This is a genomic window from Falsihalocynthiibacter sp. S25ZX9 (assembly GCF_041205405.1).
GTDB lineage: Bacteria > Pseudomonadota > Alphaproteobacteria > Rhodobacterales > Rhodobacteraceae > Falsihalocynthiibacter > Falsihalocynthiibacter arcticus.
In genome coordinates, this window is the sequence record NZ_JBGFCD010000014.1 from 56,373 (window position 1) to 114,043 (window position 57,671).

A 57,671-nucleotide genomic window follows, 5' to 3' on the forward strand; every position below is an offset into this window, starting at 1 on the left:
GGGGTACTGGCGGTAGTGATATTCCATTCTCCAGCGCGATGAAGCTGATGAAATGGTACCCCCTACTCACGTTACCGATGTTTATTTTCATGGGCTATGTCCTGTCGGAAAGTAAAATTGCCGACGACCTCTATAAAATGTTCCACGTTTGGATGGGGCCACTAAACGGCGGGCTCGCTATTGGCACGATCGGCTTGATGGTTTTGGTTTCGGCTATGAACGGCCTTTCGGTGGCGGGGATGGCGATTGGGGCGACGATTGCCCTACCTGAACTTCTGCGGCGTGGGTATGACAAGAGGATGGTGACGGGGGTTATTCAAGCGGGGAGTTCGCTAGGAATTCTTGTACCGCCTTCGGTCGTGCTTGTGCTTTATGCGATGATTGCGCGCCAACCCGTCGGGCAGCTATGGCTTGCCGGAGTGGTTCCGGGCTTGATGATGGCCGCTATGTTCATTCTTTATATCGTGATCCGCTGCAAACTGAATCCAGAGCTTGGACCCGCGATGAAGCCCGAAGACTTGGCCGAATATGACCGCGTCTCGGAACATCCTTTGCGGATCAATTTTGTAATCATCGCCGCCTTTTTGATGCTCCCCTTCCTTCTGCAAGCAGAGTCTGTTACGGCCAAAACCATCCTTGTGCTCGCGCTGGCAGTTGGTGGGCTCGCCTATGTGACCCGCAGCATACCTCTTTTCTATAAGGACGTTTTTCTCAAAGAAAAGAACCGCCTTCTGTTCTCGGGCCTCCTCCCCCTCATCATCTTTTTTGCGATGATGGTTCCCTTTGTAAATGGCTGGACAAGCCTTGTGGAAAGTTCTGCGATTGGCGCAATGACGGCCTTTTTGGCGGCGGTCCTTAAGGGGCGGATGAACTCTGAAGTTTTCGAGAACTCCGTGCGCAACACGTTGCTGATCTCCTGTATGTTCATGTGGATTATCCTCGCCGCACTCGGCTTTGGCGCGGTGTTTGATGGACTTGGCGCGGTGAAGGCTATCGACAGTCTATTCACCGATCAACTTGGCTTAAATCCTTGGATGATCCTGATCCTGATGCAGCTTTCGTTCCTTATTATGGGGACTTTTCTTGACGATACTGCGATGCTTGTGATTGTGGCACCCCTGTATGTGCCCTTGGTGCAAGTCCTTGGGTTTGACCTGATTTGGTATGGTGTCCTTTACACAATCACGACACAAATTGCTTATATGACGCCGCCTTTTGGCTATAATCTGTTCCTGATGCGGGCCATGGCTCCACCGGAAATCACCCTTAAGGACATCTACGGCTCAATCCTGCCGTTTGTGTTGGTGATGCTGTTGGCGCTGACCTTGATTATGCTTTTCCCACAGATCGCTTTGTGGCTTCCAAATTACGTTTACGGCAAATAATTTCAACGACCCCGAATGGGGCAAACCCTATAAAACCTCAACAAGGAGACGACCATGACAACAAGACGCAAGTTTCTCACCACCGCAGGGGTTGGCGCAGTTGGCGCAACCCTCGCGGCCCCAGCTATCGCCCAAAGCAAAATCAAATGGCGGATGCAAACTTATGCTGGCCCTGCATTGGCCGAGCATGTGATCACCCCGGCCATCAACAGCTTCAATAAAATTGCTGGCGACGAGATGGAAATCGAACTGTTCTACGCGGACCAACTTGTCCCAACGGGCGAACTTTTCCGTGCGATGCAAAAAGGCACAATCGACGCGGTTCAATCCGACGACGACTCCATGGCGTCCCCAACCGAAGTCACTGTATTCGGCGGCTACTTCCCCATGGCAAGTCGCTACTCGCTCGACGTGCCAGTTCTGTTCAACCAATACGGCCTGAACGAAATCTGGGACGAAGAATACTCCAAAGTTGGCGTAAAACACATCTCTGCTGGCGCATGGGATCCCTGCCACTTCGCGACAAAAGAGCCTATCACTTCGCTCAAAGACCTCGAAGGCAAACGCATCTTTACCTTCCCAACTGCGGGTCGTTTCCTCACACAATTCGGCGTCATTCCCGTAACGCTTCCTTGGGAGGACATCGAAGTTGCGATGCAAACGGGCGAGCTTGACGGCATCGCATGGTCCGGCATCACCGAGGATTACACTGTGGGTTGGGCCGACGTGACCAACTATTTCCTCACCAACAACATTTCCGGCGCTTGGGCGGGTTCGTTCTTTGCCAATATGGATCGCTACAATGAGCTTCCTGAGCACTTGCAAGAACTGCTCAAAGTTTGTACCGACCAATCGCACTATTACCGTCAGTGGTGGTATTGGGGTGGCGAAGCTGCGCTCCGTGTCAACGGTCCGAAAATGGAACTGACAACAATCCCTGACGAAGAATGGGCTGTTGTTGAAGATGCCGCCGTTAAATTCTGGGATGAGATTGCTGCCGAAAGCGAGACCAAAGCCAAGGTTGTCAATATCATCAAGCAATACAACGCAGATATGATCAAAGCTGGCCGTCCATACCGTTAGGTCAATAAATACGGTGCGCCCCGTTCTGGGGCGCACTTGCTCACCCAAAGGATACGAAAATGCTAAGTTTTGAAGCTCTTAAAACCGCTGTCGCCGCTGGCACAGTTGATACAGTTCTGGTTTGTCTTGTGGACATGCAGGGCCGTCTCATGGGCAAGCGTTTTCTCGCACAACACTTTGTGGACTCCGCCTATGACGAGACCCATTGTTGTAATTACCTGCTCGCCACTGACCTCGAAATGGCCACGCCCGATGGGTTTGCCTCCACCAGCTGGGAGTCTGGCTATGGCGACTATGTGATGAAGCCCGATCTGAGCTCCATCCGCCCTATGCCGTGGCTCGACAGCACCGTCATGGTACTTTGTGACGTGCTCGATCACCATAACATTCCCATTCCCCATTCCCCGCGTGCCATTTTGAAAAAGCAGGTCGCGCGCCTTCAGGACATGGGCTTCACGGCAATCATGGCCACCGAGCTTGAGTTCTTCTTGTTTGAGAAAAGCTTTGAAGAAATTTCAAAATCCGGCTTCCGCGATTTGACGCCGATCTCGGCCTACAACGAAGATTACCACATCCTGCAAACCACCAAAGAAGAGCATGTGATGCGCCCTATTCGCAACCATCTCTACGCTGCGGGCATTCCGATTGAGAGCACCAAAGGCGAGGCCGAGGCGGGCCAAGAAGAGCTCAACATCAAGTATTCCGAAGCTATGAATTGCGCCGAATTTCACACCATTGCCAAACATGCGGTCAAAGAAATCGCTTGGCAAAAGGGCCACGCCGTCAGCTTCCTTTCCAAGGTTTCGCGCGACCTCGTTGGCTCCTCCTCGCATGTGCATCAGTCGCTTTGGAAAGATGGCAAGAACGCGTTTTTTGATCCCGATGCCGAGCTTGGCATGTCTGATATGATGCGTGCCTACATGGGCGGCCTGTTGAAATATGCGCCCGACGTAACCTACTTCCTCGCTCCCTATATCAACAGCTACAAACGCTTCCAAAAAGGTATGTTCGCCCCCACCAAATCCGTCTGGTCCGTGGACAATCGCACCGCTGGTTTCCGCCTTTGTGGCGCAGGCTCCAAGTCTGTGCGCGTGGAATGCCGCATCGGTGGGAGCGACCTAAATCCCTACCTTGCGCTCGCCTGTCAACTTGCTGCGGGGATCAAGGGCATGGAGGAAAATCTTCCCCTTGCAGCCCCCGCCAAAGGCGACACATATGGAGACAGCGACGGCCCCGAGATCCCGCAAACTCTGCGCGACGCCGCCAAAACACTCACGAACTCTGTGATGCTGCGAGAAGCCTTTGGCGACGACGTTGTAGATCACTACACCCGCTGTGCTACGTGGGAAATTGAAGAATTTGACCGCATCGTGACCGATTACGAAATCGCTCGCGGATTTGAAAGAGCCTAAACATGACAAACACAGTGAAATGTATCTCGCCCATCGACGGGTCGCTTTATGCCGAACGCCCAGTCCTGACCCAATCTCAAGCAGAGGCCGCTGTTGCGCGCGCCCGCGCTGCGCAAATCGAGTGGGCCGCGCGCCCTCTGAGTGAGCGCAGCGCCTTGGTTATGGCTGGCGTTGCCGCCGTTGGTGCGATGAACGACGAAATTGTTCTTGAAATCGCCCACCAAATGGGTCGCCCCGTGCGCTATGGCGGTGAATTCGGCGGCTTTAACGAACGCGCAAGCTACATGGCCACGATTGCCGAAGACGCCCTCGCGGACATCGAAGTTGGCGAAGACGCCCAGTTCAAACGCTATATCAAACGCGTACCACATGGCGTGGTTTTGGTCGTGGCCCCATGGAACTACCCCTATATGACCGCGATCAATACGGTCGCGCCCGCCCTCATCGCGGGCAACGCCGTCTTGCTCAAACACGCGAGCCAAACCCTGCTTGTGGGCGAACGTATGGCCGCCGCTTTCCACAGCGTGGGCATCCCTGCGGACGTGTTCCAAAACGTATTCCTTGACCACGCAACCACCAGCGCCCTGATCGCAGCCAAGAGTTTTGGTTTTGTGAATTTCACGGGATCAGTTGGCGGTGGCCAAGCCATGGAACGTGCAGCGGCTGGGACATTTACCGGTGTCGGCCTTGAACTTGGCGGCAAAGACCCCGGCTATGTTATGGAAGACGCAGACCTCGATGCGGCTGTTGATACGCTTATTGATGGGGCGATGTTCAACTCTGGTCAGTGCTGCTGTGGGATCGAACGGATTTACGTCCACGAGAGCCTGTACGACGCCTTTGTCGAAAAAGCTGTGGCGATTGTTTCGGCTTACAAACTTGGCAACCCACTCGAAGAAACCACAACCCTCGGCCCCATGGCCCACACCCGTTTTGCCGCCGAAGTCCGCGCGCAAACTGAAGAAGCCATCGCCGCAGGTGCAACAGCATTGATCGACCCCGCGCTTTTCCCACAGGACGACGGTGGCGCCTATCTCATGCCGCAAATCCTCACCAATGTGACTCACGATATGCGCGTCATGCGTGACGAAAGCTTCGGCCCTGTTGTTGGCATTATGTCGGTCAAAGACGATGCCGAGGCGATTGCCCTTATGAACGACAGCAACTTTGGCCTAACTGCAAGCCTTTGGACTAAAGACATTGATCGCGCGGCCCGTATCGGCGACCAAATCGAAACCGGAACTGTGTTTATGAACCGTGCGGATTACCTTGATCCCGGACTTTGCTGGACAGGTTGCAAAGACACTGGTCGCGGCGGCGGCCTCTCGGTCATTGGGTATCACAACCTCACACGCCCAAAATCTTACCACTTTAAAAAGGCATAAATGTCATGAACTTAACTGGCAATTGGTCCTACCCAACCACAATCAAATTCGGCGCTGGCCGCAGCAGTGAACTCGCGGATGCCTGCAAAGCGACGGGTATGAAAAAACCCCTGCTCGTTACGGATAAGGGCCTCGCGAACCTACCGATCACCACGGCAGCCCTCGATCAACTTGAGGCCGCTGGCCTTGGGCGCGGGCTTTTCTCCGATGTTGATCCCAACCCAAATGAAATAAACGCGGAAGCGGGCCTCGCTGTGTATCGCGCCGGTGGCCACGACGGTGTGATTGCCTTTGGCGGCGGCTCTGGCCTCGACCTTGGCAAAGTGATTGCCTTCATGTCTGGCCAAACCCGCCCCCTTTGGGATTTTGAAGACATCGGCGATTGGTGGACCCGCGCCGACCCCGCTGGAATCGCACCGATCATCGCGGTTCCCACAACTGCTGGCACAGGCTCCGAAGTCGGCCGCGCTTCGGTGATCACCAATTCCGTGACGCATGAAAAGAAGATCATTTTTCACCCTAAAATCTTGCCCGCCATCGTTATTTGCGATCCAGAGCTGACAACGGGCATGCCCGCGTTCATCACGGCAGGCACAGGGATGGATGCTTTCGCGCACTGTCTCGAAGCTTTCTCGTCACCACACTACCACCCGATGAGCCAAGGCATTGCGCTCGAAGGTATGCGTTTGGTGAAAGAAAACCTCATGACGGCTTTCACCAAGCCAAACGACCTTGAGGCACGTGCGCATATGATGTCGGCGGCGATGATGGGGGCAACTGCTTTCCAAAAGGGACTTGGCGCCATTCACGCGTTGAGCCACCCAATCGGCGCGATGTACAACACGCACCACGGCACAACCAACGCCGTCGTGATGCAACCTGTATTGCGCATGAACCGTGTGGAGATTGAAGATCGCATCAACGCGGCGGCACGCTATCTTGGCATCGAGGGTGGCTTTGACGGCTTTTACGACTATGTCGGAACGCTTAATGCTGGCTTGAAAATCCCTGCGAACCTGACCGCAATGGGCATCACAAATCCAGATATGGACAAGCTTGTTCAGGGAGCGCTGATCGACCCATCGACAGGGGGAAATCCCGTGGAAATGACGCCGAAAAACACGCGCGCCTTGTTTGAGGCTTGCTTCTAAACCACCCGCCTGTTGCGCGAAAACCTTCACCCACCGCCCGAAGAATATGGGCGGTGGACCAAGCTGTTACCGATTTGTTAGACTTGTTGCATATAGAGTTTGCCTGCATCAAACCGCAGGTTATCTAGCAAGCTGGGCCAAAGCCCCAAGCGCAATCGAAGACGGGCAAAACATGAGTGTTTTTCATCAACGCAGTCTTTTGGGCTGCCAAGCTGGCAGTGTCACACTGCTGGATGCCGTCTCAATTGACATGGTCGACGGACAGGAACTGCGTTTCTATTTTCAATCCGGCACGCCCGTTGAAATGATCGCGCCCCTCAAGGACTATCGCTTTAAATCCAACCGCAGCATCGGTGGCGGCCTATTGTCGATTGCCCAGGCCCCCAAAAGCCTCACGAACCCGCCGCTTCCCCTTATCGGCCAGCGCTTGCCTGTGACCCCCAACAAACCCGAACCAGAGCTTTTCGCAGGCCTCAATACCATCATGGCACAGCGCAATGGGGAGAGCGCCGACACGGTTTTGGCCTGGCTCGAGTATCACGTCACAGTCCATGGCGCAGAAGGTGTGATTATACTAGATCGCGCGGAACCAGAGACGGATGATAGCTTTGCCAATAAGCTTGAAAACAATCCTGTTGCAGGTTTAAAATCCCTTGTTTTGGTAAACAGCCCCGTGCCCCTTGGCGCGAAAAACCTGCCTGATGAGGGCCATGCTTTTAATGCCCCCGACGCTCCCGGTAAGGACCGAATGGAAATCCCACCGGCCGATCCATGGCGTGCGCCTCTTGGGGATATGCTGATTTATGAGCTTTTGAAAACTCGCTTCCTGTCACAGGCCCACGCGGTGGTAAGCCTTGAATGCTATGACATGCTCGCGCCGATCCCTGACAGAACCATTTTTGATGCGGTTCAAAAGAGTGAAACAGGGGCGCTCCTGTTGCTTGGACAACGCTGTTATCCTTGGCGATTGCGCAAAGGGACGAAACCAAGTTTTGGCGACCATATCTGTCGGCAATTTGATGCACAAAAGGCCAATCGCCGCTGGGCGATTGACTTGTCGCGCATTGGGATTGATCGAATTTGGCGCCTCGCGCGGGTTGTCGGCGCGGAGGCCGCACCACAGGATACTGCACAGTTTTACCGCTGTATGGCCCTGCGGCATCATTGTAAAACTGTCAGTGAAATTGTCCCCAAAACCAGCTTGGTTGAAGATGACGCCTTGTTGAAAATTGCCGAGGTGCATTTCAACTACAAGCCAGTTCGTGTCCCCGAACAAAAAGCCCCGAAAACAGTTCACACCAACTCTTCGGCGATTGTCACCACGATGAAAAACGAAGGCCCGTTTATTTTGGAATGGGTTGCATATCACAAATCCATTGGCGTCGATGAACTGCTCGTTTACACCAATGATTGCGACGATGGCACCGATACTTTGCTCGACGTTCTACAGGAAAAAGGCGAGCTTCAGCACCGCGATAATCCTTTTAAGGAAAGCGGCCTAAAGCCTCAACATGCAGCCCTTCAGGCCGCAGAATCCGAGCCGCAAATCAAAAACGCCGATTGGGTGACCTGTATCGACGTCGATGAATTTATTACAATCCATGCTGGGAAAGGCAAGCTCGCGGATCTTTTTCATGCCGTCAAAGATGCGAACATGATTTCAATGACTTGGCGGCTTTTTGGCAACGACAACGTGCATGAATTCAAGGACGGTTTCATCACAGAACAGTTCAATTCCTGTGCGCCAGAATATATTCGAAAACCGCATCAAGCATGGGGCTTCAAGACGTTGTTCCGCACCATTGGGATTTTCAAAAAACTTGGCGTACATCGCCCCAAGGGGTTGCGGCCACAGCTTTGGGAACAGATCAAGTGGGTCAATGGCTCAGGCGCGCCCCTCCCCAGTAAAATGTTCCGCAACGGGTGGCGCAGCACACCTGACACCTATGGCTATGATCTTGTGACGCTCAACCATTATGCGGTGAGGTCCGCCGAGAGTTTCCTTGTGAAACGGGATCGCGGGCGGGTCAATCACGTGGACCGCGACCAAGGGCTTGCCTATTGGTTTCGTATGAACAACAACGCTGAACACAACACCCAAATCCATCGAAATTTACCCGCCGCCAAGGCCGAGTTTGATCGGCTTATGGCCGACCCAAATATCCGCGCCGCGCATGAATTCTCCGTGCAAAGGCATCGCGAGAAAATCGATGCTTTGCGCGCGACCGACAACTATGCAAAATTTTACCAAGAGTTGACTGGGGAGCGCATGCAGAGAATGTCAGAAATGCATGCGTACTTCGGGGCCAATGTCTTCCTTTCGGGGCCAGAAGTTGTGCCGGATAACATCGTCATGCAAGATCACCCCGAAGACTTCTTTTTTACCGTCGAAAAAGGCGAAACAGTGCACTAGCGCCTGTCAGAAAGTTTAAAAATGGCCCCCAAAGCGAAAACAATGCCCGAGGAAGCAGACACGGTAGCCCTGGCACAGGTGGACAAATCCGACATGAGTCGCAAGGATTGGCGCGCACATATGAAAGCCATGGGGGATGCCGAGGGATTTTACGAAGACATCGGAGACGAGCATACCGCGCTTTTTGTACGACGTGGCGCGACCCTCATTGTAACCTTCGAAAACTTAGATCACGTCTATGAAAACTCCGAGTCCCGTATGCCTTGGGGTTTCAATTTTGTCGAAGACCGTGGCTGGTCATTCCTTGGGATGATGGCGCACACATGGTCGTGGTATCGCGACGAATCCGTATATGATTTTTTTGACCGTTTGCGCGACGAAAGTTTCTTTGAAGGTTTTGATAAGGTTGTGTTTTATGGCGCTTCGATGGGGGCCTATGCCGCCTGTGCCTTCAGTGCAGCCGCACCAAAATCCACGGTCATCGCCATAAGCCCGCAGGCCACACTCGACCGCCAAATCGCAAGCTGGGAAACGCGCTACAAAAAGGCATGGCGGCGCGATTACACCACACGCTATGGCTATGCGCCGGAAATGACTTCAGCCGCCGAAAGTGTCTATTTATTCTACGATCCCACTGAAGCCTTAGACGCGATGCATGCGAGCCTTTTCCAAGGCCCGAATGTGCAGAAATTTAAATGCCGATACTTGGGGCATCGGATCGCAAGCTTTTGGATTTCTCTCGGCTTGTTGAAACCTATCATTCAGGATTGTGTCGATGGCACCCTAACGGAACCGAAGTTCTATGAGAGAATGCGCGCGCGCCGAGAGAGCATGCGGTACAAACGTGAATTGCTGGGCCGTGTGCAGTCTCGTGGGCGGCACGATCTGGTTGTGCGCCTGTGTGAATATGTTCTCGCACAAAATCGAGGGCCAAAATTTCGCCAAGCGTTGAAGGCGGCGAAGGCAAAACTAAAAATTTAACCAGATCTGGCGGCACATCTATTCTATTTGCATCTGCCAATTCGGAACTATTTTCCCGCTTAACTCAAACAATTGGGAAATAATCTTCCCTTCTTGGTGAAATTCAATTCTATTGATTTTCAGCTATGGAGGTATTCTCGATGACCCATCAACCCCAAATTGACACATCTCCAAAAGTCTCAGACGAAGTCCGCAAAACAACCTGCTACATGTGCGCTTGCCGCTGCGGGATTAACGTCCACATGAAAGACGGAAAAGTCGCCTATATTGAGGGCAACCGCGACCACCCCGTCAACAAAGGGGTCCTTTGCGCCAAAGGGTCGGCTGGGATCATGCAAATTAACGCCCCATCGCGCCTACGCGCCCCCCTCAAACGGGTTGGGCCGCGCGGATCTGGCGAATTCGAAGAGATCAGTTGGGACGAAGCCCTAGAAATCGCAACAAAACGCCTTGGGAAAATCCGCAAAGACGCACCGGAGAAACTGGCGTTTTTTACAGGCCGCGATCAGTCCCAGAGCTTTACCTCCTTTTGGGCACAGGCTTATGGCACCCCAAATTACGCGGCCCACGGTGGTTTTTGTTCCGTTAATATGGCGACTGCAGGCATCTATACTATTGGGGGTGCGTTTTGGGAGTTTGGCCAACCCGATTGGGACCATACCAAAATGTTCATGCTTTTTGGTGTGGCCGAGGATCATGACAGCAACCCGCTCAAAATAGGCCTTGGGAAGCTGAAGAAACGAGGTGCGAAGGTCATTGGCGTCAATCCCATCCGTTCTGGATACAACGCGATTGCCGACGAATGGATTGGCATCACTCCGGGCACGGATGGCCTGTTCATCATGTCCCTTATCCGCGAATTGCTGATGGCTGGAAAGATCGACCTACACTATCTCGCGCAATATACGAACGCGCCGATGTTGTTGAATTGTGATCCGAAATCCGCTGAGTTTGGCTTGCTGATGCGCAACGGAAACGGAAAAATGTTGGTTATTGATCGTGCCACAAAAAAACCGACCGCCTTCGATAAGCAAGGTGTTCAACCCGATCTTTCCGCCACCTATCGTAAGTCTGGCATTACCCATCACCCCGTATTCCACCGATTGGCCGAAACCTATATGGTCGACGAATATGCTCCTGAGAATGTAACGGAACGTTGCGGGATACCTGCGGAAACTATCCGCAGGATTGCCGCCGAATTGGCCCATGTAGCCTTTGAAGAGGCAATCACCCTCCCCATTGCATGGACTGATTTTAGAGGTGAAAAACATAGCGAAATGATCGGTCGCCCCGTCTCGTTTCATGCCATGCGGGGTATTTCGGCCCATGCCAATGGCTTCCAGACGTGTCGCGCCCTCCACATCTTGCAAATCATCTTGGGAAGCGTTGAAGTACCGGGAGGCTTTCGCTTCAAGCCCCCCTACCCCAAGCCCTTCGAGGCGCATCCCAAGCCACATTGCAACGCGAAACCAGATGCGCCCCTTGATGGCCCGCACCTCGGTTTTGTCCATGGGCCAGAAGATCTCGCGCTGCGCCCCGACGGGAGTGCCGCCCGCATTGATAAAGCCTTCACGTGGGAAAATCCAATGTCTTCTCATGGCCTTATGCATATGGTCATTTCAAACGCCCACGCGGGCGACCCCTACAAAATTGACACGCTCTTCTTGTACATGGCTAATATGGCGTGGAATTCGTCGATGAACACAAGTGGCGTCATTAAGATGCTGACGGACACGGACGAGAACGGCGATTACGTCATACCCAACATCATTTATTCCGATGCTTATTCGAGCGAAATGGTCGCCTATGCCGACCTCATTTTGCCCGATACAACCTACCTTGAGCGCCACGATTGCATCTCGCTTTTGGACCGTCCCATAAGCGAAGCGGACGCGGCGGCAGATGCCATTCGGTGGCCTGTTATCGAACCTGATCGCGATGTGCGCGGATTTCAATCGGTCCTCTGTGATTTGGGCGCACGCCTTGGATTGCCAAATTTCGTCAACGAGGACGGGAGCCAGAAATTCGCCGATTACGCCGACTATATCGTTAATCACGAACGCAAACCGGGCATTGGCCCGCTGTCGGGATTCCGTGGCGACGGTACGCAACAGGGTCGTGGTGCCGTTAATCCAGCGCAACTTGATCGTTATATTGAAAACGGCGGTTTTTCGGTCACGCATATTCCCAAATCCGCCTCCTACTACAAACCATGGAACACAGAATACCAAGACTGGGCGGTTGGGATGGGCATCTTTGACAGCCCGCAACCCTATCTGTTTTCGCTCTATTCCGAACCCATGCGCCGCTTCCAATTGGCCGCCGAAGGGCACGGCGAGCGTCAACCGCCCGAACATCTGCGGCAACAAGTACACAATGCGATGCAACCCCTTCCCACGTGGACCGAATCCGCAAAAAACGACGATCAATATCCCATCCATGCCCTCACGCAACGCCCAATGGCTATGTACCACAGCTGGGGGTCGCAAAACGCATGGTTGCGTCAGATTCATGGGCGTAACCCATTGTATCTACCCACAAAAATATGGGCGAAACATGGATTTTCTGAGGGAGATTGGGCGTGTGTCACCTCCCCCCATGGCGAGATTATAGTGCCCGTGGCGCTCCATGCGGCCCTCAATGAGCACACGATTTGGACATGGAATGCGATTGGTAAGCGGAAGGGCACTTGGGCATTGGATGAAAATGCGCCGGAGGCAACCAATGGGTTTTTGCTCAACCATTTGATCCACGAACTACTGCCTCCCAAAGGGGACGGACTTCGCTGGGCGAATTCTGACCCCGTCACCGGCCAAGCCGCGTGGTTTGACCTGAAAGTTCGGTTGAAAAAAAACGCGCCACCTCAAAACGCGCAGCCCGCCTTTCCACCGATAAAGTCCCCTGTTGGACAAGGCCCGAAAAACCTAACGTGGAAGGTGGGGAAATGACCGCATTACCGCAGAAAACCGAGCGCAAACTTGGCCTCGTAATAGACCTTGATACCTGTGTCGGGTGCCACGCTTGCGTCATATCATGCAAAGGGTGGAACACCGAAAACTACGGCGCGCCTCTGTCCGACCAAGACGCCTATGGCGCAGATCCCCAAGGAACGTTCCTCAATCGAGTGCACACTTTCGAGGTACAGCCCGAAGTTGGCACCGCAAAAACCGTACATTTCCCTAAGTCCTGCCTGCACTGCGAGGATGCACCCTGTGTCACGGTTTGTCCAACAGGTGCGAGCTACAAGCGCGTGGAGGATGGCATCGTTTTGGTCAATGAGGACTCCTGTATCGGATGTGGCCTTTGCGCGTGGGCCTGCCCCTATGGCGCACGCGAACTCGACAAAGCGGCGGGTGTAATGAAAAAATGCACGCTCTGTGTCGATCGAATTTACAATGAAAACCTTCCCGAGGAAGACCGCGAACCCGCATGTGTGCGCACCTGCCCCGCAGGCGCACGGCATTTCGGGGATTTCGCCGATGAAACCAGCGCCGTAAGCCAACTTGTGACTGAGCGGGGTGGGTTCGACCTCATGCCGGAAATGGGCACAAAACCCGTCAACAAATACCTCCCTCCTCGACCAAAAGACACCGGTACGGAAATCGATATCCTAGCTCCGTTCCTTACGCCGATTGCCCAAGAGCCCAGAGGTTTTCTAGGCTGGCTTGATAAAACACTGGAGAAACTCGGATGAATCCTGCCCCCTCAGTGATCCTTTTCACTGCTTTTTCGGGCCTCGGTTTTGGTCTTCTGACATTTTTGGGCTTCGGCGTGCCTGCGGTTACGGGCTGGATCGCATTCGTGTTTTACTTCATCGCCTATGCGCTCGCGGTGGGAGGGCTTGTGGCCTCGACATTTCACCTCGGCAATCCAAAGAACGCGTTAAAGGCCTTTTCCCAATGGCGGACAAGTTGGCTTTCACGCGAAGGAATCTTGGCGGTGAGCGCCCTAGGGACGATGGGGGTTTATGCCATTGGCGCGATATTTCTCGGCCAACTTTGGTCAACTTTGGGAGTAATAGGTGCCCTTTTGTCGATCACAACAGTCTTTTCAACATCCATGATCTACGCTCAGCTCGCGACGGTTCCCCGGTGGAATCATCCAATTACAACGCTGTTATTTTTGGCGCTTTCCCTGTCGGGGGGGGCTTTGCTGGCTGGAAGAATTAGCCTCGCGATCCCCCTGCTTCTCGCCGCAGGAGGTGTACAAATCACCGCTTGGATTCTCGGAGATGCCCGCTTCGCGCAGCGCGGTACAACGCTGGAAACAGCCACAGGTCTTGGATTTCTCGGCAAAGTTCGTCTTTTTGAATCCCCTCATACGGGTGGGAACTATCTCCTCAACGAGATGGTATATGTCGTTGGGCGCAAGCACGCACAGCGATTACGGGTCATCGCAGTTTTATGGTTTTCGGTCATCCCTGCAGTTTTGCTTACACTCTCTCACAGTCACATTGCTGCGCTATTTGCAGTGATTTTTCACGTTGCCGGAGTGCTTGCGGCGCGCTGGCTCTTTTTCGCAGAAGCCGAGCACGTTGTTGGACTGTATTACGGCAAAAGGTAACTTGTTTGGCCGCGCGTCCCTGTGGGCATCACCACCTAGAGCCAGTTGGAAATGGCAATGGGTACCCAACAGGCAACGCGATCAAGGCTGTTTTTTACTAAGGATTGCAACGTCGAGTACGGGTGAAAGCGAAAGTACGTGTGAAACCAAACCTACAAGGAAAGCGGTGCTAATCCCAAACGTGAGCAAGCCCGTAACTGCCGCAAACGCTGCAAAAACGCGATGCTCCGGCCCTAAGGTGATATCCCCATAGCCAAGGGTTGTAAAAGTCACGAGGGAAAAATAGACCGAGGTTGGCCAGTCGGAAAAGGCACCGATATAGATAAAGCTGATCGCCCAAATCCACACCTGAAGCGTGAGGGAAAAGACCACCATTACAAAGGTTACGCCAACAAAAATTGGTAACCGCCAAGAGTAACTCAAGTTCTCAATGCGTTTGGAAAAATGCGGGATTGCATCAACACTTTTTGACACAAGGACAACATGTAGAATTGCACAGAGGCTCAGTAGCCCAGTGCCCGAAAGTATTTGTCCCGTAAGTTCCATTGTAGTCCCACATTATTGAAGCCAAACATTATGGCGTAATTCTCTGGGTCGCAATCCTGTTCCCGCTACTGCCTAGCACGTTAAAACCGCCCTTTGCACATCAAAAAGGCCTGTGGCCGATTAAAAGCAGTTGGGTATTTGCCATGTGGTCAATGCCCCTTTACGCCTCAGACGACTTCGCCTTTACGCACTGCGGCTTCGACAGATGCGATATCTTCAGCGCATAAGTTATAATCTTTGGTTGCGGTTTCATTCGAGATGTACCCAAGGGCGAGGTCGCGCATCACTTGGGCTTTTGACCGCTCGTCGGGGTTTCCGTACCCCGCGCCACCGGGGAAGGCCATCATCACTTTGCGCCCATGCGGTACAAACTGCTTGCCTTTGCCTTTCATCTTGCTCCCATCATCTTGGCCAATGGTTGTCGCAGCCCCCGAGCCGCCACCGCGGCGGCCGCGCGCCGGATGATCGACCCGATCCAGCATGGCTTGGAAATCAAACTCATAGCCTTCCTGCGCGCCCACGACCATGTATTGCCCCAAGCCGCCCCGTTGTTTCCCTGCGCCACCGGAGTCCGGACGCAATTCTTTGCGCCAAATAATCACCGGCCCCGCGTGTTCAGTAGCCTCTACAGGCATCGTCATCACGCCCGACGGAAAAGCTGTGGCATTGAGGCCATCATGTCCGGGCCGCGCGCCAGACCCACCAGAGTTGAAGGTAAGCACTTCGGAACGGACCGCGCCAGCCGGAGCAGGCGCGTCCATGCGTGGACGCAGCGAAACTTGGAAATTGCACAAACAGCCCGCCCCCTCCGCGGGGACAACGTTGGGCAAAATTTTGTCCAACGCGTTGTAAACCGTATCTGGTACAAAATGCCCAACGATATGCCGCAAGGCCACTGGCGCAGGATGTAGCGCGTTGACGATGCAGTTCTCCGGCGCTTTGATTTCGAACGGGGCTAGAGAAGCCGCGTTGTTCGGAATTTCTGGTGCAATCGCACATTTCAGCGCGTAGCACGCATAGGCCTTGGCATAGACCAACGGACAGTTGATGCCTTTGCGGTCCAACCCAGAGGTGCCCTCAAAGTCAGAAATAATGCGGTCCGCTTCAATCGTGAGTTTGACCTTGAGAGTGATCGGATCGCTAAACCCGTCCACGGTCATTTCGCCCGTAGCCGACTGTCGCGGCAGGGCTGAAATCCGTTCAATCGTTGCGCGACGTGAATTCTCAAGGATAAAGGTTGCAATACCGTCAAGGTCGCTCAGTTCGAATTCCGTCATCATGTCGATCAGGCGGCGGTGGCCAATTTCATTGCAAGCGGCCAAAGCATAGACGTCGCCAATAATCTGATCGGGTTCGCGCACATTGCCGCGAATAATCGACACAAGCGTTTTGTCCACTTCACCCGCAGCCGCGAATTTCATGATCGGAATATAGAGACCTTCCTCATAGACAGATGCAGCATCTGCGCCGAGCCCGCGTCCGCCGATATCAACGACGTGCGCTGTACAAGCAAAGAAACCGACCAACAGCCCGTTGCAAAAGGAGGGCGTGACCATCGTGATGTCATGCAGGTGGCCCGTGCCTTGCCAAGGGTCGTTGGTAAGGTAGATATCGCCTTCGAAAATGTTCTGGCGTCCGATTTTGCGGATGAAATGTGCAACGGCGTCGGCCATTGCATTTACGTGACCGGGTGTGCCGGTAACCGCCTGCGCAAGCATCTGTCCATGTGTGTCATAAACGCCCGCTGACAGGTCGCCCGCTTCTCGCACCGAAGTTGAGAACGCCGTCCGAACCAATGCTTGCGCCTGCTCTTCCACGATGGAAATCATGCGGTTCCACATGACTTGGTAGGCGACGTTGGAGTGTTGTTTTGCCATGGGTTCAGCCTTTCACGATAACGTCGATACAGCCATCAGGCTGGCGAATTGCGCGGCGGGACGCCGGAACAATAATGGTGGTTTCATCCTCGGTAATGGCTGCGGGGCCTTGGGCCTCCTGCCCCTCTCCCATATCACTCCGCATAACGACGGCGCTGTCGATAAATGCAGCTTGTGCGGGATCAAATATGCGCCGTCGGCCAACGATGGGCGCGTCCCCTTTACGCGAGGCCGTGGCCACACGCGCGACCTGTTCAGGGGGAGTCGTCGCGTTGACCGACCACACCGTGATTTCGACATCCAAACCTTCGACTGTGCGGCCAAACAGTTTGGTATAATCTTCCTCAAACAAACGTTCAAACGTGGCCATATCTGGATTGGCTGCTTGTTCCGCCGTCAACATGATTGGGATTTCCCAGCCCTGCCCTGTATAGCGCATATAGGCTTTGAACTCGGGCAAGATCGTCGCGTCGGCATCGCAGTTGCGCACAAAACCTGTAGCTTCAGATTGCAACTCCTCAAGCAGGGATTTGATCCGCCCTCCATCGAAATTCGACAATTTCATATAGACGGAGCGGTTCGCTTCAAAACTAAAGGGTGCGCGCAGAAATCCAATGGCAGATCCAACACCCGCACCAGGTGGCACCAAAAGGCGCTCAACGCCCAGCTTTTCACACAGGCGCCCCGCGTGAAGTGGCGCGGCGCCGCCAAAAGCAATCATCGTATATTCGCTCAGGTCTTCGCCATTTTCAACCGCATGTACCCGCGCGGCATTGGCCATGTTTTCATCGACAACTTCGGCAAGGCCAAAAGCGGCGGTGGCGGCATCCATATCGAGCACAGAACCCAATACTTCCATCAAGGCGCCCTCGGAGCCATTGACGTCGAGCTTAAACGATCCGCCGGCAAAGTTGTTTGGGTCCAGCTTGCCCAACACAAGGTCGGCATCCGTTACCGCAGGCTTGGCTCCCCCGCGACCATAGCAAGCAGGTCCGGGTTCTGATCCAGCGCTTTCAGGCCCCACGCGGATTTGGCGCATGCTGTCCACATGAGCGAGCGACCCCCCCCCCGCGCCAATTTCGACCATATCAATCACTGGAATCGAAATCGGCATACCCGATCCCTTTTTGAACCGATAAGTTCGCGCAACTTCAAAAACGCGCGAGGTCTTGGGCGTTTGATTTTTGATGAGACAGATTTTGGCCGTTGTGCCGCCCATATCGAACGACAACACCTTATCCAGACCGTATCCCGCCGCAATATGCGCGGCAAAAACGGCCCCACCCGCAGGGCCAGATTCGACCAATCGCACAGGGAAGTCAGCCGCATTTTCAATGGAAATAATCCCACCGCCCGAGTGCATCAGGAAGATGTTGCAATCCACCCCTTCGCTGCGCAAACGCCCCTCGAGGCGCCCCAAATAGGACTTCATGAGCGGCTTAATATAGGCGTTCGCCACAACGGTATTGAACCGCTCATATTCACGCATTTGCGGGGACACTTCGGACGAGATCGACACCATGACATGCGGCATCTTCTCAACCAACACATCGCGCACCATCTTCTCGTGAGCGTCATTTAAATACGAATGCATCAAGCCAACCGCAACGCTTTCGTACCCTGCCTCAATAATCTGGTCGACAAGGGCTTCAACTTCGGATCGATCAAGCGGGATCAACACCTCGCCACGGGCGTCCACGCGCTCCTCAACCGTATAGCGCATTTGGCGCGGCAGGAGAGGCTCGGGTAGGCACAGATTCAGATCATATTGTTCAAACCGAGACTCGGTGCGCATTTCGATGACGTCGCGAAAGCCCTGTGTCGTAATCAGCGCAGTCTTGGCACCCCGTCGTTCAATCAGCGCATTGGTGGCCAGAGTGGTGCCGTGAATGATTTGCCCAATATCAGCGGGGGCAATGCCCGCCTTTTTGCACACTTGATGCAACCCGTCGATAATCGCGTTTTCGGGGGCAGTATAGGTTGTCAAAACCTTGGCCGAAAACTGTTGCCCAGCCTTCTCAAGAACGACATCCGTGAACGTACCGCCAATATCGACGCCCAGCCGGTTTGATGATTTTAGCATACTATGACCCCATATATTTTATGGGAGGATATGACCCAACAATAGATAGTTGCAAATTATTTAATTCTATACGGGTGATAGATTTTATTTATCCTAGGCCGCTTTTTGGCGACCATGTCATCCCCTCTGGAATTTCGCAGCACATTCTGCCGCTATTTCGGCGGCATGCCGCACAAACCGCGTGGCTTTCTCGGCATGGAATCGCGCTGCAAACTTCAACGGGCTAGGACGCCAAGAATAGTGGATTTCCACCAGCGTTTCCTCCGCTAACTGTGCTGCCACCACAGACCTCGGCAAAACTGCAATCCCCATACCGTCCAATGCCATGTGCACCGCCGCCGCCATACTGTTTGATGGCGCGAGCCGCATCGCATCGCCCGCGGATTTACCGTATCTTTCCGTCAACTCAAGATAGGCTTGCGTTTGGCGTGTATGTGTCAAAATCGGGTGCTTCATTAAGGCTTTTCGAGAAATATCACCCGCTCCGATTTGGCGCGCGACATCGACATTTGCAACCCAGACGTACTCATAACTTCCCAATTCAATACTCCCACTCACCGGCGCCGCGAAGGGTTCCGACTGAATGGCAAGATCAAGCGATCCAGCGGACAATTCCTTGTCCAATTGCCACGATAGATCGACCGTAAGCTCAACCGAGACATTGGGATAGGCTTCCTTCATACGCACCATATAGGGGCGCAACCACGTCGCTGCGATAAGCTCCGTCACCCCAAGCCGCAACCGGTTGTTAACCAAATCGGGACGCGATGCGATATCGACTAACTTTTCCGATTCACGCAAAATTTCACGTGCCTGCTTTAGGAAAACCGCCCCCTTTGCAGTCATTCGAACTGAGCCGGCATCCCGCAACATCAAACTGATTCCAAAAGACTGCTCAAGACCGGCAATACGAGAAGAAATATTCGGTTGCGTGGTATTCAAATGATGTGCTGCCTTTCGAAAACTACCCAGATCGGCAACCCAAACCAAGGCTTCGAGTTGTTTGAGATTAAGAATACTTCCGATCATGTTCATCGCCGCAAATTATGTGAATTTGTATGTGCATCAGTGTGCGGAGACCAACCAATGAAGTCAAAGCGCAAAAACAATCGCCTGAATGGAAGGTTGATAAAATTGTATCTAAGAACCGGTCCCACACCAGAAACGTTATCTTTTTTTTTAAATTTTGCCGTCAAGTTGACCCAAATTCACATGCAACTTTAAACTACGAGGCAAAAAATGCAGTTCTTTGGGAATATTCCTTTTTCAATTAAGCTCCCTCTAGTTTTCTCGACTTTGACTCTGATCGGCCTCGCAACCACTGGCATTACAGCCTACTCAGGCGCGCGCGATATTTTGAGTGAACAGGCCCAAGTCCGCCTTTCAGCCACGCTGCAAACACGTGGAAACGGGTTGTTGGACTGGTACGAAGGGGTCGAAAAGGAACTGCTCTCGCAAACGAGTGGGCCAACGACGCAAACGGCAACAAAGGACCTTGTTTTAGCCTTTTCACAGATAGAAGGCAGCCCACAATCTTTCCTTCAGAAAATTTATGTGACGAACAATCCAAAGCCCGCGGATGAACGACATTTATTTGACAAGTCATTTGATGGTTCGTTCTATGCTTTTGCCCATGGGCAATATCATCAGTTTTTTCGCGACTTGATGACCTTAGGTGGGCATCAGGACGTCTATTTGTTGGATACCAACGGAAATGTGATTTATTCAGTCCGCAAGGGTAACGATTTTGCTGAGACATTATCAGGGCCCGTTCTCGCCGACAGTGGTCTCGCTGAAGTTTACACTTCCGCTCTTGGCTTAACGAACATGGCCGATGTAGCTTTTAGCGATATCGGTCCATATGGCGCACGCGAAAACTTGGCTTCGAGCTTTGTTGCCGCGCCGATTATTGACCCAAACGGGTTAAAACTTGGCGTACTCGCTTTTCAACTCTCCACCGAAAGCATCGACACTTTAATGAAGCAGCCCATAGGTCTTGGCGAAACCGGAGAAGTTTTCATCGCTGGTGGCGATGGTTTGCTGCGTAGTAATACCCGTTTTTCCGAAACCCCAGACATTCTAAGTGAAGCGCCCCAAACAGACGCGGTTTCAATGGCTCTTGCGGGAGAGACCGGGCGCATCAACGGTGTTCGTGCAAACGGCTTACCCGTGCACACGGCATTCATGGGATTCACTTACAAAAGCATTCAATGGGCACTTGTTGCTGATCAGACGGACTCTGAACTCTTTGCTCCCGCGGCAAGTCTACGCAAGAAGATGATAAGAGATATCTCACTCATTATGACTGGGATCGTCTTGATTTCCATTTTAGTTGCTCGAGGTATTTCGAGGCCGATCATTGCAATTGGGCACTCGATGAAACAAGTAGCAAACCATGACTTATTGAGTGCGATTCCTTTCGCAAATAGGCGCGATGAGATCGGAACAATTGCCCAGAGCCTTGAAAACCTGCGCGAAGACCTCGCGGAGGCCGCGGAAATGCAAGTGGATACGGAATTCAAGGGAGCCGCGTTCTCGGGGTCATCCGTGCCAATGATGATGGTTGATCGCGACCTCATCATCACCCACGTGAACCCCGCCATGTACGGTATGATCAACACTCACTTTTCACACCTAGCCAATATTCAAGATCGCGAAGTTTCGAAAAATACTGTTGGCAAAAGCCTGAGCCAGTTTTACCCGGAAGATATAGACATCCTCACTCAAACGGAGGATCCTTCTAGCCTGCCATATGCCATTGAATTCGACATGTTAGATCGGCGAATTGGGATAAAAATGGGTGGCGTTTTTGGAACGGATAACCATTACAATGGCAACGTAGTTGAATGGCAGGATGTCACCGAAATTCGTGGGAATGAGAGCTTGCTGAACGCTATCGATTCCAATCAAATAACAGCAGAGTTTAGTGTCGAAGGAGCCATCATTTCAACAAACGAAAACTTTATGTCGGCGTTTGGAGAAGCGAGTTATCGCGGGCAATCCTTTAAAACGATAATCGAATTCGACGCTAAAACCGCTGCTGAAACCGAGGATTTCTGGAAAACTCTGGCAGAAGGTAAGTCTGTAATTGGATTGTTTAAAGGAAGAACTGCAATCGATAGAGCGCTTTGGTTAGAGGGGTCGTTCAATCCGGTTCTAAATTCCGACGGAATACCTTTTAAAATTAACCTTATCGCCAGCGATGTTTCCGTTGCTCACACCAACTTGCAGAATTCTCTGGCGCAACGTGCAAGGATTCAAAAGGAGCAGGAAGCTGTTGTTCTGGCGCTCAGCGTGGCGCTAGATAGGCTTTCGGAGGGCGACCTCACCACCAAAATTAGTGATGCGTTTTCGGAAGATCACGAAAAACTCCGCAAGAATTTCAACGCTGCCGTAGAAAACCTTTGCGCGGCAATGACCGCCGTTGCGAGCAATACTGCTTCGATCCGCCACGAGGCCCATGACATCAGTTGTGCAGCAGATGATTTGGCCAAACGAACCGAACAGCAAGCCGCAACCCTTGAGGAAACGGCTTCCTCGCTGGACGCCATGACTCAGAGCGTCCAGTCCACTGCCAATGGTGCGCTCCAAGCGAATGTTGTTGTGGATGCTGCAAAAGGCAAGGCGGAAAACAGCGGATTAGTTGTGGAAAAGACGATCTCAGCCATGAGCGCAATTGCCGAATCGTCAGACAGAATTTCAAGAATATCCAGTGTAATTGACGAAATTGCTTTTCAAACAAATCTGTTAGCACTCAATGCTGGTGTTGAAGCCGCAAGGGCTGGCGAGGCGGGGCGGGGCTTTGCTGTCGTCGCATCGGAAGTTCGTGATCTTTCTCTGCGCTCATCAGACGCTGCAAAACAAATCAACGAAATAATTCTGGAAAGCGCAAACCATGTAAAGCTTGGAGAACAACTCGTTGGCGAAACCGGATCGGCTCTTCGTGAAATTGTTTTGTCTGTTAAAGATATTTCCGCGCATATGGTGGAAATTACAAATTCTTCATCGGAGCAATCATCTGGGCTAGCCGAAATAAACAATTCTATCAACCAGTTAGACCAAGTAACCCAAATGAACGCAGCTATGTTCGAAGAAACCACAGCCGCGAGCCACTCTCTGACATCGGAAGCGGAAAAACTTAATCACTTGGTCTCAAAGTTCTCAATCTCCCACACTATAGGGGAAGCACAATCAAAGGCACTGGCTCGGAAGACTGCCGCCTAGACGAATAAAATTCGTCCTGTAGCGTTGATTCTGTGTCAAATTGCGTAGGAACTAGGGCTCAAATGCGCAACTTGGTCTTGTCGCAGTTTAGTTCCGGTCTCTTTCGGGCAATGTTTGCCATCAATAACAGAACAATGCCTGAACGAGATCACAAGTAAGGCCAAGATGACGCCATCAAGCGCAACGGTCCAAGGAACACAACCGACAAAAGCCATTAGGCGGCCGACCAATCCGACGGCGCCTTTATGGCGCTGTGACACTCGAATGCCAGAACGCACGTATTATCAAAACAGACTTGGCAGCTTTCGAGCGCCACTCCCGAAACAACCGTCTAAAAGTTTGGTATTCACTTCGTGCCTTTTGTGATGAAAAGGGCATGATCGAAATTCGCGTGGCACGGTAAGTTTCCCAAAAAAAAGCAGACCAATCAGACGGTTTCACCCCTTGGACCCGAGACAACTTCGCGGCGTTTCGCGAATACTCGTCCACTGGCACTAAACAGCGAATGGCCCTTGAATTTATGTAAAGAAAATGCGCCGCCTTTGGTGACGCTTGCAACATGGCCAGTGGACAGGCCATCCACATAAAGGGGGCAGAGGGCGTCATTTATGTGGATGGCCCCGATTGGATTGAAGCACCGGACGAACTTACCGCATATCTGGCAGTAGACTCTCAAACTCTTAACAACAGAGCACGGAAAGTCGCATTCACCAAATGCGGCATTTGTGTAGCTCGCCAGGAATTTCTGCAGTGCGTGACAAAGATGATTGCAGTAGAGTAATTTTGGTAAGAACGGCTATTCACCCCATATATAAAAACCCTTACTATGCTGGTGACCTGCTCCCCAAATTCCCTCCAGTTTACGCGGAATCCTTGGGGTCAAATCTGTGACCTTACACGGCCATTTTATCCATCACCTTTCGCTGCAAGAATTCCATTGGTGTCAAGTTTCTCATTGCTGAATGTGGCCTGTGCCAGTTGTAACCCTCCTGCCACTTTTCCAACGTTTCACGAGCTTCGGCTACCGTGCCAAACAATGTCTCATTGAGGCATTCGTCCCTCAGCTTACCGTTGAAGCTTTCGATAAATCCATTCAGTTCCGGCTTTCCAGGGGCGATGTGGTGCCATTCGATTCCAGTATCCTGGACCCATTTGAGGATCGCCATACTGGTAAACTCGGTTATGTTATCTGAAACAATTGTTTTCGGCATTCCGCGTTCAGCAATTACCCGATCCAACTCACGCGTCACTCGCTGGCGCGACATAGATCTGTCGGCGACAAGCACCAAATTCTCTCGGCTGAAGTCATCAAAAATCTTCAGGATGCGAAACCTGTGACCCTCCGTCAGCGCATCCGATACGAAATCTAAACTCCAGCGTTGGTTCAGACCATCCGGCTGCACCATTGGCTATCGCGTACCTAAGGTGCGCTTTCTACAGCCTCTGCGGCGCACCAGTAGATTCTCCTCAATATAAAGGCACCGCAGCTACTTGTGGTTTACCTCAAAACCCTCCCGCGCGACCATCACGTGGATACGCCCCCTCTTATCGCTGCAAGCAGCGACTGCCGGGCAATGGATACCCAAACCTGCGGCACTCACGCGAAACCCGTTTGATAGCATCTCGTAATTCAACGTCACCTCCTCGACGCGACGGGTATCGCATCGAGGATCTATCAACCTGCAAAACATTACACGCCCCCCTCTCATGGTTTGCAAGCAAACCATGAGAGGGGGGCGGACGTTGGCTCACCTGATAGACCTCCATCAATTGAGCCACGGCTTTCCGCCTGACTGCGGGCCTCACCATTTTTTTGAATTGATATCTCGGAGCATCGAATTATCCAGCATTTGCTCGGCAAGTAGCTTCTTCAATTTACCGTTCTCATCTTCAAGCGCGCGCAGTCGCTTCGCGCCCGAAGGCTCCATACCGCCATACTTTGATTTGTATTTATAGAACGTCACCGAACTGCTTCTCAGTCAATGTTAAGCATTAACCTGCCAGCCAATGAATCCCGTGCCGCCGACATACGTCAATGGTCTTCTCACCAGCTTCCTGTTCCTTGCTCGTCGCAATGATCTGTTCGTCCGTGAATCGTGCCTTCATTTTTCCGTCCTTTTGTTGGGCGGACTCTACACAAATTTGGAGGAAATTCAGGGGCTCAGGTCAATTGGAAATGGCTTTAGCCGCGTGGGTCTGTTGATAGCCATTTATCCTAGTGCAAATATTCAAAGCAACGGCAACGTTGGCCAACAGCGTCTAGGGAGTCTGGCATTACATCCGTAGCCTTAACATTGCTCAGCATCGCGAGCGCCCCTTGGAATTGAGAAATGTGAGGGGGGACTAATCTCTCTCGCTTAACATTTGGGACCAGCGGGGATACCAAATTTACACACGGGCAGTTGAAAGGTAAAAAGTCAGACGCCATTGCCGCCGTGTTGCCGGGAATCCTCTAAAGTAGAGATATTCAAACATCTTGTTCGTAGAATTCGCGCCAAAACGAAGGATGTTTCCCCAAAACACTTGTTCAAAAATGGCGTCTAAGGCCGCTACACCGACAGGTGCGCCTATCAAAAGTGTTTAGTTGGGCTAAACAGGGGCTGAAATGCATCTGCTAGTCCAAGAAATTTAATAATAACTATAGTAAGTTTAAGTGGTGCACCCGAGAGGATTCGAACCTCTGACCCCCTGATTCGTAGTCAGGTACTCTATCCAGCTGAGCTACGGGTGCATTAGGGGTGATTTAGCTGTGCCGGCTAAAGTTTGCAAGGGCTAAACATCAAAAACTTGAGCAAATACTGTAAGTGCATAAAAGCTCCTTATTTACTCATCCGAATAAGGCATCCGCAGCACCTCCGACCTTGGGAAGACAAATTAAAAAGCATGTACCCGAAGAATCACTTTGCGCCAATTCAAGCCGACCACCATGGCCGCGGATAAGTTCTGCCGAGATCACAAGCCCAAGCCCAGTCCCACCCTTGCGAATCCCTCCTTGAAAGGCCGTAAATAAATGTTCACGCGCTTTGGGTGGCAGTCCTGGCCCAGTGTCACGAACTTCAATAAGCCAATTTTCTTCGTTCTGGGTGGCCGAGATGGTGACGTTCCCCGCCAGGCCTGTTCCGGCGATGGCCTGTCGGCCGTTCCTTGTTAGGTTCGACAGCACACGATACAACTGTTCCGGATCTGCTCTCACAACAAGAGTTTCTGGCATGTCCGCGGAAATGGAAACCAACGTATCCCCCGAAGCCAACCGCTCGTTTTCGACAACGTCAGTTGCGAGTTGAAATAAATTCACATCCCGCAAACCCGGGGGCGCTTCTTCGGCCTTCCCGAAGGCAAGTGTTGTTTCACAAAGGTTCACGGCGCGCCGAATCGAGTTCAGCAATTTGGGAGCCGCTCGTTTAACTGCAGGATCGTCGGAATCCTCCATACGGTCAGCAAACAGTTGGGCCGTGGTTAAAATATTGCGTAAATCGTGGCTAATTTTTGCAACCGCGCTTCCAAGCTGGGCAAGACGCTCTTTTTGTTTCAAGGCCCCCGTAAGCTGGTTTTGCATCGACATCAGAGCCTCTTCGGCTTCACGCAATTCGGTCACGCCTGCGTTGGGTTGGATAATGTGCCGCGGGTCCTCAGGCGCTGCGGCATAGGCCTGCATGTGGCGCACCACACGTTTGATTGGCACCACAAGAAATCCCCGAACGGCGACAAACAAAAGAATTGCGGTGAATACTGAGATTACAGCGGAAAGTAGCAGGATGTTAACGCCATAGGCCAGCATTGCTGCGCGCAAATCTTGTGTATCGGTTGTCAATTCGATCAACAAACCCGCGCCGCGCACGGGTTCACCCATCACACGTATCACCCGATTTTCGCTATCCCAAAGACGTACCATTGCGTCACGGATTAGAGTTACTGGCGATGCATCCCTAAGATCATAGGTTTCGTAAATCGGCGCGGGAATTGGGGAGGACAACATAAGTTGGCGCACCTCGTCCCGCCGTAAAACCACGTTAAAAACTCCGGCATTCGCAAGAAGTTCGCTTTCTAGTTCAGGATCAATCATGTCATCAGCCAACAATGCCAATGACGCAATTTGTGCTTTCTCCAACTTAAGTAAAAGAAAATCTTCTCGGAAGCGCGCGACAGACGGCACAAAGATCATGACCTCTGCCAGCATCACAAAAAGAGCCGTCAAAATCAGAAATCGCCCCGAAAGCGAGTTAAGAACGCTGTTTTTTCTCATTCTTTTTCCCGTTTACCCTAGGGTATAAATCGCTGAATTAGCCGCACAACGCGTTTCACCTTTGAGCTTTCAAAGATCATAGGGCTAAAATAGGCACCCGCCACACGTTTGTTAACCTCCCCCAAGGTCGGATAGGGGAGAACTGTGGCCGCAATCGCACCCATTTTGAGGTTATTTGCAATCGCCATCGCCCATGTGCCGATCAACTCGCCCGCCTGCGCGCCAACGATCGAGGCCCCAACAGGTCGCGATTTCACAACCATTACTTTAACCAGCCCCTCAGTTTTCGCTTCAGTTATGGCGCGATCATTTTCGCTATATGGAAATCGAATTACGGTGACTTTATCGCCATATTTTTCCCGCGCGTGCGCTTCGGACAGCCCCACTTGCGCCAATTCAGGATCAATATAGGTCGCCCATGGGAGGTGAGTGTTTTTTGCTTTTGAAGGCAGCCCAAAGAGGGCCGATTTGATCACGACTCCTGCGTGATATCCGGCAACATGGGTAAACTGAAGGCCGCCGGCAACATCGCCAATGGCATAGATTTTTCGGTTGCTGCTTTTGAGTTGCGCGTCGACGGTCACTCCCGAACGCGTCGTTTCAACACCAGCCTTCTCAAGGTTCAAGCGTTCAATATTCACCTTGCGGCCAACCGCCATGAGCAGGTGGCTGCCCTTAAATACGCGCCCATCCTTTGTTTTTACTTCAAGCGCGCCGGCCTTTCCGTTCACTTCCGACACGAGTGCGTTTTCTTCAATTATAATCCCCTCGGCCCGCAGGTACTTCAGGGCGATTTCCGCCAACTCGGGGTCATCCTTGCCCAGCGCTTTAGCCCCTTCGATGACGGTTACTTTAGATCCCAATCGCGCATGTGCTTGGGCCATCTCAAGACCAATAGGACCGCCACCGACCACCAATAAATGCTCGGGTTGATCGCGTAAATCAAAAAGGCTTTCGTTTGTTAAGTACGGCACAGTATCAAGGCCCGGAATTGGCGGTACTAAGGGGGAGGAGCCTGTCGCGATTACAAAACGACGTGCTTTGATAATGGTGTCACCCGTCTGTAGTTCCGTCGGCGAAATGAATTCTCCGAATTCCGAAAGTACCGTCACTCCCAAGCCCTCAAAGCGCTCCACAGAATCGTTTGGTTCGATTGTGGAGATAACTGAGTGAACAAAATCCTTAGCCGCCGCATAATTTATTTGTGGTTGGACGGGCATCACACCAAAGCGCGCGCCCGATGTTTGTGCATGAGCCGCCTTCCCTGCTGCAATCAACGCCTTGGAGGGTACGCATCCGTAATTCAGACAGTCCCCCCCCATTTTATGCCCTTCGACAAGGACAACCCGCGCGCCCATCTGCACAGCCCCAGAAGCAACGGAAAGTCCCCCTGACCCACCGCCGATAACGCAAATATCTGTTTCTAAACGTTTCATTCAACGAGGTCCTTTTTGAAAATTTTCAATACAATTGGAAGGAGCGCAAGAGCCGCAAGTCCCAGAATGGGCAGCAAGATATGCGCCTCAAAGATGACACCGAAATCTGGGGTGCCACCTTGCGCTAGAACTTCGCCGACCCCTGCCCCGATCGACGTGTAAACCAATGCTCCAGGAATAATGCCAAGGAAGGTTGAGATGATGAAACGGTAGAGTGGAACCCCCACCGAAGACAGCACTAAGTTAACGAGAAAAAACGGTAAAATCGGCACAAGGCGCACCGCGAAGAGCACAGACCATTGATTTTCGTCGATTCCATCTTTGATTTTTTTTACAGCACCTGAGCTGTTCTCCATTTTCTCGGCCAAGGTTGCGCCAATCCCCCAGCGCGCCGCGAGAAAAATGAGCGTGGCGCCAATAGTCGCAGCAGTCATATTCAAAAGAACACCAGGGAATAGCGAAAACAGGAACCCACCCGTGATCGAAGACATACCCGCTCCGGGAAGGGAGAACGTGACGATGAGTGTGTAGATAGTGATAAATCCCAGCATCGTTAGGATAAAATTGTTATCGCGAAAAACAACCAAAGCTTCATGATTCGCGCGCAGTGCCTCAAAGCTCAACTGCTCCCTCAATAGAAAGGCCCCCAAAACGGCCACAATCAAGATCACCACTAAAGGAATCAAACGCAAAAATCGGTGCGTCACCGGAACAGAGTTGTCTACCATCGTTTCGCCTTTATTATCGCCTGTGACGCATAACATGTGGCCAATCGGGTTTGAGCGATAGGGGTATCACGTCTGCTTGATGTTGAGTGATGGGATGGGTACCGTTTGTAACTTATGGGCGCCTCTTTGTAACATTCGTCGGCAAAATCGACCGCCTTGTTGCAAAAACCCTCCCCTCAAGAATTGACTTCTTTGTTGCACACCCCTAAAGAACGGGCTTCGAGATACATTTCTCTTCGATTCCGCTCTTCGGGGCGCCAAGGATTCGCAGGCAACATAACGGAGACGGGCGATGAAACGCACCTTTCAACCATCGAACCTAGTTCGCAAACACCGCCACGGCTTCCGGTCGCGTATGGCAACAAAAGCGGGCCGCAATATTCTGAACGCACGTCGTGCGAAGGGCCGGAAATCCTTGAGCGCATAAGCGTTTAGGCTTTGGCTTGGGCTCGTCATTGGGCCTTTTAGTTCGTTACCGCCGGAACCTTGGGTTCCCGGCGGTTTTCGTTTGTCTATTGCCTCCCCCTTTTCGATCCAGTGAAAACAGCTTATCTGTGAGTCAGTCCTCCTTTTGCGACGACTCGGAATAAAGTCACTATGTTGCTCACTCTAAAAAACCGACCCGACTTCTTAAAAGCCGCCCGCGCGAAGCGTCAGGCAACGGCTGGGTTTATTCTCCAAGCGCGCAAGCGTGACGAGAGTGATGCCGCCGTGAACTCTGAAGACATTAGAATTGGGTATACCTGTTCTAAAAAAGTCGGCAATGCCGTGCTACGCAACCGTGCTAAGCGTCGGCTGCGTGAGGTAGCGCGCTCAGGCTTGACGTCCGGTGGTCTGCCAGGTTGGGACTATGTCCTGATCGGTCGCCAAGGGGCGACCACAACCCGCACGTTCGCAGCACTGCAAGAGGATCTGGCATTTGCTCTTCGCAAACTCCACGCGCCAAAGCTTAATTCCTCGGCAGGTCAGTCATGACACCCACAGCCTTTATCCTCTCCCTCCCTGTACGCGCCTACCGTGCCGTTTTTTCACCTTGGGTAGGTTTTAACTGTCGCTACCAACCCACGTGTTCTGCCTATGCGTTGGAAGCCTTGGAAAAACATGGAGCCCTCAAGGGAAGCTATTTGGCGGCGAAACGGATTGGCCGCTGCCATCCCTTTGGGAGTGACGGATACGATCCCGTTCCTGAGCCGAAGGCCAAATCAAAAAGAGAATCAGATAATGCTTGATGAGCACGACGAAATTCATCCTCTGTTTTACGGTGCGCCCAAGTCGGCTAGTTTCAAGAAACTACGCAAACGTATTGTGCGCCAGACGCGCGAGGCGATCGAGCAATACGGCATGATCGAACGCGATGCACGGTGGCTTGTCTGTTTGTCTGGTGGCAAAGACAGCTACACGCTGCTCGCGGTTTTGCATGAACTCAAGTGGCGCGGCCTACTGCCAGTCGACCTATTGGCTTGCAACCTTGACCAAGGCCAACCCGGATTTCCCGCGACAGTGCTCCCAGAGTTCCTGAAAAAGATGGGGGTTGAGCATCGAATCGAATATCAAGACACCTACTCAATTGTTATGGACAAAGTACCGGCCGGACGGACATTCTGCGCCCTTTGTTCGCGCTTAAGGCGCGGCAATCTGTACCGAGTTGCCCGCGAAGAAGGTTGCTCCGCCGTTGTACTTGGGCACCATCGCGACGACATCCTAGAAACCTTTTTCATGAACCTGTTCCACGGGGGGCGCTTGGCGACCATGCCGCCTAAATTGGTCAATGAAGAAGGGGATTTGTTTGTTTACCGCCCCCTTGCGCACGTCTCAGAAGCGGATTGCGAGAAGTTTGCACAAAAGATGGCCTATCCAATCATTCCCTGCGACCTTTGCGGAAGCCAAGACGGGCTACAGCGTCAACAAGTGAAGCAAATTTTAGATGGTTGGGAGAAAAATTCTCCTGGGCGGCGTCAAGTTATGTTCAAAGCCTTAACAAATGCGCGCCCAACCCATTTGTTGGATCCAAACCTCTTCGATTTTGCGGGTCTTGAGCGTAGAAGTGTCGAGCCTAAAGATTCAATTGTAGATAAAAGCAATTCAGTCCCCATTTTACGTTAACCGTCCGCTAGGGGTGACCCGCTAGTTTCCAAATGAACGCACCACAAACGCGGTGCACACCCAATACTGGGTTTCAAAAGGAAACTGTTATGTTGTCTCGGCAAATGATCTACGAAAACGTGAAATCATTTCGTGGTGCAATCAACGGTCCGCACATCCTAGCCTTCCTTCCAGCGATCACTTTGGGGGCGTTTTGGCTCGGAGGAGAGTCCGCGCTGCTTGTCGTCGCGCTCTTGCTCCCTGCTGCCTTGGGCCTCGTAGGAGGAGCCACCGCGCGCATCCCCCCTCCCGAAGCGCGTGACGGGTTAACCGGCTTACATTTACGCGACGCCGTTGAGGGAGCGCTTGACACATCTTTGGAAAGCCAGCCCAAGAGCGGTCTTTCGACAGCCTGTTTACAAGTGGAACTGGACGATTTTCGGGACTTCACAGATCGATTCGGACGCAAGGCGGCGGAAGACATTTTGGTCCGCGCAAGCGAGCGTATATTGGGCGCCTTACGCAGCAATGACGTAATGGCGCGCCTTGATGGTGGTAGTTTCTCGATTGCCGTGGCCCCAATACGTCGCGCTGATTTAGAGAATCTCATACAAATGGGGTCTAGAATTCAATCCACCATCGCCGAGCCCTTTAGTCTCGACGCGACGAATGTGTATCTCACCGCATCAATTGGTTTCTGTCTTTCGACGCGGACGTCTATCCGTTCGGGGTCCGCAATGCTTGAAGCCGCGGAGTGTGCACTCTTCGAAGCAAGGCGACACGGCCCGGGAGGGCTACGAGCTTTTTCACCCGAAATGAAGAAAAAGGCAGAGGACCAGTCCGCGCTAATTGGCGAAGTTGGGGCTGCTTTAGAAGCGGGTCAAATTCAACCATGGTTCCAACCACAGGTATCGACTGACACGGGAGAAATTTCTGGATTTGAAGCTCTTGCACGCTGGAGCCACCCAACCAGAGGTATTGTCTCCCCTGCAGAATTTCTTCCCGCAATTCAACAAGCTGGATTGTCCGAACGCCTTAGTGAAATAATTCTGTTTCACGCCCTATCTGCCCTACGCAGCTGGGACCAAACGGGCATTCACATTCCAAGAGTCGGCGTAAACTTCTCATCCGAAGAACTCCGGAACCCCAAACTTGTAGAAAAAATACGCTGGGAGTTGGATCGTTTTGACATGACCGCAGATCGCCTGTCTGTTGAAATCCTAGAATCTGTCGTCGCTGGTTCGGACGATGATACAATTACCCGCAACATAAGCGGCCTCTCAAAACTTGGATGCGGCATTGACCTCGACGATTTCGGCACCGGTCACGCTTCCATTGCAAATATTCGCCGTTTTGCAATCAACCGCATAAAAATAGACAGATCTTTTGTAACGAAAGTCGATGTCGACCCTGAACAAAACCGAATGGTCTCCGCCATTCTTACAATGGCCGAGAGACTCGAAATCGAGACCCTCGCTGAAGGCGTAGAAAGTGTCGGAGAACATGCGACACTTTCGCAACTTGGTTGCGGACATGTTCAGGGCTTTGGTATCGGCCGTCCGATGCCCCTTTCTGAAACAGTGCTTTGGATGGAAAAGCATGCGGGAAAACTAACCCAAACGCCTGCCATTGGCCGCAAACAAGGGTAAACATACCCGATCCTCACAAATAACAGGGGTTTCCCCTTGACCTTTTCCGCTCAGACGGGTTGAACCTGACTGTGTTTTTTCCGGAAAATGGCGGGTCCAATGGACGATCAGAATAAGAACCTAATCCTTGCAATCGCTTTAAGCCTCCTTGTGCTTATTGGCTGGTCGTTCATAGCGCCTCAGTCAACACCACTTGTAGACCCTGAGGCCGGAGCCATCACTGCCAATGATGGGGACTTAATGCCACCGGCGACTTCACTTGTTCCGGCAACCGAAGTTGTAGCCGAGACCATAGAACAGTCGGTTGAAGAACAAAGGATTCCAATTGAAACAGACCGTGTCGTTGGCTCAATTTCTACACGCGGTGGGCGGATCGATAGTCTTTCCCTAAAAGACTACACCGTTGATCTTGACCCCGATTCAGACCTTGTTCAAGTCCTTCGCCCCGAAGGTGAAGAGCATGCGTATTATGCACTCTATGGTTGGGGGCCCGCTGGCGGAATGGACCCAAAACTCGTGCCTAATCGCGGTACAATTTGGTCACTGTCCGAAGGAAAGATCCTCTCACCAGAAACGCCGATTACGCTCGCTTGGGACAATGGTCAGGGGCTTTTGTTTAAGCAAAAAGTTTCAATCGACAAAGACTTCCTCTTCTCCATCGAACAATCCGTCACCAATAATACAACAACATCCCAGCGCCTCTATCCCTACGGCATGATCGCCCAGCACGGCACGCCTGATCAAATTGGCTTTTTCATCCTACATGAAGGCGCCATTCGCATGTCGGACGGCCATCTGACAAAAAACAAATACAAAAAAATGCCTGACATGGACTATTCGGAGCAAGAGAGAGCGCGAGTAGACAAGCAAGATGTCGTGGAAAGTGGCTGGATTGGCTTCACAGGTAAGGAATGGATGACAACGCTCATTCCTGAACAGGGCCAACCCTTCACATCTGTTGCAAAATACATTGAGAGCCAAGACGTTTATACGGCCGAGGCGCGCTTTCCAGTTATGGAAGTTTCCCCCGGTGGCACTATACTGAATGACAGCCGCCTCTTTGCGGGTGCAAAAGAATGGTCGCTGATCAAGCATTATGAACGCGACGAAGCCGTCGAGCGCTTCATCGATTCAATCGATTGGGGCGTGTTCTCCATGATCACCAAACCAATGTTCTGGCTCCTTTACACAATTTACGGATTTATCGGTAACATGGGCTGGTCGATCATCGTTTTGACTTTGATCATCAAGGCAATGCTCTTCCCGCTTGCCTACAAGTCTTACGTTTCCATGGCCAAGATGAAAAAACTTCAGCCAGAAATGGAAATAATCAAAAAGAATGCGGGAGATGACAAGCAAAAACTCCAGCAGGAAATGATGGCTCTTTATAAGAAAGAGAAGGCGAATCCCGCCTCAGGCTGTCTGCCAATCTTGCTGCAAATTCCAATTTTCTTTTCACTCTACAAAGTTATTTTTGTAACCATCCTCCTACGCCACGCGCCTTGGTTTGGTTGGGTCAACGATCTTTCCGAGCCTGATCCCAGTTCAATCCTGAACTTGTTTGGTCTTTTGCCCTACGCGACGCCCGAAGCTGGAAGTATTTTTGCGATTATTTCCCTCGGAATCTTGCCAATTATTCTTGGCATCTCAATGTGGCTTCAACAGAAGCTCAATCCAGCCCCCACCGAGCCAACACAAGCAATGGTCATGGCATGGATGCCGTGGGTCTTCATGTTTATGCTAGGGAATTTTGCAGCCGGACTTGTTATCTACTGGATTGCAAACAACATGATCACCTTTACGCAACAGTATCTCATCATGCGCAGCCAAGGTGTTAAACCGGATGTTTTTGGCAACATCATCTCCGGATTGAAACGCAAGAAGTCGGACGCGAAGTGAACCATTCGGCCCCCTTTGTCGCTCAAATTTGGCGTCATCCAATCAAGGCGCATGGGGCCGAACACCTAAAGTGTGTTGATCTCTTGGCAGGAACGACTCTGCCGTGGGATCGTGTTTGGGCTGTACCGCATAGCGCAGCCAAGACGGATGGCGGAACATGGGTGTCGTGCCGAAACTTTACGCGTGGTGCTGGCTATCCAAGCCTTATGGCCATTGATGCCCAGTTTGATAGCAATTCCGAAGAGATCACGCTTTCGCATCCTGACCGCGAAAATATTCAATTCCGGCCCGACGATAACCCTGCCGCATTTTTGGAATGGGTTACCCCTTTGTTGCCACCTGAACGCCCCGCGCCAACAGGCCTTTTGCGGGCCACAGCTCAGGGTTTGACGGATCAATCCAAACCATGGGTTTCGATTCTAAATCTTGCCTCTTTGCGCGCGCTGTCTGATAAGTTAGGAACAACATTGGACCCGCGGCGCTTTCGCGGGAATTTTTGGATCGATGGATTGCCCGCTTGGGCGGAGCGCGAATGGATCGGTCAAAAGGTATCTTTCGGTTCAGTTGAGTTTGACGTTACGCAACACATTACGCGATGTCGGGCAACTGAGGTAGATCCAGAGACGGGCCTGCGCGATGTCGATACGCTCGGGGCTTTGCACGGAAACTGGGATCACCGGGATTTCGGCGTTTTTGCCCAAGTGTCCACCGGCGGCACTGTTACCATCGGCGACACTGTGGAGATCGCAATATGACACAAACGTTTTCAATCGTAGAAACCCCCGATGCTGAATCCGCCGAAAAAGGGCGCATGCTTTTTGCAGGAGAGACCGAGTTCCTAAAGGGTGTTGTCGAGATGGACGGCATGCCTCCCGGTGACCTTCTGGAAGTTTGTTTCGCGGGCCGTTCCAACGTCGGGAAGTCTAGCCTTATCAACGCTGTAACGGGTCGAAAGGCCCTTGCACGTGCGTCAAACACCCCCGGCCGGACACAGGAAATTAACTTTTTCACCGCGGCAGACAGCCATTATCTCGTCGATTTACCCGGATATGGCTACGCCAACGCACCCGTCGCCATCGTCGCAAAATGGCAGCGCCTTCTTAAGGCATATCTTTCAGGTCGCGCCAATCTGCGCCGCGCTTTTGTGCTGGTTGACGCGCGACACGGCGTCAAGGTTGTCGACGAAGAAATCATGTCTCTTCTTGATCGCTCTGCTGTCACGTTTCAATGTGTTTTGACCAAAATTGATAAACCCAGCAAGGCGGATCTGGACAAAGTTATTGAGCAAGTTCGTGGCGCACTAGCCAAACATCCCGCGGCCTTCCCCGAGATTGTTTTAACGAGTTCGGAAAAAGGCCATGGAATCTCTGAGTTGCGGTCCATCATTGCAACGCTCATCTAAACATTGCCCATTTTCCAACCTTGGATAACCCGCGTTCACCCACTACCTTTAAGGGTGAACCTTAGGATGAGCTCATGAAGAAACAAGATGCGATGAACAAAGACTGGATTGCAACCGCCCGTACACTTTCTCAAGCCCTGCCTTTCTTGCAGCGGTATGATGGCGCTACGGTTGTCATAAAGTTCGGTGGACATGCGATGGGCAGCGACGAGGCGATGGACAGCTTTGCGCGCGACGTCGTTTTGATGCAGCAAGTTGGCGTGAACCCTGTCGTCGTGCACGGTGGCGGTCCGATGATCAACGAAATGCTTAGCAAACTCGACATTCAATCCGAGTTCGTCGGCGGCAAACGTGTAACGGATGCGGCGACAGTTGAAGTCGTCGAAATGGTGCTTTCTGGTCGGGTAAACAAGCGGATCGTTCAGGCGATCAATGCGCAAGGGGGCCGCGCTGTCGGACTTTCGGGCAAAGACGCCAACTTGATGATTTGTGAGCAGACGGATGCGAAACTTGGATTCGTCGGTACGCCTGTCGAAATGAACCCAGCCGTCCTTAAAACCTTGTTTGAGGCGGATATGATTCCCGTGATTGCGCCGCTTGGTATGGGCCGTACTGGCGAGACTTACAATGTGAACGGCGACACGGCGGCGGGGGCAATCGCTGGCGCGTTGAAAGCCGATAGGCTCCTTCTCCTTACCGATGTCGCGGGTGTAAAAGACGCATCGGGCGAGGTTGTGACAGAGCTAACGGCCGCCCATGTTCATGAGTTGACTGAACTTGGCATTATTGCGGGCGGGATGATTCCGAAAACTGAAACTGCGCTTGCAGCGTTGCAGGCGGGTGTCCGTGCGGCTGTTATTCTGGATGGGCGCGCTCCAAACGCCTGTTTGCTTGAGTTGTTCACCGAACATGGCGCGGGTACAATTATCCGGCAAGGGTAATGTTTTCGTTGAACCGCGCCGAATTTCGGAGCACCATGAAATATGCAAAATGAAACTTTCCTTAGGCTAGGCGTCTTCCTCGGTCTCTTCGTTGTACTGGCACTCGCAGAGGCCATGCTTCCTCGCCGCCCCAGTATACGCATGGGGCGTTGGCCGATCAATTGGGCCATGATTATTCTGGATTCAATAACCCTCAGGATCATGGCAATTGCCGTGCCGCTGTTGGCCGTTGGTGCCGCGCTTGAGGCTTCACATCGTGGCATTGGCCTGTTCAACCACACAACTTTGCCGTCGTGGATCGAAGTCCTTTTGGCCATCATTATCTTGGACTTTTTTATCTGGTTGCAGCATTTGATCACCCATAAGGTACCGTTTTTATGGCGTTTTCATCAAGTTCACCATGCTGACCCTGAAATGGATGTCACAACGGCCATTCGATTTCACCCTGTGGAAATCGCCCTTTCAGCAGGATTTAAAATTGGTCTGGTCTATGTGTTTGGACCATCGGCGGTTGCCGTGATTTTATTCGAGGTTTTGCTAAATGGCACCGCGATGTTTAATCATGCAAACCTTCGTCTACCGATTCCGTTGGATCGCGTTGTACGGCGAGTTTTGGTGACGCCGGATATGCACCGTGTTCATCATTCGGTTTATCGCGAGGAAACCGACAGCAATTACGGGTTTTCGCTGTCGTTATGGGACCGTTTGTTTGGAACGTATATTGCGCAGCCTAAGGATGGTCATACGGGTATGCGCATTGGTCTTTTGGGGGAATACGCGAAACCCAAGGGTTTCATTCATGCACTTATGATGCCGTTTCGAAAGGGACGGTAATGAAACTTATTTTGATGCGGCATATGAAGTCTGATTGGGACGGAATGACGAGCGATCATGCGCGTCCCCTCAATCCGCGCGGCCGTGCCTCTGCATCGAAGATCGGGTTCTGGCTTGAGAACAAAGGGTTTTTACCTGATTTGGCACTGGTTTCAGATTCCCAACGGACCCGCGAAACCTTCGACGGGTTGGCGCCATACCTGTCGCAAAACCTTGTTCCGGTGTTTACCCGCGCGCTCTATCTGGCGGAACCCGCAGCCATACTTGCGGTCCTTGCAGCCCATAAGCCAGCCCCTACAAGCACGGTTCTCCTGCTGGCGCATAATCCCGGGATTGCGGCGCTTGCGGCCACCCTAGTGGAGGAGGAGCCGCGCCATCCGAAGTTCTATGACTATCCCACGGGCGCGACGACGGTACTGGAATTTGATGGGGAAATCGCACCCCATAAAGGTAAACCACTTGGTTTCGTAATTCCGCGTGAATTGTAGAGTTATTTAAAAAACCGGCCCTCAGAAAGAGCCGGTTTTTAAAGTTTTTAAAGTTTTCCAAGACGCCGAAATGGATCCTTAGTGCCCCAAAATCTGGGAGAGGAACAATTTCGTGCGCTCGGATTTTGGATTGTTGAAGAACTCCTCAGGCTCGTTTTGCTCCACGATCTGACCGTCGTCCATAAAGATCACACGGTTCGCAACCTGACGGGCAAAACCCATCTCGTGGGTCACGCACAGCATGGTCATGCCCTCTTCGGCCAGTTCAATCATGGTGTCGAGAACCTCTTTGATCATCTCTGGGTCAAGAGCTGAGGTTGGCTCGTCAAAGAGCATGATGCGGGGTTTCATACAAAGCGAGCGGGCAATCGCCACGCGCTGTTGCTGCCCACCCGAAAGCATGCCGGGGTATTTGTTGGCTTGCTCAGGGATTTTAACCTTCTCAAGGAAGTGCATCGCAATTTCCTCGGCTTCTTTTTTGGGTGTTTTGCGCACCCAGATCGGAGCCAAGGTACAGTTCTCCAAAATCGTCAGATGCGGAAAAAGGTTGAAGTGCTGAAAACACATTCCCACTTCGGAACGGATTTTGTCGATGTTTTTGAGATCGGACGTGAGCTCGGTTCCATCGACAATAATGTCGCCCTTTTGGTGCTCCTCAAGACGGTTGATACAGCGGATGAGCGTCGATTTCCCCGAGCCGGATGGCCCCGCAATAACGATACGCTCGCCCTGATTGACCGTCAGGTTGATGTCGCGCAGCACGTGGAAGCTCCCGTACCACTTGTTCATATTGTTGATTTGGACCGCAACCTCTTCAGAGACCTGCATTTTGGAACGATCAATTTGGCGTTGTGTAGCAAGTTCAGACATATCGTGAACTCCTTATTAATGGCCAGTCTTGAGCTTGCGCTCCAAGAACATGGAATAACGGGACATAGAAAAGCAAACGACGAAGAAAAGCAGCGCGATGAAGGCATAAAGCTCCCACACAATACCGTTCCATTCTTGGTTTGCGCGGATCGCACTGGACAGGCCAACGGGATCCATGAGGCTAATGATCGAAACCAACGTCGTGTCTTTGAACACGCCGATAAAGGTACTCACGATGCCCGGAATGGAAATCTTGAGCGCTTGCGGCATAATGATCAGCCGCTGCGCCTTCCAATAATCAAGCCCTAGAGCATCCGCCGCCTCGTACTGCCCTTTTGGCAAAGCGGCGAGCCCGCCGCGCACAACCTCGGCCATATAGGCCGACGCAAAGAGCGTCACCATGATCATAACCCGCAGAATAACATCAAAGTTCGTACCCGGAGGCATGAAGATATTGAGCAGGTTGTTGGCCACAAACAGGAGGGTAATCAGAGGCACACCGCGAATAAACTCGATGAAACCGATGCAGATCGACTTCACGATCAGTAAGTCAGACTGGCGCCCAAGAGCAAGAAGAACCCCAATCGGCAATGACCCGAGGATCGCGACGATCCCAATGGAGATCGACAGAACGAAGCCCCCAAACTGTCGGCTGGAAACGGCTTCCAGAGCCAACCCCGGCGTTACATTTGCGAGGACACCCGCAACGGGGCCAGCCGCAAAGAGCCACCAAAGGATTGGCACCACGGCGGTCAATATGATCCCGACCAAGCTGCCAGTATAAGGGCGCACATAATGGAAAACCAAATACCCGATCACGAAGCCCGCAAAGGCCATGGTCGGCCCCCAAATCGAGCCACCCCACATGAGGAACACGTCCACAAACGGGAAGAGCATCGTCACGATCAGTAACTTGCGCGGTGCTTTTTCCGAAAGAACCGGAAGCAGACCAACGAACATCAGCACCAAGGCCAAATTCAAACGCCAGTACCCAAGGATCATCACAATCGGGGTCGCAACATGTGCACGTGGGTCGGAACTGATAAGCTCAGGATCAACGCCGCTTAGGGACGACAGAAGACCAACGTCTAGGGGATAGAAGCCATAAAGAAGCTGCAACCAACGATCGTTGATCACACCCCAACAGGCGCCATGCCCGCCCGCACCGATGATCTCGCGGCATTCGGATAGTGACTTGGCGTTCCATGTCGGAGAAACCCCCCAACCAAGAAGGTTGAGGACCGTCCATACAACGGCGAGGAGAAACAGGACCGATATGATCGAATTCCAAATGCCGTTGAACAGATTTTGACGCAACCAACCGATTGGGCCAACCATGGTTGAAGGCGGGACTTGCTGCGAAAGCATTTCTGTGCGGACAAAACTAACTTCTGGCATATTACCGCTCCACCAATTTAACTGAGTTATTATACCAATTCATCACGGCCGAAATGCTGAGGGAAATCGTGAGATAGATCAGCATCAAAAGCAGGATGGACTCAAGCTCGCGCCCCGTTTGGTTCATGGTGATCCCGCCGAGTGTGGCGGTAATATCCATGTACCCAACCGCAATCGCGAGTGAGGAGTTCTTGGTGAGATTCAAGTAGTTAGAGATCATTGGCGGGATAATCACCCGCATCGCCTGTGGCAAAATCACCAGACTCATGGTGCGTCTCGAACTCATGCCAAGGGCCTCAGCGGCCTCACTTTGCCCTTTTGAGACAGACATAATGCCCGAGCGAACGATCTCGGCTATAAAGGCGGCGGTATAGAGCGAGAGGGCAATCCAGAGCGCGAGCAGGGAGTTGCGTAGATGAGTCCCGCCTTGGAAGTTGAAGCCCTTCAGCGCCGGATAGCCAAGATGAAACCCAAGAGCAACAAGCGCGATCGTTACGGGAAGCAGCACCGCTCCCAAACGCAGATACCATGTGGTCGGTCGAATGCCCGTCGCTTCTTGAATGCGATTTGCGCGCTCTTTGATTTTCTTTGAGACAACGATGCCAGCGATCAGAACAGCGGCAATGAGAACGAGGTTCAAACTAATATTCAAGAACCCGAAAACGCTGATGTCGCCCAAACTCCTGCTGAACAGGGGTTCGGGAACGTAAATGCCTCGGTTCGTTATGGCGACGGTGTCGTTCAAAATCATAGACGCGGTCGCGTTGTCGCCTCTGAAATCATTGGGCTGAGGCAATGTCTCGATCATAATCGCCATCGTAAACACGATCCACAGCAGGACGGGGACGTTGCGGAAGGTCTCGACATAGACCGTCATGATTTTGGAAACGATCCAATTGTTTGAGAGGCGCAGGATGCCGACAAAAACACCGATAATCGTCGCTGTGATACAGCCGAGGAACGCAATCAGCAGCGTATTAAGAAGACCCACGCCCGCCGCGCGCCAATGGCTGTCACGGGAGGTATAGTCAATTAACCGTTGGTTGATGTCATACCCTGCGGAGTCGTTCAAGTACGTAAACGACGGTTCTTTTCCGAGATCCGAAAGGTTTTGCGCTGTATTACCGATGAGCCAAGCAAACACTGCCATGAACCCGAGAAGTGCAACAACTTGAATGGTCATTGACCTGTATCGGGTATCGTAAATCAGCATAGATAGCCGAAACGACTCCTTAGGAGGGTCGGTTATTGTTGTCATGAAAATATCCCCGTCGTCGCTAGGCATTCCGGCGCATTATTTGCGCTCATACAACCTAAGACTGTTGTTTAGTTATTGTTCTTATAGATAGTCAAAAGGGCGCGGAATGAACCGCGCCCTTTTATTAGTAAGCCCTAGCGGAAGGGTGGGGAATAAAGCAGACCACCATTTGTCCACTGTGCGTTCAAGCCGCGAGCGATCCCGATTGGTGTGCTTTGACCAATGTTTTGCTCGAAGATTTCGCCGTAGTTGCCACCAGCCATAATGGCCGCTTTGGCCCAACCAGCGTCAAGACCAAGCATTTCGCCAAGGTTACCCTCTTTGCCCAAAAGGCGTGCGATTTCTGGGTTCGTTGTGCTTGCTTCCATCTCTTCGATGTTTGCAGAAGTCACACCGAGTTCTTCAGCGGCGATCAAAGCATTCAAAGACCAACGAACGATGTCTGCCCATTCGTTGTCGCCGTGGCGAACAAGAGGACCGAGCGGCTCTTTGGAGATGATTTCAGGAAGGACGATGTGCTCGCTTGGTGCTTCGAACGTTGCACGAGTCGCCGCCAACGCGGAAGCGTCCGTTGTGTAAACGTCACAAGCGCCCGCAAGGTACTGTTGTTGACCTTCAGCGTTTGTTTCGATTGGCACAGGCTCATATGAGAGATTGTTGGCGCGGAAGTAGTCGGCCAAGTTCAACTCAGTTGTCGTCCCAGTTTGAATACAAACCGTTGCGCCATCAAGTTCTTTAGCCGAGCTAACACCCAGCGCTGTTGGAATCATGAAGCCTTGACCATCGTAGTAGTTCACACCTGCGAAATCGAACTTCAGGTCCACATCGCGGCTGAATGTCCATGTTGTGTTACGGGCCAACATGTCGATCTCGCCGGAAGCCAACGCGGTAAAACGTGTCTTACCGGTTGTCGGGATAAATTCTACGGCACTGCCATCTCCCAAAACTGCCGCAGCAACGGCGCGACAAACAGCAACATCAAAGCCGGCCCATTCGCCGTTCGCATCTGGAGCACCAAAACCCGGAACGCCGGTGGTAACGCCACAGTTTAGTTTGCCGCGCGCTTTTACGTCATCCAACGTACTTGCAGCGGCAACACCTGCAGCAAGGCTTGCCACGGTCAGTGCACCAAAAAATACGGATTTATTCATTTTAACCTCTTCCTGATTGTCCACCCTTTTTTGGGTGGTTTGGCCAATGGAGTAACATCGGCAGTAGACATGAAGACAGCAATGCTGTCCGCATTACGCGTAGAATGGACAATTTCTGTTGCAGCCGTCAAGGGGGCAACGGTACGCCAGTGGTCCGTTCCCTTGGGGGCCCCCCGCAAAGGTGGGGAGCTTCCCGTTCGTTATTCGTAATTCACAGGATCAAAGTGCGACTTGCAGGCCTTGATAGAATTCAAATGCCTCAAAAAACGCTTGCCGCTTTTTCGCGGCCAATTCGGTGGCTTCGTCGTCTTGCCCCCATTGGCTTTCCTGCCAATTTTCATCCAGACGGGAGGCCTGCCAAATGTCTTCGGGGGATTTAAAGGCACGGAGCGCCGCAAGCCCAAGAACAAGGGAACCACTTATCGCCACAAGATCATGGAAAGCGACCAGTTCAAATGTGTTCAAAGCAAACACAGGCGCCCGCAATTTCGCGATACTTGCCGCGGGTTGGGCGACATGCATGATGCCTTCGCCAAGGACGAGCGGCGCGTCGAAAGTCGTTTCAGCCCAGAGTAAAAAGGGTGTCCAAACCGCATGTTGCTTCTCAACAAGTTCAATCGGGAAGGCCGCGCGGTAACACAACAAATCGGTTTCCCCATAGGACGCAAGCATATCAGCAACCGCGTCGAATTGATGGGCAACCTTGTCGATCGCAGAGTTGGCCATGCGGGTAACCGGCATGGTGACCGGATCAATTTTCGTGTCCTGCGACTGCCATTCACGAGCGACTTTTTGGGCAATCTCAAGGGTTGGAATAACCAATGCGGCCTTGGAGGGCGTGCGCAATTTGCGCCCATCCAACAGGACTTCAAAGCCCCCTTCGGTGGCAGCCACTTCGGCGTTTTTCCAAAACTTTTTTGTCGCCCAACTCGTCATTTCCCACTCCAGATTTGGTCCAAATAGGGAGTCAATTCGTCAAATCCCTGCAAGATCACTTCCGCGCCAGCTTCCGTTAGGTCAACTTGTGAATGATAGCCCCAATCGACCCCAATGCGCCCTACCCCAGCAGATTTTGCCATCGCCATGTCAAAACTCGTGTCGCCAATCATCACTGCATTCGCGGCATCAACACCGGATTCCGAAAGCGCCTGAAAGATCATGGAAGGGTGTGGTTTGGAGGGGTGGTCGTCGGCAACCTGCTGGGTGAAGAACATTTTTTCTAGGCCGTTACCGCTTAGAAGGCTGTCCAAACCGCGGCGACTTTTGCCCGTGGCAATACCAAGGATATGATGGTCCACCGTCTGAAGCGCGCGCAGGACGTCGAGCGCCCCGTCGTAAAAGGGTGACCCAGATTGCGCGCCCAGTTCTTCGCGTTGCGCGTTGAAGGCCCCTTTATAGGCATCCACCATTTTCTCACGTTGGCTTAACGCGCTGTCAGGCATTAGGCGCAAAACAGCCTCAGGGAGGGAGAGCCCAACAATCGACAAAACCGCCTCCCGACTTGGAGGTGCGACCTCCACCGAGGCGCAAGCGGCTGTCATCGCTGCGAGAATATGGTCCTGACTGTCGACAAGCGTTCCATCGACATCAAAGATTATGAGCTTTAGCTCGGTACTCATTGTTCCTCGTCGAAGGGGTCAAGCGGCACATCGCGCACGTCCCACGCAAGAGTATCCCACGTATGCAACATGTGTTTGGGCATCGGCGCCGTAAACGTCATACGGGCTCCTGTGGAAGGATGTGTCATGGTTAGGCTGCGCGCGTGCAGGTGAAGCTTTTTCGAGATCTCCCCACCTAATTGTGCGCCCCAACCGTCGCCAAGGTTTTCCTGACCCGAGCCGCCATATTTACCGTCGCCGATAATCGGATGCCCAAGCTCGGCCATGTGTGCGCGCAACTGGTGTGTGCGGCCCGTGATTGGCACAAGCGCCACCCAAGAAACCCGCCCACCGAGTGCTGACAGCACGGCGTAATCGGTTGTTGCACGCTTGGCGCCCTCAGTAGAGTCAACTTCGCGCGGGTGAATACAGTGCATTTTTTCAAAGTCGGCACCCGCTTTCACAAGGCCAAAGCGAATGGTCCCCAAACGGGGTTTTGGCTGTCCGGCAACGGCCGCCCAGTAAATTTTGCGCGATTCGCGGTCACGGAAGGTGCGGGTAATTGCTGCTGCTGACGCACGTGTGCGGGCAAGAACCAAGACACCGGACGTATCCTTATCAAGACGGTGCACAAGGCGCGGCTTTTCTTCCAGCCCAAAACGAAGCGCATCCGCCATACCATCGACGTGACGGTGATGATTGGTGCCGCCCTGTGTTGGCAATCCCGGAGGCTTGTTAATTACGATCATATAATCGTCGCGATACAGGACCGTGGCGCGGATCATATCCGCATCTTCGTCCGACATCGGAGCCGCAGGTTTCGCTTTGGCTGTGATCTGGCTGGCGGTTGGCAGCGGTGGCACGCGGACGATTTGCCCTGTGGTCAAACGAGACGCGGGTTTAACACGCCCCTTGTCGACGCGGATATCGCCTTTGCGGCAGAGCTTTTCGATCCGTGCTTGGCTAACTTGTGGAAACTGGCGGCGAAACCAACGATCGAGTCGTTGATCATTGTCGTCAGGCGTAATCGTAATATGTTGAACACCGCTCATGCGAAGCCCCCTTTTGCACACCATACCCCGAGCGCAACCGCCGAGAGGGACATAACCATTGATAGAGCGACATAGAGTGCCGCCGAGCCGAGTTGCCCAGCTTCAAAGAGCCGTAACGTATCGAGTGAAAACGCCGAAAACGTTGTGAACCCGCCCAAGACACCGATCATTAAGAACGGTGCCATAACCGAGGAGTCACGCCCTGCAAGTAGCACAAAAAGCAGCCCCATTACAAACGACCCAACGACATTCACACTTAAGGTCCCCCATGGGAAACTCATACCCAAAAGTCGCACCGCGTAAGCCTGAGTCAAAAAGCGCATCACGGCGCCTAAAGCACCTCCAAGCGCCACATATAATAGGGTCAAAAACATCGGCCGTGTTTTCCCTCTAGCGCCCGGAATGTCAACCGCTAGCGCGCTTAGATCTCAGTTTAGCAAAGTAATCTTGACGTTTTTTAAGTTCGCGCTCGAATCCGCGCTCAACCGGTAGATAAAACTCGGGCCGCTCCATGGTTTCAGGGAAATAATTCTGGCCCGAGAATCCATCTTCGGCGTCGTGATCATAGGCATATCCCGCCCCATACCCTTGCTCTTCCATCAAGGAGGTTGGTGCATTGAGAATATGCTTTGGGGGCGGCTCGGAACCGGTTTTTTGCGCCGCAACCATGGCCATTTTGTACCCCGCATAGGCCGCGTTTGATTTGGGGGCGAGGGCCAAATAGGTCACCGCTTGCGCCAAAGCCAATTCGCCTTCGGGACTGCCCAAACGCTCGTAAACTTGCCATGCGTTCAAACAATGAGTTTGCGCATCGGGGTCTGCAAGGCCGATATCCTCAATTGCCATGCGCGTAATGCGGCGCGCCAAGTAACGGGGGTCTTCGCCGCCCTTGAGCATGCGGGCGAGCCAATAAAGGGCTGCGTCGGGATCCGAGCCACGCACGGATTTATGGAGCGCGGAAATCAGATTGTAATGGGAATCGCCGGATTTGTCATAAACCGCCGCGCGTTTCATCAAGCGTTGGCCGAGCCCCTTTGCGTCCAATGGCTCCTTGACCTTCCAAGCTGAGACCTGCTCAACAAGATTGAGCAAAGTGCGGCCATCGCCGTCCGCCATTTCCAAAAGCGCATCTCGGGCGTCTTGGGTAAGAGGAAGCTCGCGGTCTATTTCGCCTTCAGCGCGCGCAAGCAACAGATCCAGGTCTGCGAGGGTAAGCCGCGTGAGCACCATAACCTGTGAGCGACTTAACACCGCCGCATTGAGCTCAAAGCTGGGATTTTCTGTGGTGGCCCCTACCAAAAGGATCGTGCCGTCCTCCATATGGGGAAGGAAGCCATCTTGCTGGGCTTTATTGAATCTATGAATCTCGTCGACAAACAGCAGAGTCCCCTGCCCGTTTTGGCGACGGATTTTAGCGGCTTCAAAAACTTTGCGAAGGTCAGGCATGCCGGTAAAAATCGCGCTTATCTGCACAAAGGTGAGATCAGTTTCATCCGCCAAAAGACGCGCAATTGTGGTTTTACCAACGCCAGGTGGTCCCCAAAAGATGAGCGACCCCAAACTGTTGGACGCAAGCATCGTCCCCAAGGGCGCCTCAGGACCCAAAACTTGTTGCTGCCCGATCACTTCTGACAAAGTCTTGGGGCGCAGACGATCCGCCAAAGGGCGCGGTGCGTTCTGAACTTTGGCCTCGGAGGCACTGGAATCAAACAAATCTGTCATAGGGTGACCCTATGCCTTGTGTGGAACAGGGGGAAGCATCGTTTTGGTGCGATAAAGGGCCCCTCAGGAGGGGGAGGCCCTTTTTCGTTTCGCGGTCGTTTAGTGCAGCTTAGAACTCAGATTGATGGACACACATTGATAGTCACCATCGCCAATAAACATCGGACGCCCAGCAGCTTCGGCATCCAAACCACACCGGCCAAACCAACGTGGCCAATTCGCTGCGGTCAAAGCAACGATCTTTGTTGCACCCAACTCGCGGGCGGACTTGAGCATCGCCATCACCATATAGGCGTGCACGCGCCGACGAATACGCTGTGGCGTGGTATGGGAAACAAACACGCGCGTGCTCTCCCAAATGTTCTCATCAACAGGGGCTTCCTCAAATAGCAGGTCTTGAGGAATGGTCCCGAGCAACCCACGTTGCGCATCACGGATCATGTAACTATAAATCCCACAGCGCGCGACTGTGGGCGTCAGGCGAATGCCTGCGTAGACTTCGCCATATTCGTGGATGGCAATCCAACGACTTGCTGGAGTATCATATTGATCATACTCCATTCCAAGGGCTTCAGGCAGGTCCCAGTTTTTTTGCACAATAAAAGACTGCCGCCTAGCGCGAAACAGATTTGCGAATAGCTCGCCATGGTTGTGCATATTTTCGAACGAAAGTGTAGTTGTTTGCATGGTAGATCCCCCAGCTTGTTTAAAAAAACAAAGCCCCACGTTCAAACAACGATCAGATCCGGTTAAAGCAGCCTATAATCCTTCGCGCGTTGAATGGCCTCAGCGGTCGTCCGAGCGAGCAGTTTCTGACGGGCCGCTATTAAGCGTGCTTTAAGAGCGCTTTCTGAGATATTCAATTTTGCAGCTGCCGCCGCATGCCGATCGCCGTCTGCGATACACCGCAGGGCTTCAACTTGAGCCTTAGTTAGGCTCTCCGGCGGCTCTGTTAAGTCATGAAGCCGACGAACTACGCGCGAAACTTCTTCCATTTCGCTATCTGTAAACTCGCGATCGCTACGTGCAAAGCTAGCGATTGTGCGAGAGGAAATCGGACCACAGGATACAGTAACCCCAAAATTGAGTCCATATTCCTTGGCCAGTCCCAAAATATTGAATGTGTCGGGAATCCCGAATTCGCTCCAACGACTCGCGCCATCCGTGCTGAAGCCCCAAGCAATTGTCGGGTCGCGCAGTGCGAACCCTTGCTCGGTATAATAATCCGTCCAGCGGTGATCATACGTCTGAAAAGACATAAGAGGCGCGGCGAAGCGAATATGGAGCCCCAAAAAGTAGCCCGCGGGCGCGAGCAACGTGAGCTTATGAAGTTCGAGGTCGAGACCTATCTTATTAGACATGTCTTTTTAGACTAGTTGTCAGAATCTTAGTCAACCTTAAAGTGTATGGTACAGAAATAGTAGTGAGTGATGTTACCGTGAAAACAATGGACATAGATTTAAAGACGAAGTTGAACTCCCTTTCAGAGAGCGCACGTGGCGATTTACTGGATTTTTTGAGAAATTCGCCCTCCGGAGAGAACAGTTTAACAGCTTTGCTGGAGCGAATCGAGAACTCCATTCAGCTTCGAATCGCGGCTAAAAAGTCGCATAACTAGACCTATTCCTAACGGAACGATGTACCAAAACAATAAAAGCCCCGCCAAATCTGGCGGGGCTTTCTATTTGAGATCAATGAAGGTCTCTGAATTATTCTGCGGCGGCGTCTTCGGCCAAAACGCGTGCTTTGTCGCCCGCGCCTTTTGCATTCACGTCGCGGTCAACCAATTCGATGATCGCCATTGGCGCCATGTCACCGTAACGGAAACCAGCTTTCAGAACGCGCACATAACCACCTTGGCGGTCTTTGTAGCGTGGGCCGAGAACTTCAAACAATTTCGCGACATAAGCGTCTTGCTTAAGGCGAGCACCTGCTTGGCGGCGGGCGTGAAGATCGCCACGTTTACCAAGAGTGATAAGTTTGTCGATGATGCGCTTAAGCTCTTTTGCTTTAGGCAGTGTTGTTTTGATTTGCTCGTGCTCGATGAGTGAGCCTGCCATGTTGGCAAAGAGCGCCTTACGGTGCTCGTGAGTACGGTTTAAGCGGCGGTAGCCTCTAGCGTGACGCATGGTGTATCTCCTATAGCGTTGTTTTACTTTGTCCGGCAGCCGATGCGTGTCAGCTACTCTCCTTGGGGCAATTGCCCTGACATTCCCCGGCATTCCGGGCATTTATGAGGTTGGGGCGGACCGTTAAGCCCACCCCATATTTCTTAGAATTGATCTTCGAATTTCTTCGCAAGATCTTCAATATTGTCCGGTGGCCAATCTTCGACGTCCATACCGAGGTGCAGACCCATGCCCGACAACACTTCTTTGATCTCGTTCAAAGACTTGCGGCCGAAGTTCGGTGTGCGGAGCATTTCTGCTTCGGTTTTTTGGATCAAATCGCCAATGTAAACGATGTTGTCGTTCTTGAGGCAATTTGCGGAACGTACGGAAAGCTCCAATTCGTCCACTTTCTTGAGAAGAAGCGGATTGAATTCGAGGCCATCGTCTTCTTCTTGACGGTTTGCAGACTCTGGTTCGTCGAAGTTGACGAATGTCGCAAGCTGGTCCTGAAGAATACGCGCAGCATAAGCCACGGCGTCTTCTGGAGGGATGGAACCGTCTGTTTCAAGCGTCAACGTGAGCTTGTCATAGTCGAGAACCTGACCTTCACGTGTGGGCTGCACGTCATAAGACACGCGCTTCACAGGAGAAAAGATCGAATCGATCGGAATAAGACCGATTGGTGCGTCTTCTGGACGGTTCTTGTCAGCGGAAACATAGCCTTTGCCAGTTTCAACAGTCAATTCCATGAACAAGTCTGCGCCTTCGTCGAGGTGACAGATAACGTGATCCTTGTTCAGAACCTCGATACCCGCGCTCTCGGAGATGTCGCCAGCGGTTACAACCATCGGGCCTTTGGCCGAGATGGAAACACGCTTTGGACCGTCTACTTCCATACGGATCGCGACGCCTTTGAGGTTCAGAACCACATCGGTTACGTCTTCGCGAACGCCGGAAATCGAGGAAAACTCATGCAATACATTGTCGATTTGAACGCTGGTAATCGCAGCACCCTGTAGCGAGCTCATAAGCACGCGACGTAGAGCATTGCCCAATGTCAAACCAAAACCGCGTTCAAGCGGCTCTGCAACTACAGTTGCTTGACGCGCAGGCTCGTTGCCCGGCTTCACTTCCAACTGTGTTGGTTTAATCAGTTCTTGCCAATTTTTATGGATCATGCTGTCGCCTCCATTCTTGTTTCTGGCCCATGTCCCTAAGCCGGAAACACCCGAGGTAAAAAATAACAATCTCGGGTCTGGCGTACGAATTACAGACCCGAGATCATTTAGTACTACACGCGACGACGCTTTGGAGGGCGACAGCCGTTGTGAGCCATTGGTGTAACGTCACGAATAGATGTGATGTTAAACCCAACTGCGGCCAGAGCGCGCAATGCGCTTTCGCGACCGCCACCCGGGCCTTGCACTTCGACTTCAAGCGTTTTCACGCCGTGCTCTTGTGCTTTTTTACCTGCATCCTCGGCAGCCATTTGAGCTGCGTAGGGTGTAGATTTCCGCGAGCCTTTAAAGCCCATTGTTCCAGCAGAGGACCATGCGATCGCATTGCCTTGAACATCGGAAATCAGAATTTTTGTGTTGTTGAACGAACTGTTCACATGCGCAACACCAGAGGCAATATTCTTGCGCTCTTTTTTCTTTGCGCGAACTTTTTCACGTGCCATTGATCAAATCCCCCCTATTTCTTCTTACCAGCAATAGCCCGTGCAGGACCTTTGCGAGTGCGAGCGTTCGTGTGTGTACGTTGACCACGAACAGGAAGATTACGACGATGACGCAAGCCACGGTAGCAACCGAGATCCATCAAACGTTTGATGTTCATTTGTGTTTCACGACGCAAGTCACCTTCGACAGCGTAGTTCGCGTCGATGTACTCACGAATGGAAAGCACTTCACCATCGGAAAGTTCGTTAACACGACGCGCTGCGTCGATGCCTACGGCTTCACAAATAGCTTGTGCGGAAGTTGTACCGATACCGGTAATATAAGTCAGGGCGATCGGGACCCGTTTATGGGTCGGGATATTTACGCCGGCGATACGTGCCACGTTATGTATTCCTTTTTGTTGCGGTTCCGTATTTCCAGAACCTTTTTTCACAACATAAGCCCGTAGGATTATCTCCTGCGGGCTACGCTGAATTTCTGTTCTCGGCCATATACTTGTCCGCAGATTGCGTATCAATGGACAAAAGCCGATTCTCTTACGAGATGGCTGGAATTAAGCCCTTTTTACCACAAGGTCAACCCGCGATATGCCTAATCCAAGATCACACGAATTGCTTTGGCAACTTCGTCGATTTCACCCAAGCCATTTACCGGAGCCAAATCGCCCTTGGCATAATAATAGCCAATCAAGGGGGAGGTATCACGGTAATAGGCCATCAAACGGGTCTTGAGGGAATCCTCATTGTCGTCGGCGCGGTGCACCATATCTGTGCTGCCACAGACATCACAGACACCTTCGACTTTGGGGGCTTTTAGCTCGTCGTGATACCCTTCGCCGCAGTTGCCACATGTATAGCGGCCAGAGATGCGTTTGATCAGGATATCGTCCTGGACGCGCATTTCAATAACTGCGTCCAGCTTTTGCCCTACGCGGCCGAGAAGCTGACCAAGCGCGTCGGCCTGCGCCAGCGTGCGGGGAAAGCCATCAAAGATGAATCCCCCTTGGCGGTCGGTGCCTTTGAGCTGCTCTTCGATCAATCCAATCACAATGTCATCGGTAACCAATTCGCCCGCATCCATAACTTTTGCGACTTTCTTGCCCATCTCTGTGCCAGAAGTTTTCGCCGCGCGCAGCATATCGCCTGTGGAAAGTTGGACCATGTCACGCTCTTCAACCAGAAGTCGTGCTTGTGTTCCTTTTCCGGCGCCCGGTGGCCCCAAAAGGATTATGTTCATTTTCTCGCTGTCCCTTTTTTACCGCCGCGCTTCTTGCCACGTAGCTGCGACTTTTCGATCAGGCCTTCATACTGGTGTGCCAGCATGTGTGACTGAACTTGTTGAATTGTGTCCATTGTCACGGATACGACAATCAGAACCGAAGTGCCGCCAAAGTAGAAGGGAATCGAGAATTGGTAACGTAAAATTTCAGGAAGGAGACAAACTGCCGCAAGGTAGGCCGAACCAATGACCAAGATGCGGTTCACAACTTTGTCCAAATACTCGGCGGTTTTCTTGCCCGGACGAATTGCTGGGATAAAGCCGCCTTGGTTTTTCAGATTATCCGCGACTTCATCGGTCTTGAACGCCACGTTATGGGTGTAAAAGAACGCAAAGAACACGATCATAACTGTAAAGAACGCCAGATAGAGCGGTTTGCCCGGCCCAAAATACGCGAGAATAATGGACAGAACGCCGCTAGTGGAGTCGCCGGAGAAGGTGGCAAGCGTTGTTGGCAGCAAGAGAAGCGAGCTGGCAAAAATCGCAGGAATAACGCCAGCAGGGTTCACTTTGATCGGAAGATGGCTTGCGCCGCCTTCATACATCTTCATGCCAACTTGACGGCGCGGGTACTGAATGTGGATCTTGCGGAGCGCCCGCTCCATGAAGACCACGAACCCGACCACAGCGACAACCATAATAAAGACACCAACAACGATCAGGGGATTCGCGCCAGATTCGGAGGATTGTACGAGGAATTGTGTCAGAGCGGCTGGAAGCTCCGCGATAATACCCACGAAGATGATCAACGAAATACCGTTACCAATCCCGCGTGCTGTAATCTGCTCACCCAACCACATCAGGAACATTGTGCCGCCAACAAGGGTCACAACGGTCGAAATACGGAAGAACCAGCCCGGATCGGTCACAAGGCTCCCTGCTTCAAGGCTGACCGCGAGGCCATAAGCTTGGAACGTCGCCAAGAACACCGTGCCGTAGCGTGTGTATTGATTGATTTTCCGGCGACCCGCGTCGCCCTCTTTCTTCAGTTGCTCAAGCGGGGCCCACATGGAGCTTAGAAGCTGGATAATGATCGAGGCTGAGATGTAGGGCATGATGCCGAGCGCAAGAATGCCCATGCGGCTCAGGGCACCACCGGTAAACATCGAAAGAATACCACCGATACCAGCGGCCGCACCCTCCATGAAGTTGCGCAGTTCAGCGCCGTCAATACCCGGGACAGGGATATAGGTCCCCAAACGGTAGACGATCAAAAGACCGATGGTGAAAACAATACGTTGGCGAAGCTCGGTGGCTTTACCAAAAGCCCCCCAGCTCATGTTGGCTGCCATTTGTTCTGCTGCGGATGCCATTCGGCCTCTCCCTGTCACGAAAAGCGCCGCCAGACCATTCTCCGGTCGGCGGCGCTGGAAAACTAATTTGTATGTAAGCGGCCAAGCGACCGCTCACAAGCGCTTATTCAGCTGCGGCCTTAGGTGTTGCTGTAACAGTCAGTTTACCACCGGCTTTTTCAACAGCTTCAACAGCTCCAGCTGACGCACCCGTTACTTCGATCGTAACTTTGGATGTGATCTCACCTTTGGCCAAAACGCGGATACCATCGAGCTTGCGACGAACCAAACCGCACGCAATAAGTGCGTCTTCGGTGATCGCTGCTTTTGCGTCGAGTTTCTTGGCGTCGATGAACTTTTGGATCATGCCAAGGTTCAATACAGAGAATTCTTTGCGGTTTGGCTTGGTGAAGCCACGCTTAGGAAGACGTTGGTACAAAGGCATTTGACCGCCTTCAAAACCCTTGATCGCAACACCCGAACGGGATTTTTGACCCTTGATACCACGGCCACCAGTTTTACCGGTACCGGAACCAGCACCGCGACCAACGCGTTTGCGGTTCTTTGTTGCACCTGGGTTGTCGTGCAGTTCATTCAATCTCATGTCGCTACTCCTTCTTGCCGGAACTGTCCCAAGAGCGACCAAAGAGACAAACACGGCGTTACAAATGATTCTGTTCCCACAAGGGGATACCGCGCGTGTCTACACAGATACATCTCATGGATCAAGGGCCGACAGGCCACTTTGTGCCGGAAGATTTCGCAAAACTCACGTTATTGTAAATTCTGCGGGAGTCCGTCCGTGATCTCATAATAATCGCCTTTGTCTGCGACAAATATGTGCAAGTCCATCTTTGTGTGGGTTGGGCCATCAAAAGCCCCCATGGAAATAGCAATCCAATCCAGATGCGGCGGGTCAAAGAACAAAGTTGACCCACAGTGCTGACAAAACCCGCGGTTCACTTTGACGGATGAGCTGTACCACGTCACGTTCTCGGCCCCTGTGACAGTCAAATCGGTTTTCTGAACGCCCGTGCTCACAAGGAAATGCCCCGTGTGTTTGCGGCATTTTGTACAGTGACAGGCATTGGGGGCGGCAAGGTCTCCGTCAACGGTGAAACTCACAGCGCCACACAGGCAGGATCCATTGTGCATGATGTGCTCCTTGGTTGTTCCCCCAAACGAAACCACCGAACCCCACTTTAATCAATCCCATTCAACCATTAAAAAAGCGCCCTCAGTTTCCCGAGAGCGCTTTTTAAGGTCTTTAGAAGAAGGGCTTAGCCTTTTTCTTCGATGATCACCACCATGTGGGGAAGTTTCGCAACCATGCCGCGAACGGCAGGTGTGTCTTCCAACTCACGGGTTTTGTGCATCTTGTTGAGGCCCAAGCCGATCAGCGTTTGACGCTGTTTGGCGGGACGACGGATCGGAGAACCGATCTGTTTTACAACGATAGTTTTAGCCATGATATTTTTCCTATGCGTCTGCGTCTGCAGCTTCTACTTCGGCCGGAGCCTCAGCAGCCGGAGCAGCACCACCACGTTGAAGAATGTCAGCGACTTTTTTGCCACGACGTTGTGCGACCATACGAGGGCTGCTCTCTTTTGTGAGACCATCAATCGTTGCACGGATCATGTTGTACGGGTTTTGCGAACCAATAGATTTCGCAACAACGTCCTGTACACCAAGCATCTCGAACACAGCGCGCATCGGACCACCGGCAATAATACCAGTACCCTGTGGAGCTGTACGCATCACAACTTTACCAGCGCCATGACGGCCCTCGATGTCGTGGTGCAACGTACGGCCTTCACGCAATGGAACGCGCACAAGTTGACGTTTAGCTTGTTCAGTTGCTTTGCGGATAGCTTCGGGAACTTCTTTTGCTTTCCCTTTGCCAAAACCCACGCGGCCTTTTTGATCTCCAACAACCACGAGCGCAGCAAAGCCGAAGCGTTTACCACCTTTCACGGTTTTGGAAACGCGGTTGATCGCTACGAGACGATCCGCAAATTCTGGTGTCTCTTCGCGGTCGCGACGAGGGCCGCGACGGTTGTTATCACGTTCTGCCATGTGGCATTCCTTTCTTCAGGCGCTCTGCGCCATAATCTGTCAATCCGAGTGGGGCCGCTCAGAACGAACAGCCCCCTGGATCATCGGGGTGGCCTAAGAGCCACCCACACTTTTTTAGAACTTCAAACCACCTTCACGAGCAGCCTCGGCCAAAGCCTTGATCTTACCGTGAAAGAGGAAGCCGCCACGATCAAAGTAGCATGCTTCAACACCAGCTTTTTTAGCACGCTCAGCAATAGCTGCGCCTACTTTCGTTGCTGCGGCGATGTTGTTGGTGTTCAAAACGCCCAGATCCTTCTCGAGGGAAGAAGCCGAAGCGATCGTTACGCCGTTCAAATCGTCGATCAACTGTACGCTGATGTTTTTGTTGGAACGATGAACAGACAGGCGCGCACGCCCATTTGCCATTTTCCGAAGTTTGTTCCGAACGCGCAGGCGGCGCTTCAGAAACAGAGTTCTTTTGCTGTTTGCCATTTCCTGGGTCCTTATTTCTTTTTACCGGCTTTGCGGAAGATGTACTCGTCTTTGTACTTGATGCCTTTGCCTTTATAGGGCTCGGGTTTACGCCATTCGCGAATATTCGCCGCGACTTGGCCAACAAGTTGAGAGTCGATACCTTCAACAAAGATGATCGTGTTTTTTGGTGATGTGACGGTTACGCCAGCAGGCACCTCGAAGTTAACTTCGTGGGAAAAACCAAGGCTCAGTTTCAGAGTAGTCCCCTGAACTGTAGCACGATAACCAACACCGTTGATTTCCAGTTCTTTCTTGAAGCCTTCCGTAACACCGGTCACCAAATTTTGGATACAAGTGCGGGACATACCCCATTGTTGACGCGCGCGCTTCGACTTAGAGCGCGGCACAACAGAAACTTCATCATTCGCAACAACGATTGAAATATCATCCGTTGCTGTGAAATTCAAAGTCCCTTTAGGGCCTTTTACTTCGACTGTTTGTCCGGAGACCGCGGCACTAACTCCTGCGGGCAACTTAACAGATTTTTTACCAATTCTTGACATCCGATCCTCCTAGAATACGGTGCAGAGCACTTCGCCGCCAACATTGGCATTGCGTGCAGATGCGTCCGACATCACACCCTGAGGTGTGGAGACCACGGAAATTCCCAAGCCCTGACGGACGACTGGGATGTCTTTAACGCCCATATAAACGCGACGTCCAGGTGTCGAAACACGCTTTAGGTCACGGATAACTGGAGTGCCATCAAGATACTTCAAGCTAATGTCGAGAGCCGGATGGCCATCTTTGCCTGTTGTCGCTTCATAGCCACGGATATAACCTTCAGAAAGAAGAACGTCGAGAACCCAAGCACGAAGCTTAGACGCAGGAGTCTCTACTGTTGATTTGCCGCGCATTTGTG

At 52.3% G+C, this 57,671-nt stretch carries 53 protein-coding genes, 1 tRNA gene and 1 pseudogene (2 of these 55 cut by a window edge); 22 read left to right on the top strand and 33 right to left on the bottom strand.

Annotated features, from left to right (window positions below):
* The 10 genes from AB9F29_RS15640 to AB9F29_RS15685 form a co-directional block, all read left to right on the top strand.
* On the top strand, positions 1–1,385 hold the 3' portion of the coding sequence (locus tag AB9F29_RS15640; RefSeq protein WP_335586024.1) for a TRAP transporter large permease subunit. It extends 118 nt beyond the left edge of the window; the window shows 1,385 of its 1,503 coding nt (coding positions 119–1,503); the start codon falls outside the window, past its left edge; the stop codon is at positions 1,383–1,385.
* 54 nt (positions 1,386–1,439) lie between these two features.
* Positions 1,440–2,468 carry a twin-arginine translocation signal domain-containing protein gene (locus tag AB9F29_RS15645; protein WP_039001605.1) on the top strand — a complete coding sequence of 343 codons (1,029 nt, stop codon included), beginning with the start codon at positions 1,440–1,442 and terminating at the stop codon, positions 2,466–2,468.
* A 59-nt stretch (positions 2,469–2,527) separates the two neighbouring features.
* Entirely contained in the window at positions 2,528–3,880 is a 1,353-nt protein-coding gene (locus AB9F29_RS15650) for a glutamine synthetase family protein (RefSeq protein ID WP_369756355.1), read from the top strand.
* A gap of 2 nt (positions 3,881–3,882) precedes the next feature.
* Positions 3,883–5,265 (top strand): aldehyde dehydrogenase family protein, encoded by a 1,383-nt coding sequence (locus AB9F29_RS15655; RefSeq protein ID WP_369756356.1) that lies wholly within the window; start codon positions 3,883–3,885, stop codon positions 5,263–5,265.
* A 5-nt stretch (positions 5,266–5,270) separates the two neighbouring features.
* Positions 5,271–6,416, top strand: a complete 1,146-nt coding sequence (locus AB9F29_RS15660; RefSeq protein ID WP_369756357.1) for an iron-containing alcohol dehydrogenase — start codon at positions 5,271–5,273, stop codon at positions 6,414–6,416.
* A 172-nt stretch (positions 6,417–6,588) separates the two neighbouring features.
* Complete coding sequence (locus AB9F29_RS15665; protein WP_369756358.1) at positions 6,589–8,829, top strand: glycosyltransferase family 2 protein; 2,241 nt, start codon at positions 6,589–6,591, stop codon at positions 8,827–8,829.
* Between the two features lie 42 nt (positions 8,830–8,871).
* Positions 8,872–9,810 (top strand): phosphoadenosine phosphosulfate reductase, encoded by a 939-nt coding sequence (locus tag AB9F29_RS15670; RefSeq protein WP_369756359.1) that lies wholly within the window; start codon positions 8,872–8,874, stop codon positions 9,808–9,810.
* A 140-nt stretch (positions 9,811–9,950) separates the two neighbouring features.
* Positions 9,951–12,758, top strand: a complete 2,808-nt coding sequence (locus AB9F29_RS15675; protein WP_369756360.1) for a molybdopterin oxidoreductase family protein — start codon at positions 9,951–9,953, stop codon at positions 12,756–12,758.
* Positions 12,755–13,504: a 4Fe-4S dicluster domain-containing protein gene (locus AB9F29_RS15680; protein ID WP_369756361.1), complete on the top strand. Its 750-nt coding sequence runs from the start codon at positions 12,755–12,757 to the stop codon at positions 13,502–13,504. Before AB9F29_RS15675 ends, AB9F29_RS15680 begins: the two co-directional genes overlap by 4 nt.
* Entirely contained in the window at positions 13,501–14,373 is an 873-nt protein-coding gene (locus AB9F29_RS15685) for a dimethyl sulfoxide reductase anchor subunit family protein (RefSeq protein WP_369756362.1), read from the top strand. The genes AB9F29_RS15680 and AB9F29_RS15685 overlap by 4 nt, the downstream gene beginning before the upstream one ends.
* An 81-nt stretch (positions 14,374–14,454) precedes the next feature.
* Here AB9F29_RS15685 and AB9F29_RS15690 read toward each other — a convergent pair whose 3' ends face one another.
* The 4 genes from AB9F29_RS15690 to AB9F29_RS15705 form a co-directional block, all read right to left on the bottom strand.
* The gene (locus AB9F29_RS15690; protein ID WP_335586015.1) at positions 14,455–14,919 is read right to left on the bottom strand and encodes a potassium channel family protein; all 465 of its coding nucleotides are present in this window, start codon (positions 14,917–14,919) and stop codon (positions 14,455–14,457) included.
* A 167-nt stretch (positions 14,920–15,086) separates the two neighbouring features.
* On the bottom strand, positions 15,087–16,796 hold the full coding sequence (locus AB9F29_RS15695; protein WP_335586014.1) for a hydantoinase B/oxoprolinase family protein: 1,710 nt from the start codon (positions 16,794–16,796) through the stop codon (positions 15,087–15,089).
* 4 nt (positions 16,797–16,800) lie between these two features.
* Entirely contained in the window at positions 16,801–18,879 is a 2,079-nt protein-coding gene (locus AB9F29_RS15700) for a hydantoinase/oxoprolinase family protein (protein WP_369756363.1), read from the bottom strand.
* Positions 18,880–18,996: 117 nt separating this feature from the next.
* Positions 18,997–19,908: a LysR family transcriptional regulator gene (locus AB9F29_RS15705; RefSeq protein WP_369756364.1), complete on the bottom strand. Its 912-nt coding sequence runs from the start codon at positions 19,906–19,908 to the stop codon at positions 18,997–18,999.
* Positions 19,909–20,118: 210 nt separating this feature from the next.
* On the opposite strand from AB9F29_RS15705, the gene AB9F29_RS15710 reads away from it, so the two are divergent.
* Entirely contained in the window at positions 20,119–23,103 is a 2,985-nt protein-coding gene (locus AB9F29_RS15710; protein ID WP_369756365.1) for a methyl-accepting chemotaxis protein, read from the top strand.
* An 893-nt stretch (positions 23,104–23,996) separates the two neighbouring features.
* Here AB9F29_RS15710 and AB9F29_RS15715 read toward each other — a convergent pair.
* The 5 genes and pseudogenes from AB9F29_RS15715 to AB9F29_RS15735 form a co-directional block, all read right to left on the bottom strand.
* A pseudogene (locus AB9F29_RS15715) lies at positions 23,997–25,209 on the bottom strand (IS3 family transposase).
* Positions 25,210–25,757: 548 nt separating this feature from the next.
* Positions 25,758–25,834, bottom strand: a tRNA-Arg gene (locus AB9F29_RS15720).
* A gap of 96 nt (positions 25,835–25,930) precedes the next feature.
* A complete protein-coding gene (locus AB9F29_RS15725; RefSeq protein ID WP_335586010.1) occupies positions 25,931–27,346 on the bottom strand; it encodes a HAMP domain-containing sensor histidine kinase in 1,416 nt (471 codons plus the stop codon).
* A 17-nt stretch (positions 27,347–27,363) separates the two neighbouring features.
* Entirely contained in the window at positions 27,364–28,782 is a 1,419-nt protein-coding gene (locus AB9F29_RS15730; RefSeq protein WP_369756366.1) for an NAD(P)/FAD-dependent oxidoreductase, read from the bottom strand.
* A complete protein-coding gene (locus AB9F29_RS15735; protein WP_369756367.1) occupies positions 28,779–29,510 on the bottom strand; it encodes a TVP38/TMEM64 family protein in 732 nt (243 codons plus the stop codon). Before AB9F29_RS15735 ends, AB9F29_RS15730 begins: the two co-directional genes overlap by 4 nt.
* Positions 29,511–29,802: 292 nt before the next feature.
* Here AB9F29_RS15735 and rpmH point away from each other — a divergent pair, with 292 nt between their 5' ends.
* The 11 genes from rpmH (at position 29,803) to AB9F29_RS15790 (ending at position 38,805) form a co-directional block, all read left to right on the top strand.
* Positions 29,803–29,937: a 50S ribosomal protein L34 gene (gene rpmH / locus AB9F29_RS15740; RefSeq protein WP_039004038.1), complete on the top strand. Its 135-nt coding sequence runs from the start codon at positions 29,803–29,805 to the stop codon at positions 29,935–29,937.
* Positions 29,938–30,107: 170 nt separating this feature from the next.
* Positions 30,108–30,485, top strand: a complete 378-nt coding sequence (rnpA, locus tag AB9F29_RS15745; protein WP_369756368.1) for a ribonuclease P protein component — start codon at positions 30,108–30,110, stop codon at positions 30,483–30,485.
* Positions 30,482–30,739, top strand: a complete 258-nt coding sequence (gene yidD / locus AB9F29_RS15750; protein ID WP_369756370.1) for a membrane protein insertion efficiency factor YidD — start codon at positions 30,482–30,484, stop codon at positions 30,737–30,739. The genes rnpA and yidD overlap by 4 nt, the downstream gene beginning before the upstream one ends.
* A complete protein-coding gene (gene ttcA / locus AB9F29_RS15755) occupies positions 30,732–31,613 on the top strand; it encodes a tRNA 2-thiocytidine(32) synthetase TtcA (protein WP_039004042.1) in 882 nt (293 codons plus the stop codon). The genes yidD and ttcA overlap by 8 nt, the downstream gene beginning before the upstream one ends.
* 89 nt (positions 31,614–31,702) lie before the next feature.
* Positions 31,703–33,241, top strand: a complete 1,539-nt coding sequence (locus tag AB9F29_RS15760) for a putative bifunctional diguanylate cyclase/phosphodiesterase (RefSeq protein WP_369756371.1) — start codon at positions 31,703–31,705, stop codon at positions 33,239–33,241.
* Positions 33,242–33,340: 99 nt separating this feature from the next.
* Entirely contained in the window at positions 33,341–35,140 is a 1,800-nt protein-coding gene (gene yidC / locus AB9F29_RS15765) for a membrane protein insertase YidC (protein WP_369756372.1), read from the top strand.
* On the top strand, positions 35,137–35,895 hold the full coding sequence (locus AB9F29_RS15770; RefSeq protein WP_369756373.1) for an MOSC domain-containing protein: 759 nt from the start codon (positions 35,137–35,139) through the stop codon (positions 35,893–35,895). The genes yidC and AB9F29_RS15770 overlap by 4 nt, the downstream gene beginning before the upstream one ends.
* Positions 35,892–36,542, top strand: a complete 651-nt coding sequence (gene yihA / locus AB9F29_RS15775; protein ID WP_039004044.1) for a ribosome biogenesis GTP-binding protein YihA/YsxC — start codon at positions 35,892–35,894, stop codon at positions 36,540–36,542. The genes AB9F29_RS15770 and yihA overlap by 4 nt, the downstream gene beginning before the upstream one ends.
* 74 nt (positions 36,543–36,616) lie before the next feature.
* Complete coding sequence (argB, locus tag AB9F29_RS15780) at positions 36,617–37,483, top strand: acetylglutamate kinase (protein ID WP_039004045.1); 867 nt, start codon at positions 36,617–36,619, stop codon at positions 37,481–37,483.
* Positions 37,484–37,525: 42 nt separating this feature from the next.
* Positions 37,526–38,317, top strand: a complete 792-nt coding sequence (locus AB9F29_RS15785) for a sterol desaturase family protein (protein ID WP_369756374.1) — start codon at positions 37,526–37,528, stop codon at positions 38,315–38,317.
* Complete coding sequence (locus AB9F29_RS15790; RefSeq protein WP_369756375.1) at positions 38,317–38,805, top strand: histidine phosphatase family protein; 489 nt, start codon at positions 38,317–38,319, stop codon at positions 38,803–38,805. The genes AB9F29_RS15785 and AB9F29_RS15790 overlap by 1 nt, the downstream gene beginning before the upstream one ends.
* A gap of 78 nt (positions 38,806–38,883) precedes the next feature.
* Here AB9F29_RS15790 and AB9F29_RS15795 read toward each other — a convergent pair whose 3' ends face one another.
* From AB9F29_RS15795 to rpsH, 24 genes are all read right to left on the bottom strand, one after another.
* Positions 38,884–39,675, bottom strand: a complete 792-nt coding sequence (locus AB9F29_RS15795; protein ID WP_039004048.1) for an amino acid ABC transporter ATP-binding protein — start codon at positions 39,673–39,675, stop codon at positions 38,884–38,886.
* Positions 39,676–39,690: 15 nt separating this feature from the next.
* The gene (locus tag AB9F29_RS15800) at positions 39,691–41,073 is read right to left on the bottom strand and encodes an amino acid ABC transporter permease (RefSeq protein ID WP_369756376.1); all 1,383 of its coding nucleotides are present in this window, start codon (positions 41,071–41,073) and stop codon (positions 39,691–39,693) included.
* Position 41,074: 1 nt separating this feature from the next.
* Positions 41,075–42,331 carry an ABC transporter permease subunit gene (locus AB9F29_RS15805; RefSeq protein WP_335586001.1) on the bottom strand — a complete coding sequence of 419 codons (1,257 nt, stop codon included), beginning with the start codon at positions 42,329–42,331 and terminating at the stop codon, positions 41,075–41,077.
* Between the two features lie 134 nt (positions 42,332–42,465).
* Positions 42,466–43,482, bottom strand: coding sequence for an amino acid ABC transporter substrate-binding protein (locus AB9F29_RS15810; protein ID WP_335586000.1), 1,017 nt, complete (start codon positions 43,480–43,482; stop codon positions 42,466–42,468).
* Positions 43,483–43,701: 219 nt separating this feature from the next.
* Entirely contained in the window at positions 43,702–44,418 is a 717-nt protein-coding gene (locus AB9F29_RS15815; RefSeq protein ID WP_369756377.1) for an ATP12 family chaperone protein, read from the bottom strand.
* Positions 44,415–45,101 carry an HAD-IA family hydrolase gene (locus tag AB9F29_RS15820; RefSeq protein ID WP_369756378.1) on the bottom strand — a complete coding sequence of 229 codons (687 nt, stop codon included), beginning with the start codon at positions 45,099–45,101 and terminating at the stop codon, positions 44,415–44,417. Before AB9F29_RS15820 ends, AB9F29_RS15815 begins: the two co-directional genes overlap by 4 nt.
* The gene (locus tag AB9F29_RS15825; RefSeq protein ID WP_335585997.1) at positions 45,098–46,132 is read right to left on the bottom strand and encodes an RluA family pseudouridine synthase; all 1,035 of its coding nucleotides are present in this window, start codon (positions 46,130–46,132) and stop codon (positions 45,098–45,100) included. The genes AB9F29_RS15820 and AB9F29_RS15825 overlap by 4 nt, the downstream gene beginning before the upstream one ends.
* Entirely contained in the window at positions 46,129–46,506 is a 378-nt protein-coding gene (crcB, locus tag AB9F29_RS15830) for a fluoride efflux transporter CrcB (protein WP_039004054.1), read from the bottom strand. Before crcB ends, AB9F29_RS15825 begins: the two co-directional genes overlap by 4 nt.
* Positions 46,507–46,537: 31 nt before the next feature.
* Positions 46,538–47,854, bottom strand: a complete 1,317-nt coding sequence (locus tag AB9F29_RS15835; RefSeq protein ID WP_369756379.1) for a replication-associated recombination protein A — start codon at positions 47,852–47,854, stop codon at positions 46,538–46,540.
* A gap of 99 nt (positions 47,855–47,953) precedes the next feature.
* Positions 47,954–48,541 (bottom strand): acyl-homoserine-lactone synthase, encoded by a 588-nt coding sequence (locus AB9F29_RS15840; RefSeq protein ID WP_335586585.1) that lies wholly within the window; start codon positions 48,539–48,541, stop codon positions 47,954–47,956.
* Positions 48,542–48,603: 62 nt separating this feature from the next.
* The gene (locus AB9F29_RS15845; protein ID WP_335586586.1) at positions 48,604–49,215 is read right to left on the bottom strand and encodes an autoinducer binding domain-containing protein; all 612 of its coding nucleotides are present in this window, start codon (positions 49,213–49,215) and stop codon (positions 48,604–48,606) included.
* Between the two features lie 348 nt (positions 49,216–49,563).
* Positions 49,564–49,983: a 50S ribosomal protein L17 gene (rplQ, locus tag AB9F29_RS15850; protein WP_039004058.1), complete on the bottom strand. Its 420-nt coding sequence runs from the start codon at positions 49,981–49,983 to the stop codon at positions 49,564–49,566.
* A 143-nt stretch (positions 49,984–50,126) separates the two neighbouring features.
* On the bottom strand, positions 50,127–51,143 hold the full coding sequence (locus tag AB9F29_RS15855) for a DNA-directed RNA polymerase subunit alpha (protein ID WP_039004059.1): 1,017 nt from the start codon (positions 51,141–51,143) through the stop codon (positions 50,127–50,129).
* 113 nt (positions 51,144–51,256) lie between these two features.
* The gene (gene rpsK, locus AB9F29_RS15860; protein WP_039004060.1) at positions 51,257–51,646 is read right to left on the bottom strand and encodes a 30S ribosomal protein S11; all 390 of its coding nucleotides are present in this window, start codon (positions 51,644–51,646) and stop codon (positions 51,257–51,259) included.
* Positions 51,647–51,660: 14 nt separating this feature from the next.
* Complete coding sequence (gene rpsM, locus AB9F29_RS15865) at positions 51,661–52,029, bottom strand: 30S ribosomal protein S13 (protein WP_039004083.1); 369 nt, start codon at positions 52,027–52,029, stop codon at positions 51,661–51,663.
* Positions 52,030–52,238: 209 nt separating this feature from the next.
* Complete coding sequence (locus tag AB9F29_RS15870; protein WP_335586587.1) at positions 52,239–52,883, bottom strand: adenylate kinase; 645 nt, start codon at positions 52,881–52,883, stop codon at positions 52,239–52,241.
* Positions 52,880–54,238, bottom strand: coding sequence for a preprotein translocase subunit SecY (gene secY / locus AB9F29_RS15875; protein WP_039004062.1), 1,359 nt, complete (start codon positions 54,236–54,238; stop codon positions 52,880–52,882). Before secY ends, AB9F29_RS15870 begins: the two co-directional genes overlap by 4 nt.
* 103 nt (positions 54,239–54,341) lie before the next feature.
* Entirely contained in the window at positions 54,342–54,821 is a 480-nt protein-coding gene (rplO, locus tag AB9F29_RS15880) for a 50S ribosomal protein L15 (protein WP_039004063.1), read from the bottom strand.
* Positions 54,822–54,991: 170 nt separating this feature from the next.
* Positions 54,992–55,372 (bottom strand): GFA family protein, encoded by a 381-nt coding sequence (locus AB9F29_RS15885; RefSeq protein WP_369756380.1) that lies wholly within the window; start codon positions 55,370–55,372, stop codon positions 54,992–54,994.
* A gap of 125 nt (positions 55,373–55,497) precedes the next feature.
* A complete protein-coding gene (gene rpmD / locus AB9F29_RS15890; RefSeq protein ID WP_039004065.1) occupies positions 55,498–55,686 on the bottom strand; it encodes a 50S ribosomal protein L30 in 189 nt (62 codons plus the stop codon).
* A gap of 10 nt (positions 55,687–55,696) precedes the next feature.
* The gene (gene rpsE / locus AB9F29_RS15895; RefSeq protein ID WP_039004066.1) at positions 55,697–56,293 is read right to left on the bottom strand and encodes a 30S ribosomal protein S5; all 597 of its coding nucleotides are present in this window, start codon (positions 56,291–56,293) and stop codon (positions 55,697–55,699) included.
* A 114-nt stretch (positions 56,294–56,407) separates the two neighbouring features.
* On the bottom strand, positions 56,408–56,767 hold the full coding sequence (gene rplR / locus AB9F29_RS15900; protein ID WP_039004067.1) for a 50S ribosomal protein L18: 360 nt from the start codon (positions 56,765–56,767) through the stop codon (positions 56,408–56,410).
* A gap of 11 nt (positions 56,768–56,778) precedes the next feature.
* Complete coding sequence (rplF, locus tag AB9F29_RS15905) at positions 56,779–57,312, bottom strand: 50S ribosomal protein L6 (RefSeq protein ID WP_039004068.1); 534 nt, start codon at positions 57,310–57,312, stop codon at positions 56,779–56,781.
* A 9-nt stretch (positions 57,313–57,321) separates the two neighbouring features.
* Positions 57,322–57,671: the 3' portion of a 30S ribosomal protein S8 gene (gene rpsH / locus AB9F29_RS15910; protein ID WP_039004069.1), read on the bottom strand. 43 nt of this gene lie beyond the right edge of the window; the window shows 350 of its 393 coding nt (coding positions 44–393); its start codon lies beyond the right edge, outside the window; it ends in the stop codon at positions 57,322–57,324.

Coding starts and splice junctions, on each gene's coding strand:
- AB9F29_RS15645 (WP_039001605.1), top strand. CDS start 1,440: ATGACAACAAGACGCAAGTTTCTCACCACCGCAGGGGTTGGCGCAGTT.
- AB9F29_RS15650 (WP_369756355.1), top strand. CDS start 2,528: ATGCTAAGTTTTGAAGCTCTTAAAACCGCTGTCGCCGCTGGCACAGTT.
- AB9F29_RS15655 (WP_369756356.1), top strand. CDS start 3,883: ATGACAAACACAGTGAAATGTATCTCGCCCATCGACGGGTCGCTTTAT.
- AB9F29_RS15660 (WP_369756357.1), top strand. CDS start 5,271: ATGAACTTAACTGGCAATTGGTCCTACCCAACCACAATCAAATTCGGC.
- AB9F29_RS15665 (WP_369756358.1), top strand. CDS start 6,589: ATGAGTGTTTTTCATCAACGCAGTCTTTTGGGCTGCCAAGCTGGCAGT.
- AB9F29_RS15670 (WP_369756359.1), top strand. CDS start 8,872: ATGCCCGAGGAAGCAGACACGGTAGCCCTGGCACAGGTGGACAAATCC.
- AB9F29_RS15675 (WP_369756360.1), top strand. CDS start 9,951: ATGACCCATCAACCCCAAATTGACACATCTCCAAAAGTCTCAGACGAA.
- AB9F29_RS15680 (WP_369756361.1), top strand. CDS start 12,755: ATGACCGCATTACCGCAGAAAACCGAGCGCAAACTTGGCCTCGTAATA.
- AB9F29_RS15685 (WP_369756362.1), top strand. CDS start 13,501: ATGAATCCTGCCCCCTCAGTGATCCTTTTCACTGCTTTTTCGGGCCTC.
- AB9F29_RS15690 (WP_335586015.1), bottom strand. CDS start 14,919: ATGGAACTTACGGGACAAATACTTTCGGGCACTGGGCTACTGAGCCTC.
- AB9F29_RS15695 (WP_335586014.1), bottom strand. CDS start 16,796: ATGGCAAAACAACACTCCAACGTCGCCTACCAAGTCATGTGGAACCGC.
- AB9F29_RS15700 (WP_369756363.1), bottom strand. CDS start 18,879: ATGCTAAAATCATCAAACCGGCTGGGCGTCGATATTGGCGGTACGTTC.
- AB9F29_RS15705 (WP_369756364.1), bottom strand. CDS start 19,908: ATGATCGGAAGTATTCTTAATCTCAAACAACTCGAAGCCTTGGTTTGG.
- AB9F29_RS15710 (WP_369756365.1), top strand. CDS start 20,119: ATGCAGTTCTTTGGGAATATTCCTTTTTCAATTAAGCTCCCTCTAGTT.
- AB9F29_RS15725 (WP_335586010.1), bottom strand. CDS start 27,346: ATGAGAAAAAACAGCGTTCTTAACTCGCTTTCGGGGCGATTTCTGATT.
- AB9F29_RS15730 (WP_369756366.1), bottom strand. CDS start 28,782: ATGAAACGTTTAGAAACAGATATTTGCGTTATCGGCGGTGGGTCAGGG.
- AB9F29_RS15735 (WP_369756367.1), bottom strand. CDS start 29,510: ATGGTAGACAACTCTGTTCCGGTGACGCACCGATTTTTGCGTTTGATT.
- rpmH (WP_039004038.1), top strand. CDS start 29,803: ATGAAACGCACCTTTCAACCATCGAACCTAGTTCGCAAACACCGCCAC.
- rnpA (WP_369756368.1), top strand. CDS start 30,108: ATGTTGCTCACTCTAAAAAACCGACCCGACTTCTTAAAAGCCGCCCGC.
- yidD (WP_369756370.1), top strand. CDS start 30,482: ATGACACCCACAGCCTTTATCCTCTCCCTCCCTGTACGCGCCTACCGT.
- ttcA (WP_039004042.1), top strand. CDS start 30,732: ATGCTTGATGAGCACGACGAAATTCATCCTCTGTTTTACGGTGCGCCC.
- AB9F29_RS15760 (WP_369756371.1), top strand. CDS start 31,703: ATGTTGTCTCGGCAAATGATCTACGAAAACGTGAAATCATTTCGTGGT.
- yidC (WP_369756372.1), top strand. CDS start 33,341: ATGGACGATCAGAATAAGAACCTAATCCTTGCAATCGCTTTAAGCCTC.
- yihA (WP_039004044.1), top strand. CDS start 35,892: ATGACACAAACGTTTTCAATCGTAGAAACCCCCGATGCTGAATCCGCC.
- argB (WP_039004045.1), top strand. CDS start 36,617: ATGAAGAAACAAGATGCGATGAACAAAGACTGGATTGCAACCGCCCGT.
- AB9F29_RS15785 (WP_369756374.1), top strand. CDS start 37,526: ATGCAAAATGAAACTTTCCTTAGGCTAGGCGTCTTCCTCGGTCTCTTC.
- AB9F29_RS15790 (WP_369756375.1), top strand. CDS start 38,317: ATGAAACTTATTTTGATGCGGCATATGAAGTCTGATTGGGACGGAATG.
- AB9F29_RS15795 (WP_039004048.1), bottom strand. CDS start 39,675: ATGTCTGAACTTGCTACACAACGCCAAATTGATCGTTCCAAAATGCAG.
- AB9F29_RS15800 (WP_369756376.1), bottom strand. CDS start 41,073: ATGCCAGAAGTTAGTTTTGTCCGCACAGAAATGCTTTCGCAGCAAGTC.
- AB9F29_RS15805 (WP_335586001.1), bottom strand. CDS start 42,331: ATGACAACAATAACCGACCCTCCTAAGGAGTCGTTTCGGCTATCTATG.
- AB9F29_RS15810 (WP_335586000.1), bottom strand. CDS start 43,482: ATGAATAAATCCGTATTTTTTGGTGCACTGACCGTGGCAAGCCTTGCT.
- AB9F29_RS15815 (WP_369756377.1), bottom strand. CDS start 44,418: ATGACGAGTTGGGCGACAAAAAAGTTTTGGAAAAACGCCGAAGTGGCT.
- AB9F29_RS15820 (WP_369756378.1), bottom strand. CDS start 45,101: ATGAGTACCGAGCTAAAGCTCATAATCTTTGATGTCGATGGAACGCTT.
- AB9F29_RS15825 (WP_335585997.1), bottom strand. CDS start 46,132: ATGAGCGGTGTTCAACATATTACGATTACGCCTGACGACAATGATCAA.
- crcB (WP_039004054.1), bottom strand. CDS start 46,506: ATGTTTTTGACCCTATTATATGTGGCGCTTGGAGGTGCTTTAGGCGCC.
- AB9F29_RS15835 (WP_369756379.1), bottom strand. CDS start 47,854: ATGACAGATTTGTTTGATTCCAGTGCCTCCGAGGCCAAAGTTCAGAAC.
- AB9F29_RS15840 (WP_335586585.1), bottom strand. CDS start 48,541: ATGCAAACAACTACACTTTCGTTCGAAAATATGCACAACCATGGCGAG.
- AB9F29_RS15845 (WP_335586586.1), bottom strand. CDS start 49,215: ATGTCTAATAAGATAGGTCTCGACCTCGAACTTCATAAGCTCACGTTG.
- rplQ (WP_039004058.1), bottom strand. CDS start 49,983: ATGCGTCACGCTAGAGGCTACCGCCGCTTAAACCGTACTCACGAGCAC.
- AB9F29_RS15855 (WP_039004059.1), bottom strand. CDS start 51,143: ATGATCCATAAAAATTGGCAAGAACTGATTAAACCAACACAGTTGGAA.
- rpsK (WP_039004060.1), bottom strand. CDS start 51,646: ATGGCACGTGAAAAAGTTCGCGCAAAGAAAAAAGAGCGCAAGAATATT.
- AB9F29_RS15870 (WP_335586587.1), bottom strand. CDS start 52,883: ATGAACATAATCCTTTTGGGGCCACCGGGCGCCGGAAAAGGAACACAA.
- secY (WP_039004062.1), bottom strand. CDS start 54,238: ATGGCATCCGCAGCAGAACAAATGGCAGCCAACATGAGCTGGGGGGCT.
- rplO (WP_039004063.1), bottom strand. CDS start 54,821: ATGAGATTGAATGAACTGCACGACAACCCAGGTGCAACAAAGAACCGC.
- AB9F29_RS15885 (WP_369756380.1), bottom strand. CDS start 55,372: ATGCACAATGGATCCTGCCTGTGTGGCGCTGTGAGTTTCACCGTTGAC.
- rpmD (WP_039004065.1), bottom strand. CDS start 55,686: ATGGCTAAAACTATCGTTGTAAAACAGATCGGTTCTCCGATCCGTCGT.
- rpsE (WP_039004066.1), bottom strand. CDS start 56,293: ATGGCAGAACGTGATAACAACCGTCGCGGCCCTCGTCGCGACCGCGAA.
- rplR (WP_039004067.1), bottom strand. CDS start 56,767: ATGGCAAACAGCAAAAGAACTCTGTTTCTGAAGCGCCGCCTGCGCGTT.
- rplF (WP_039004068.1), bottom strand. CDS start 57,312: ATGTCAAGAATTGGTAAAAAATCTGTTAAGTTGCCCGCAGGAGTTAGT.